The following is a 57,671-nucleotide window of genomic DNA, read 5'->3' as shown; positions in this document are numbered from 1 at the left end:
TTGACCAGCTCATCATGGTCGCCCGCTCGCTTTCGAGCCGCTATACGCGCTCCAAGGTGCGTAAGGCCATCCCACGCGATTACGCCTACATCATCGACGAGCTGCTGCACACGCATCCGGACGAGAACAACTACCGCGTGCGCTATCACGAGCGCATTATCGAATCCATCTTGGAGACCGCCAGCGCCGACGACTTTATCGAGTCGCTTGCCTCGCTCATCAAGCGCCTCGCCGTCGACCACCTGCACTTGGTGGGCGACATTTTCGACCGCGGCGGCGGCGCGGCCAAGATTATGGACCGCCTGCTCACCTATCATTCGCTCGACATTCAGTGGGGCAACCACGATCTGCTGTGGATGGGCGCCGCTGCCGGCGAGCCCGCCTGCATCGCCACGGTGCTGCGCAACAACCTGCGCTACGACAACTACGAGATTCTCGAGAACGACTACGGCATCTCGCTGCGCGAGCTTGTCGCCTTCGCCGACGCCACCTATACCGCCGGCGAGCCGATAAGCCCGCTGATCAAAGCCATTAATGTCCTGCTCTTTAAGCTCGAGGGCCAGATTATCCAGCGCCACCCCGAGTTCGACATGGCCGACCGCCTGCTGCTCGACAAGATCGATCACGACGCCGGCACAGTCACACTTGCCGACGGCAGCGTGTGGCCGCTCACGACCAACGACTTCCCCACCGTCGATCCGGCGGACCCCTACACGCTCACGCCCGAGGAGCAGCACATCATCGACAAACTCGTGTCCGAGTTTGTCACCGCTGATCACCTGCATCGCCACATCGATTTCCTCTATACCCACGGCTCCATGTATAAGGTCGCCAACGGCAACCTGCTGTTCCACGGCTGCGTGCCGCTCAACGAAGACGGCACCTTTAGCAGCATGAATTGCCTGGGCACCTGGCACGCCGGGCGCGATTATTTTGATTTTTGCGACTATATCGCCCGCCGCGCCTGGCGCGTCGGCGACCGCGATGCCCTCGACTGGATGTGGTACCTGTGGATCGGCTTTAACTCACCCGCCAGCGGACGCGTGGTGCGCACGTTCGAGCGCGCCTACATCGCCGACAAGAGCACGTGGGTCGAGCCGATGGACCCGTACTATACGCTCACCACGTCCTCGTCCGTTTGCGACGATATCATGCGCGAGTTTGGCGTCGCACCCATGGCCTGCTCGCCGACGGGCCACATCATCAACGGCCACACCCCGGTCAAAACCACCAAGGGCGAGCAGCCCATCCGCGCCAACGGTAAGCTGCTGGTCATCGATGGCGGTTTCTGTCGCGCCTACCATCCCAAAACAGGCATCGCCGGCTACACGCTCATCTCGAGCTCGCGCGGATGCCGCCTCAAGTCGCACCAGGCCTTTACAACGGTTGCCGAAGCGCTCACCCGCAACATCGACATCGAAAGCGAGACCAACCGCTTTGACGAGGCCGACCGGCGCCGCATGGTGAGCGACACCGATACCGGCGTCAAGATTCGCAGCCAGATCCAGGACCTGCGCCAACTCCTCGATGCATATAGAAACGGTGCTATCGAGGAGCGCGTCTAGCCCCGCCTGCGGGGATTGGCTAAACTTGCTGAGTTTGTCATCCCCGCGGCGCCCCTGCGCCACCCTAAGGCAGGTACCATGCAAAAGCTCCTTGCGCAGATCATGAAGTTTGGCGTCGTCGGCGTCATTGCCACCGTCATCGACTTTGGCATCATGAATCTGCTCCACTACGGCCTGGGTCTCAATATCCTGATCGCCAACACCAGCGGCTTTATCGTCTCGCTCATCTTTAACTACGTCGCGAGCATGAAGTACGTGTTTGCACACAAGGAGGGCATGAGCCGCCGCCGCGAGTTCATCATCTTTGTCGTGTTGTCCGTTATTGGCTTGGCACTCAACGACGGTATCGTGCTGGCGCTCAACGCCGGCCTGGGGCTCGAGGCCAATATCGCCAAGATTTGCGCCACCGCGCTTGTTATGGTCTACAACTTTGTGACCCGAAAGATCTTCCTGGAGGGCGACGAGACCAAGTAGCTCGACTTTCCCGCACAGCTACGGGGACCTGCGGATGACGCACGTCGAGCACTGCGTTGTTCGTGGGCCCTGCTCGTTTGCGGGAAGATTTGCAACGTTTGCGGATTACCTCTTGAATATTTGGCGAGTTCGTATAGTTCTTGCCAAAGACCTTACGTTTCCCATGCAAAAGCTCTAAAGTATCTCGTTGCTCGATTCATCAACGCATTGGATGTGATTACGTGCGCAAGGCACTGGCACAACCTCATACCAAGCAGTTCCTCAAGTTCGCTGTCGTGGGTCTTATCTCCTTTGGCATCGACTGGGGCATGCTCATTGCGCTCGTCGAGCTGTTCCACCTCGACTTTTTGATGAGCACCACGATCTCGTTTACCACGTCCGTCGTGGTCAACTACTGGCTCAGCATGAAGTACGTGTTCGACCATCGCGAGGGCATGAGCCGCAAGCGCGAGTTCACGATCTTCACCATCCTGTCGGTGATCGGTTTGGGCCTCAACGACCTGTACATGTTTGTGGGCGTCACGTTTTTGAGCATCGGCTACCAGGCCATGAAGGCAATCGCAACGTTCCTGGTCACCTGGTACAACTACTTTAGCCGTCGCTTCTTCCTCGAGGGCGCGCAGTCATAGTCGATTCGACATTTGCTTGAATATATAACCGGTTGGAATTCACGTTCCAGCCGGTTTTTTTGTTTGACGAGGCTGTCGAGGAAGACGTACGGGACGGGCCACGGTGCCGAAATGGGACGCGCCTTCCCCATGGGCGCCGTTCCGGAAAGCGCGTCCCAGATTGAGGCCTCAAAGCGGGACACAGTTTCCGCAACGCCACTCAAGCGGAAAGTGCATCCCGGAATCCGACCTCGGAACGGGACGCGGTTTCCCAATGGCCATCGAAGCGGAAACTGCATCCCGGAATCCGCCTCCAGAGTGGGACGCGCTTTCCGGTTGAGCCTCGATTGGGAAACTCCGTCCCATTCGCATCAAAAAACGGGCGGCCTGGATGTTTGTCCGAGCTGCCCGTTCCGTGCGTTATGTTGAGATCCCTAGCCTGTTACGTAATACCAGACGACGTTGTCGCCGTTGGAGAGAACGTAGTTGCTGCAGGCCGTCATGGGCGTCGAGCCGTTGACAGAGTACATCCAACCGCTCGTGCCGCCATACTGCTTCTCGGCCAAACCGCCGATCGCGGCGACATACGTGCCGTACGATGAGCCGTGTGCGTTGACGGAAAGCCCGAGCGCGCATAGGGCGTCGTAGACGGTGGCACCTTCGTTAAAGGTATAGGTGCCGCCGGCGGACACAGGATTGCCCACGGCGCTCGATGTGACCGCAACCGTCACCGTGACGTAACTGGGCTCCTGCGTGCCGCCCTGGCCGCCCGAGGAGGCGGTTCCGCCGTTAGAAGCAGAGGCGCCGCCAGACGATTGGCCGCCGCCCGAAGAGGTACCACCAGACGTGTTAGAAGTATCGGCAGTTTCGGTATTCTGAGCAGCCGATACATCGCCAGACTTCTTGCCACGCTGGTCTTCAGACTTTTTGCCATCCGAGTTTTTATCCGAGCTCTTGTTCGAAGACTCGGAATCGCCCTTGGCGTCACCCGAGTCCTTGGACTTATCTTTCGCATCGCCCGAAGCCTTGGAGTTCTTAGAGTCAGCTTTGCCAGAAGCAGCAGCCGAGCCAGCTCCCCTGGCGTCGTTGGCAACGACGCTCTCCCCCGTCACGGCCTGAACGATCCAGTCGATGGACCAGGCACCGCTTGTGGAGGGATGGACAAACCCCAGCGAGACGACAATCAGGGCAACGCAAGCAGCCGTAAAAACGCCGACAAGTGCCTTGCGCCGCGGGGCGGACGCCGCCGAAGCGGCGCCCTTTTGCTTTGCATCGTCGAGCTGGATAAACGAGGAGTCGGGCTGCTGCCCGTTGGTCTCCTTGGGCTTATCGGGCATTACCGTCACCCTTGCCGCGCTTGGTCAGCATGAAGACGGCGATGAGCGCGAGGCCGATCACGCCGGCCGCGATGCCGACAATAGCGAGCGGGTTGAGGCCAGACTCCTGCGCGGAAGCCTCAGTGGACTTCTTGGCAGTGGTCGTGGAAGCGGATGCCTTGTCGGACTTGGAGTCGGACTTCTTGTCGGACTTGCCGTCCTTCTTGTCAGACTTCTTCTCGTCCTTCTTGTCGGACTTGTCGGAGTCCTTCTTGTCGGACTTGTTGTCCTTGGTCCCGCTCTTGGTCGACACCGTCGTCTTGGTCACCGGCTTCTGACCCGGGGCGACAGCGCCACCCTTCGAGCCGGAGCCAGTGCCCGCGCCGGTACCAGCACCAGTGCCGGAGCCGCTGCCACCGTTAGAGCCAGAACCGCCATTGCCGTCAGGGTTAACGGCGTTCTTGGTCCACTTGGCATACAGCGTCATATCGGCCGTCACCGGCGTGCTGAAGTCATACGCCTCCGTGCAAGCCTCATCGGTGTACCAGCCACCGAAGGTGTAGCCCTCACGCGTCGGATCGGCAGGCTTAACCAGCTTGCCGTCGGCCGTAGTCTGGAAATCGACCTTGGAACCCTCGCCAGTCTCGAACGAGACCTTAACGCCACCATTCAGCTTGAACAACGTGCCGGAATCGTTGATGTAGTAGAGGTTGCCCTTGGCGTCGCAGGCAATCGGCGAGTCGCAGTAGTTGTTGTGTCCCGTTGCGCTAAACGCACCGGTCGCCTGCGCGTCACCCAGCTTGTAGCGATAGACACCGCCGCCCGAGGTGTAGTTCACATAGTCGGAAGTCGCACCGTAGTTAACCGTGAAGTAGACATACGTGCCATCTGCCTGGGCGCTCACGAGCGGTGCACCCTTGATGCCGCCGATGGGAAGCGCGGAGCCATCAGCAGACGAAACCAACGTCGTAGCAAAGTCATTATCAAGGTCGACAATCGCCAGCGCAGAGCCACCGGAAACCTCGCCGCCGACAATCAGCTTGTTGCCATACAGCGTAGGCATGCAGGCGCATCCCGTAAGACCCAGGTCGACGACGCGCTCTTCGGAAATGCGCGAAGCGGCATCCGCATCACGCGAACTACCGTCAGAAATCGCCAAAACGTGCAGCTTGCCATCGCGCGAAATCAGATAAGCATGGCTACCGTCGGCGGAGAGCACACAGGAGGAGTTAACGATAGCCCCAACGGAAACGCTTCCAAGCACAGCGCCCGAAGACTTGCTGAGCATCTCAACGGTACCGGCGCTGGTGGGAACCAGAATAAAGCCGTCACCCACGGTAGCGCCCGTCCAGTAATAACCCTCATCGGCGTTGACGTGCTGCCAGGAAACGGCACCGGTCAGGATATTGATGCGCGTCAGATGGCCGTTGTTATACACGCCCTTACCATAGTCGACATCAACGGTGCCGACATAGAGATAGTTGCCATCGACCGTCAGCTGAGAATTCGACTGAGCAGTTTTGCTCACAGGGTCGGTAACCCAAACCGTCGTGAGCGTATCGGCCGTCAGAGCCTGGACCGCACCGCCATCGAGCGGGACGATGACCAAGCCGTTCGTATAAATCGGACGCGTCGTGTAGCCAATCGCAGTCTTAAGATTCGACTCGGCCAGCACCTTGCCCGACTCGGCATCGATCTTAAGCAGGCGCTTGTTGACGGCGAGATACACATTGCCGTTTACGACAATCGGCTCGCTCGCGTTGGGGTACGTGGCGCCCGAATAGGCCTTCCAATCAAACGTCCAAGAGCTTGCCAGCGCGCCCGTAGGCGTGGACACGTTCTCGACCACCGCATTGGAATTGCCGCTCCAGTCGGCTTTCCAATCGGTCGGGCGCGAAGCGCTCGGATCAACTACGACTTCATCGGGATTAGGAACGGTATCGCCAGCAGCATAAGCCCAGACGATCTTGTCACCCGACTTGAGCACATAGTCGCTATCGAACTGAGACCCAGGAACGCCGTTGACAAAGAACGACCAAGCACCCGACAGCTCGGTGCCATCAAGCGGAGAGACAAGAGTGTGAACGCCCCAATAACCAAATTGGTCGTACATCTTGGACTTGACGCCAACGGCATCGAAGTAGGCAGCAGAGGCATCCTTGATCGTCGTGCCCTCGACAAACACCTGCATCGAAGGATCAGTCCAGCGCTGAGCCTTATCGTCCTTCTTGCCGATGATCTCCATCGAAACGGAGACCTGACCAGGCATGGTGCCGTCGGAGCCATAGACCCAAGCAATCTCGTCGCTTGCCTTAAGCGTATAGGCGCCCGCACCAACATCAACAGGCTTGCCATTGACAAAGAACTGCCAATATTTCCAGGTGTTTTCGTCAACCTTCTCGCTCGAGAGGGTCACGTTCTTTTCGAACGGCGAGGTCAGCGACTCGAGATACCAGCCAAACGAGCTCTCCCCCGTTTTGGCGCCAATGCCAGACTTTTTAAAGATCTGCTCGGAAAGGTCAGCAGCGGTTGTTCCCTCGTCCACGAGAGCTGTCGTAGGCTGTGCCCACGTCTGCCGGGCGCCCGAAGCATCCTGGCCGATAACGGTGCAGCTTACCGAAAGCTGATCGGCAGGAGCGGGGTCGTTGTACTTCGAGTAGTACCAGACGACGGAGTCGCCGGCCTTGAGCGTGTAGCCGCCGGCGCCGACCATGGAGGACTTGCCGTTGATGAACAGCTGCCAGTACGCTTCGGTCGTCGGGTCGTAGGCGAGCGTGCGGCCGGAGTCGAAGGGCGACGTGATCGAATTGAGCGCCCAGCCCCAGGAGCCGTTGGGGTCGTAGTCCGCCTTGAGGCCGGTCTGCTTGAAGAGCCGCTCGGAGAGGTCGGCCGCGGTCGAGCCCTTCTTCAGCGTAATGCTCTGAGCGGCGGCCCAGGTCTGCTGAGCACCCTTGGCGTCGGTGCCGACGACCGAACACGTCGCGGAAACCTGCGTGGAAACCGTGCCCGTGGGATCCTCGTACACGAGCTCGAGCGTGTCGCCATCGCTCGGGTAGTAGCCCGTGGCATAAGAGTTGGCAGCCTTGCCATTAATATCAAAACGCCAGTACTTATAGCCGGACGCCGTGTTTTCCATCGCGAGCGTCTGGGACTTATCGGGGTTCGTAACCGAATAGGGAACGCCGCCGTCCGTGCTATAGCTATAGCCGGCGTCGTCAAGCACCTTGGCAAAGATGTCCCAGGCAGACATTTTTTGGGTACTCGACCACTCAAACGAGGCCGTCGGCACCCAGTCCACAAGGTCATAGGACTGACCGACATCGTGCTTGCTTACGCCTACAACCCTGACGTTAACGGAAAGAGACTTTTCGTCGGAAGAATTAACGAGCCAAGCGGTGCTCTTGACATCGTTGTTGCCGGCGTTTGCCACGACATAGGCGTATTTGCCCTCAGCCGAGGCGGGAAGCGTGATCGCGCCGGTCGTTTCGTCGGCGCCAAACAGCTCGTGGGCATTTGTGCCCTCAGCGTCATCGGCGAGATACCAGCGGTAATCGACGAGGGAGCCCTCGGGGAGTGCCGTCTCGTAATCGCCCCAATCGCCCGTTGCCATGTAATTGGCAGTAGGGGTAAGCGTTCCGCCGACCTGTGCAAGGTTGCCGCTCGAAGCGACATTAACCGATGTCAGGGTATACGCCTTGGCATCTTCGCCCTTGACGATGGCATAACGCGTGGAGGCATAGTCGGTGTTGTAGCCACCGTCGACGATGCACTTGAGGTACTTGCCGACGTACTTTTGCGAAATTACGAACGACGGCCTGTGCGCGTTCTCATCCGTCAGCGTCGTGAACGGACCCTGGGCGCTATCGGCAATCTGCCACGTATACGTCAGTTGATCAGATGTAAGCTCGGCACCCTTTGTTCCTGCAGACGTCTTCTCGAATGCAGTAACACCGATCTTTTCGCCACTCTTGTAGACAAACTTGGCGTCATCGCTCTGATCGCCGACGATCTTTTTGAGATACGCCAGGAACAGCTCGTGCGAGCCTGCGGCCTTAACGGCCACAGCAGTAGTCGCCTCTACGGTGTTATCGCCCGCAGTGGCCGACACGCTCACCCAGCGCTTGGCGTAGTCATCGGGAATCGTAAAGCTGCTGTCGGTTTTGCCCTCGACCACATGCCAGTCGGTCTTCGCATCAAACGCAGAGGAAGACGGGTCGACAGAGGACCAACGCCACGTGTAGGTAACGCCCTCGGTAACCGGCTCAGACGAGTAATCGACCGCCTTGTAGGCGCACGCCTCAATCGTAGAGCCAGTGTCCTTGGCGCCCTTGCTCGCATTGGTAAATGCAACTGAATCGAGCGTCGTCGCGCCCTTGGGCAGAATGCGGCCCGCCTTGGTCTCACAGCTATCGGAGCCGGGGATACCCTTCTTGGCCTTAGCGACCACCTTGAGGTAGCGGTTCGCGCACTCCTTGGTAACCGTGAAGGTATCACCAGTTGCAACCTGCTCGAACGTGCCGTCAGCAGAATCGGCCACCCACCAAGAAAAATCGACCTTGTCGGAGCCATAGAGGTCAGTCGGCGTGTCGTAGTTAAGGTAGTAGGCGGCAGCCTTAATCGTGTCACCGACGTTAGCGTTGGGGACGTTCTCATAATCGTCGCCAAATTCGGCGCCGTTATAGGCGAGAACGATGTGGCCCAACGCGATCTGGTCACTCGCGGCAACAGGACCCGGCGTATTGTAGCCAACAGACGCGGGCGTCCCGAAAGAGCTGCTCGGACCGTACAGCTCCTGGCCATCGCCGACAACCTTAACGCGAACGTACTTGCCCGCAAGCTGCGAGGCGAGTTCGTCCGTAATCGTTAGCGACTGGCCGGTCTGACCGGGAATCACCTGATAGGCGGAATCCTCGGCATCGCGCGTATCGGACGCAAGCCACTGATAGGTCCAGCCACCCTGCGCCGCAATACGCTTATTGGGGACCGCTTCGCCGTCGTAGGCATTCGCCCAAAGTGTAGTGCCAGGGTTCAGTATCTCGGCCTTGACGGACGAATACGAGCTCGAATCGTCTGCCGAAGACTGGATGAGGACATAAGACTTTGCATCCAGGGCCGTCTTGGTAGGAACGGGTGCCTTGATGGTGTTCGTCGCCGTCAGCTTTTGGTTGTTGGCGCCCTTGGTCGGGCCGTAGATGACGTTACCGCTTGCATCGGTAATGCGTACGCGCAGGCACTTGCCGTTAAGCTGAGTACGCAGGGCATCGTCCAAAACGATCGATGCGCCCGTCTGGCCCTCGACAGGAACAAATGCGGAATTGTCCGCATCGCTCTTGTTGCTGATGTCGGCAGCAAGCCACTGATAGGTGCAGCCCGAAGCGCTGGCGCGCTTGCTGGACGAAGTCCAAACATTCGCATAGAGCGTAGTATTGCTCTGGATAAAAGCGGTGAAGTTAGAGCCAGCCCAACGAGAAGGCGACTGGCTTTTTCCGACGCTGACACCATTATTCGAGGAAAACGTATCAGCGGCACGAGACGCGGCCTTGGCAACACTGGGCTCGCTGGCCACCGCAGTCGCGTCGCCGGTCTCGGCGGTGGTGTCAGACGCCTCGCTCGCCGGGGTGGCCGAAGCAGGGTCTGACGCAGCGGGGTCGTCCGATGCATCATCGCTCACGTTGTCAGGCGCGGCCGAACCCGTATCCCCAGTTTCGGAGGAGCCACCTGCAGCCGAATCGTTTGCGTCGGCAGCAGCCGCGGTAGTATCTGCAGCACCGTCCGTGGCCTGCGCGCCCTCGCTCGGCGTTGTGGCCTGAGCCACGGCCTCGGCAATGCCCTCGGCGCCATCGGCCCACAGCTGGGCCGGTGTGGTGCCAAAGGCCATCGCGAAGGCCAGGAATGCCACCAGGCCGCGCTTGGCTACGCCGCGCGCGATCGCCCCATGGCGACGCAACGAGGCGCGCTTGCGCTCGTCCTCAAACATATCCATTTGTCCCCCATTGTCTGTACTTGGAGCGTTGCCCTGAGGCTGCCCCACGTCATCGCGCATGCTGCGCTCGAGTTCCCCCATCGGGGTCCCCCTTCCCTCCAGAGCCCTATGCACACCGGCGGCATACGCCGCAGCCGCATGCAAGATGGGAGGCGATCCGACTTAACCTTAACGGCTCGGGTACGTCGTCCGATCTGCGACGCGAGCATCCCGAGCCAAGAGGAATTACGGTTACTGGTACAGCCGGGGACTTGCACCCCGATTCTCCCAAATGCGCAGGAAACCACGCATTCGTGCGTCTCCGCACCACCATCTAGGCCATTGATTATTACTGTCAGTATGGTATCACGCAAAAGGGCCCCGTACGCAGGCGAAGCCCAAGGTAAAAGCTATTGTTTGCGATAGGAAAGAGTTGGGTATGGAAGGGCGCCGTGGGACAAGACACCGTGCAGCTACGCTAGTGCTTGCCGCCGTGACTGTTGCGCCAGATATTGCGGCCCAGCATGAGCGCCAAAACCAGCGCGCTCACATAGCCAACAAAGCCGATGATCGGAATACCGAGCACAACAGGCTCGATGCGCGCATAGTAGACCACCGAGGAACCGATAAACAGACCGGCGATGACAATGGCCATTGACATGCGGTCGACGATGCCGCCTATCTGACGCAGCGCCTTGTCGCTACTCATGAGCTGCAAGTTCAGCTTGAGCTGACCGCGCGTGAGCATTCGCGACGCCAGGCCCAGATACTCAGCCGCTTCGAGCGAACCCTTTGCCGCTCGGTAGCTACTCGCCGCGAAATCGCGACTCATGTCGCGCATGCGTGCGTAGGTACTCTTCTCGTTTTTGATATGCGTCTGGATGATCTGGATCATGTTGACGTTGGGCATATACTCGGTCAGCAAACCCTCGAGCGTCACCATGCCACGCGCGAACATCGTCACCACGCTCGGCAGCTCAACGTCATTCTTACGCGCGAGGTTTAACAGCGAGGTCAAAAACTCGCCGATATCCAGATCCTTCAGGTCAAGGCCCGCAAAGTCAGCCACGATAAAGTCCAAGTCGGACAAAAAGGCCGAATGGTCGAGCTCGGCCGAGTCGCCGCGCGTCACGGCAAAGCGCATAAGCGAATCCTTGAGCTTGGGCACGTCGCCTTGGGCCACGGCGAAAATCATGTCCTTGACGATACCGCGGTCGTGACTCGACATGCGCCCAACCATGCCCAGGTCAATGAAGTAGACGATGCCGTCCTTGAGGATGATGTTTCCCGCATGCGGGTCGGCATGGAAAAAGCCGTCATCGAGCACCTGCGTCGAATAGTCCTCGACAATCGCCGAGCCGATCTTTTCCAGGTCATAGCCCTCGGCCTCAAGGCGTTTGGGATCGGCGATGGAGATGCCGTCGATGTAGTCCATGACCACCACGTGTTCGGTGCAAAGGTCCAGGTAGGATTTGGGACACGACACGCCATGGACGCTCTTATGGAACTCATAGAAATCGTTGAGGTTTTTGGCCTCGGCCAAAAAGTTGGTCTCCTCGCGAAACGAGGTCCACAGCTCCTCGACCACGCCGTGCAGGTCAACAAACTGATCGGTGTTGACAAACTTGGAAACGATGCGCACCACCGAACGGATGATGTCGATGTCCTGCGCCATGACCTGCTGCGCACCGGGGCGCTGCACCTTAACGGCCACGTCCTCGCCGGTCACCAGACGGGCGCGGTGCACCTGCGCGAGTGACGCGCTACCGAGTGGGTTGGGGTCGATGGCGTCGAACATCTGTCCCAAGCGCTGACCGTATTCCTCTTCCAGACAGCGGAGCACTACCTCATACGGCACCGGCTCTACGTCGGAGCGCAGGCGACGCAGCTCGTCGCAAAACCGTTGCGGCAAAATCTCGGAGCGGTTAGCCAGGATCTGCCCCATCTTGACGAACATGGGGCCAAGCTCTTCGAGCAGGCGGCGCAGGCGAACCGGCGTGAGGTTATCCCACACGCGGTACTTCTTGATCAGGCGAACGATCTGCCCAATGCGCTCACGACGACCCGCCGGCGTGAGCTGGTATTCCTCGTCCGGCGCCATCGCGTCGGGCTCCTCGGGGACCATATCGACAGCGCGCGGCTTCTTGCGAGCGCCCGAGACGGCGGCCTCAACCTCATCGGCAACCGCCGTCTCGTCACCCAAGGGATCTTGATTGTTGTAATCGGTGGTGGAATCTGCCATCTGCGCTGCTACTCGGCCTCTTCGGTGTCCTCTGCATCGTCGGGCTCAACGGACTCGACGGGCACCGAGGTCACGTTATCCTCGACCGAATCGACGATGTCGCGCACATGGGCCAAAAAGGCCGTGCGCTCGGGGGCGGTCATAACGCGGACGCGGGCCAGGATGAGCTCGTCGAGCACGCGCTGTGCCGCGGTCTCGCCCTGCATGCCCAGACGCTCGGTCAGGTCGGAGATGGTGCCACCGGCCTGCTCGAACATGTCGGACACGCTGCGGGCAATATCGGGGGTGCCGGCGTCCTTGCGCACCTGCTCACCCTTGGTATTGAGGTCGTCGAGGACCTTCTTGCCGCCCTCGACGGCAACGGCGGCGGCACCGAAGCCCACGTTGATGGCACCGTTAACAAGCTGATCGAATTTCATAACCATGGTTGGCTCCAATCATGAACAACTGCATTGGCCTTCTTGTACCCAAGATTGGGTGAACGACACAAAATCGTTTTATCGCCGGGATAGAAATCGAGCGGGGCAAAGCCTTCGACGGCGTTTGTCCCGCTCGTTCGCCGCAAGGCCGTCTTTACCTTACGTTGTCGTTCATCGCGAAGGAGTTCTTCATGGCACAGCTCGTGGTGTAGAGCACCTTGCCCAACAGAGCATCGGTTTCCACGCGCACAAGCTCGGCAAAGGCCTCGTTAGCACGGGCGAGCTCGGCAGGCACCTCGGCCTCGGGCAGCGCGGCTACGACAGCGTCAACGTCGTGAATCTGCTTGTGGCCCATGCCGCCGACCTTCTCCTGATAGTCCTCGACCGCGCGACCGCACTCGTGGAAGCGAACATCGGCCAAGGCACCGATCAGGCGATTTGCCCAATAGAAATTCTCGGACGTCACGCGAGCCTGCGTGTCGGCGTAGTACTCGGGCATGGTCTCGACATTGGCGTAGAGCGGCACGAGCGCGTTAAACGAGTTAGAGCCAAACGCCATCCACTGCACGGCGCGATACGCCGGCTGCGCATAGGGGCGCAGCTGCAGCACGGCAAGCTGGCTGTTGCGGTTGATGCCGATGGGACGATAGGCGCCGCGCGTGGTGGGCGTGCCCTTGCTGCCGTAGCAGTCGTACTCCGTACCCTGGTAGTGGCTCGAAAGCACGTACTTGATATCCTCGATGGTCACCTTGCGCTCGGGCACGCGGCTCCAGGGGATATCGTCGCTCTCGGGCGTGTAGTCGGCGTCGGGGCCGTCCCACACATCGCTGGGGTTGAGGCAGCGCTGCATGTACCAGGCGCGCGGCGTGTTGTAAACGTGGTCGCTGTCACTGTGCGAGCCAAAGGCCTCGCGCGGGTTAAAGACCGCGGCGGGACCGTCGCCCTTAACACCCAGCGTAAGGTCCAGATGCCACTCGGCCATCCAGGAGCGCAGGTCGGCGGAGCACATGTGGTCGGCCTGGGCGCCCTCGGCATCGTCCAGGTCAAAGCTATCGATACCCAGCTGGTTGGGCATGGTCACATAGGCGTCGTCGGGCACGCGCTTGGCGATCCAGTGGTGGCCGCCGATGGTCTCGAGCCACCAGATCTCGTCAACGTCACTAAAGGCGATGCCGTTGTTCTCGTAAGTGCCGTAGCGCTCGAGCAGGTCACCCAGGACACGCACGCCGTCGCGGGCAGACTTGGCGTACGGCAGCACCAGGGTCACCATGTCCTCCTCGCCCAGGCCACCGGGCTGCGCCGGCACATAGCCGTCCTCGCCCTCGTTGCCCTTGGCGGGCACATAGTCCACGAGCGGATCGGCGCCGCGGACGCGCTCGTTGGTGGTGAGCGTCTCGGTTGCGGACATGCCAACATTGAGCTCATTGAAGCCGGCCTCGGCCCAAATGCCATGACCCGGGACAACGTCGGGGACGCTTGTGTAACGCATGGGATTGTCGGGCAGTTCAACGGTCAGGTGGCTCAAAACGCTCGTGTAGACACGCGGCTGCTCGTCGGGGTGCACAACACGCATGCGCTTGGGCTCAAACACCCCGTTGGACGAGTCCTCGTTGCGGGCGACAAGCGTCGACCCGTCGTAGCTCGCGTTCTTACCAACCAAAATCGTTGTGCACGGCATGCGCATCCTCCTTGAGCGAAGAAATCAAACGGCAACAGTGTATCGCTTCGGCGCAAAAAGGGCGAAACAGCCGCCCCGGCAACCCCTGTGGGAAAAAATGCCTATTTCGATGCGCGCTCCGCCGCCTCGATCACGTGCTTGGCGAGAATCGCGGTGGTCACAGCCCCCACGCCGCCCGGCACCGGAGTAATTGCGCCAACGATCGGTTCCGCAGCATCAAAATCGACATCGCCGACCAGCTTGCCGGCGGCCTCGTCCCAATTAATGCCGACATCGATGATCGTCTGGCCCCCACGAACCGCATCCGCGCCAATCGTGCGCGCACGTCCAACGGCCGCAACCACGATATCAGCCGCACGACACTCGGCAGCCAAGTCGCGCGTATGCGTATGGCACGTCGTCACCGTGGCATTGCGAGCCGTAAGCATGGCGGCAACGGGACGGCCAATCACCAGCGACCGACCGACGACCGCGACCTTGGCCCCATCCAGCTCAACACCATAATGGTCCAGCAACGCCAACACGGCTTCTGCCGTGCAAGGAGCAAAGCCCTCGCCTCGCCCCGAAAGCGTGGTGAGCAGCGAGGCCGGCGTCATGGAGTCAACATCTTTGGCGGGATCGAGCGCCTCGGCAACCGCATCCTCGTCAAGCCCAGCGAGCAACGGGCGAAACATCAGGCAGCCATGAACAGCGGGGTCGGCATTGATGCCCTCGATAGCCGCCAGCAGCTCATCCTGCGAAACATCGGCGGGTAGCAAAACGCGGCGAGCCTCGATGCCAACCTTATCGCAGCGCTTGAGGGCGCCGCGCTCGTAGGACAGGTCGTCTTCGCGCTCGCCCACACGCACGATGGCCAGCGTCGGAACAACGCCGCGCTCACGCAAAGCCATGCAACGAGCGGCAAGCTCCTCGGTCAAAGCGCGGGCAACGGGAGCACCCTTCTGCAGCTCGGCCATGGCTATCTCCTCTTCCTTGCGGCGTCGGCAGCGCGGCGCGCCAGTGCATCGGCGCGCGGCAGCCACGTATCCAGCAGCTCATCGCACGCCGCCTCGAGTTCCTCGGCGCGCGCCCGGTCTTTCATAGATGTGGTGTTGGCAAAGAGCGTCAGGCTTGCGCCCTGCATGGCAGCGCGGCAGAATACGGCGCCGCATGCCACGTCGGACAGCAGCTGGCGCGAGCCCTTGTCTGCCATGTCCTCGAGCAGCGCCAGCGCGCGCCCGCAGGCATCCATGATCCGATACGGAGGCATGGCCGCCACGCGCAACGCGTCCTGAATCGCCGCGGGTCGAGCCGGGTCATCACGAGGAATACCGTATGCCGCAGACACCTGGCCGTACGCACGAACATCCTCGGCAACCAGGTCCACAAGTTCCTGCGCCAACTCATCCGCCTGGGCAAATGCACGCGTCAGATCGTCTGCGCGACCGGCAAGCGCGGGATTGGTCGCCCCGTAGCGAGCGACCATCCCGCAAAGCGAGGCGCCCAGCGCGCCCACAAAGGCGCTCGCGCTACCGCCGCCAGGAACCGGCTCGCGCGCGGCAAGCGCCTGGGCAAACTCGCGACAGGTTTTATCCATCATCTCTTGGCTCATACGCATGCACCTTCAAGTCATATAGATCGGTTGGTCGGCAACCGTCGTCCAACCGCGTCGAACACGTAATGGTGCTAAGTCTAGCCCATAAGCACATGAACGTCAGCGCACCTGGCCATCGCGGATTTCTATGACGAACGATAGGCGTCGGCGCCACAAACATGGGACACATGGCCCACCTTTCGAGACTTCCGGACGTCACAAACTGGGGCATATCTATAAACAAGGAACCTGTTGGGGCACGGCCGCGCAACGGCCACAAGCGATGAACGGAGGCATAAGCCGCACAGTACACAGAGACATCCGCCGCCAGCGCAATCAGTACCCCAACAGCATGCGGCGCCGCGATGTCACCGACAGACAAGGAGGACGCCACCATGAAGAAAAAGACCCTATCGATCCTTTCCCTTTGCATCGCCCTCTTTGCCGCACTCGCCCTTGTCGGCTGCGGCGGGATCGCATCAGGCGGAGGCGGCAGCACCTCAAAGAGCGAAGGCAAGGAAAAGGCCCCCGTCGCCGAAAAGACTGACTTTATCTGGTTTAAGGTGGAAATGCCCGAGGGCGTTGGCGTAAGCGATTCCGCTGGCAAGAATGCCGACAGGGTCCAGCTCACCTTCCCCGAAGACGAGAACGGTTCGGCCGATCGCTTTATCCCCGTTTGGAAAAAAGCGCTGACGGCAGAGGAATCCCACGCCGACCAGGCAGAAAAGAAAGGTGATACGTTCCAGTGGAAGGATGGCGGGTCCGTCGAGTATAACGGCAGGACGTGGCTCGTCGGAACGTACGAGGACAACAGCGGCGTCTCAACCCTCCTCTTTACCGATGTTGAGCCGGGAAGCGTCTACGTCCTCATCTCGAACTTCGATCTGCATAAGAAAGAAGCCGAGGCGCTCCTCAACTCCATCGAGTTCCCCGATGACATGGCGAAGGCAGTTGCCGAGGCACGCGAAGTCGAGATTTCGAGCATCGAGATCAAGCATTAGGGGCTCGCACGCAGCATCGCATGCGCAGTCATTAAATGATCGGACGCCCAGCCAGGGGAGGATCGGATCGGCCGGCCCTCCCCTCTTTTGCGCCCGGACATATTGCCACTTGCCGGCGCAAATCCGGCCCTCAGAATGGGACACATGGCCCACCCTTACGAGCCGCTCGCGCGTACAGTAAAGGCAGGTAATCCATGGACGGTTACAGATCGAGGAGGACACGACCATGAAAAAGAAGGCCTTTGCGATTCTCACCCTCTGCATCAGTCTCTTTGCCGCAGTTGCCTTGGTGGGTTGCGGTGGCAGCGGCGGCGCTACCGGCAGCGGCGGTGGCGGTGGAGCGGAAAAGCCAGCCGTGGATATGAGGACCGACTTCATTTGGTTTAAGGTCGAAGTCCCCGAGGGCGTCGAAATCACGGACGTCGCAGGCGATACCGCCGACAGGGCCCAGTTTAAGTTCACCGAGAGCGAGCATGCCAGCGACCGCTTCATCCCCGTCTTCGATCCTGACAAGAAGGCCGATGAACTGTTTGACTACGAGGCAGAGTGGAAGGCCAACTCCGGATGGACCGAGAGCGATCCCGTTAAGTACAACGGCAAGACCTGGCGCAGCGCCTACTTTACGCACTCGGGCGGCGTGACGACCGAGTACTTCACCGACGTTGACGGCGGCAGCGTGTACGTGCGCATCGACAACGTCGAGGAACACAAGGACGCCGTCGAGACCATGATGGAGTCTCTGGAATTTGCCGACGACATCGCCAAGGCCAAGACCGAGGCCATGGACGTTAAGCTCGAGGATATCGAGATTAAACGCTAAGCGACTGGCGAGCGCAGCGGGAAACACGGGCGCAGCGTAAACAAGCGACGGTATCCCAGCGCTTCGTACCAAGGGAGGGCCGGTAAACCGACCCTCCTTTTCTTATGCCGGTAGCCGACGAACGCGAGGACGCCGGACGCCGGAACCGCCCCAAATGTGGCAACAGTACGAACACGACAAACACCCCAACACGTCCACCCGCCGATTTATTGCGCCGCGCAGACAATTAAACCGGCGTCTTTAAACATCTGGGCAGTATAGTGACCAAAACTATCGCATAACCGCACTCTGCGAATGGAGAAGTTATGACCGAACACCACGCCATTAGCCGTCGAGCATTCACGTTGGGCCTAGGACTCGCAGCATTGTCGCCATTTGTAAGCCTGCCCGAAACCGCGGGATTGGGCCTTCCCGTGCGCGCGGCATTTGCAGAAGACGCACCCACGCCGGCGGACACCCTCGACAAGTTCGTCATTCGCCTTCGCCCCGCGGGCTATTTTCGCACCGCGAGCGTCAACGAAGACGGCAACGTCATCGGCAACGTCTGCCACCTGTTTAATGACGGCACGTCCAGCAAGCTCATCCTTGAGCACGTAGAGACCGATACAGATAATAGAAATTGGTATGCCATCCGCACCCTGCTCAATTTCGAAGAACACAAGAAGACGGGCTACAGCATTTGGTCGGTCGATGGCGACTCGGACAAAGATGGAAAGGTCATCCACGTATGGAGTGGCGAGCATGACGGCAAGCCCAGTCGCTCTTTTGCGTTCGACCGCCAGTCAAACGGAACCTACATCATCCGAGACCGCACAAACGAGAAAAAAGACATTAATTACCTGGCCATAGAAAAGGACGGCAAAGACCAAGACAACAACAAGATCTGCCACAAGAGGAAGAGTATTCCGTGGGAGCTCGAACTTGTCGGTTACGACAAGGGCGAGATCAATACCACGGTTAGAAGTATCGACTGGATCAAGTATAGCAGCTACGTCGACGGACCATGCTGGATGAAATACGTCGACGGCAACAAATACCTCGACGAGCTGAGCATCCCGGGCACGCATGATTCAAGCACCTGCAGCATCGACAACGACACCGAGCCCCAAACCTCGCTTGCAAAGTGCCAGCAGGATTACATCCCCACGCAGCTGCTCGAAGGCATTCGCTATTTTGATATCCGACTTGGAAAGAACAACGAGAACGGCGACCCCGGCATCGACCATGGAATATGCTACCTGCTCAAAAAAGACGGGGGCTTTATACATCTCTCCGATGTCATCGGTTACTTCAAAACATTTTTGAACGAAAACCCGTCAGAAGCGCTCATCATGCTGGTGTCACGAGGCAACGACGAAGCCACCGACGACAGTGTTACGACGGCTTTCGCCAATGTTATGGACAATAACTCCGATCTGTTCTATACGTCGAGCCATGTCCCCACACTGAACGAGGTGCGCGGAAAGATCGTCCTGCTGCGTCGATTTAAACTCGCCGGCGACAGCGTAGACGGCCACACGTGGGGCCTCGACCTCACCGAATGGGACGACAAAATCAAGGCGCATTCCGGAAAGTCCATGTGCCTCGTGAAATACGAGCAAGGCTTTGAGGCTGCGGGCAATACGGGCGACAAAGAGCCCTATAGCACAGCGGTATATGCCCAAGACCATTACAACTGCACGGGATCCAGTAAGATCGACTGGGTCGATATGGCCCTGAAGGCAGCGTCCGAGTTCGAGCGCAGCACCGTAGATATCACTGCCGCGGACGGGACAACGGTGCAGGCAACGGAGCGCTGCTGGTTTATCAACTACACGAGCTGCACGCAAAACAACCCTTTTACCGCAGCGCGAGTGGTCGACGAGCATCTGTACAAGAGCTCATATATAAACAATACCGGAGTTGAGAGCACAAAGGCGGACTGCCGCAAGCACATTGGCATCATCGCATCCGACTTTGTTGATGCGGCACTGGCCCGGAGCATCTACCAGCGCAATTACGATACGGAGCACAAGCAGACGGCTTCGTGCTACCTCCCAGCCCGCATGCACATGACATATGGCGACTCGCTGAGCGACGCCTCGCTCCAGGACGGCAAGACCGTTGGCGAGGGTCATTTCCGCCTCGTCGATAGCAGCAACGTACTCAACGTAGCAGCCTCGGGACATGCGTTTGCCATCGAATATGTGGATGTCGACGCCCTGGGTAACGAGACTGTTACGGGGCTGCAGGGCTCTGTGCCCATCGATATCGATCGACGCGCGCTGACGCCCCATTTTGAGGGACTCGAAGGCCTTAAGGCCGGCGAAGACGTGCGCGCCAAGATTGCGGCATCACTCGAGGGCAAGCTCGAAACCGATGCCTGCACGGCCCAGCTCGAGTTTGCGCACGACGCGAACGGCGCTCCGGGCACGGCAATGGCCGAGGGCGAAACATTTGCCGCAGGGACGTACTGGGTGCGCGCGAAAGGCCTTTTGGGCGACGCGGAACAAAACTACATACTCGCCAGCGATGGAGCCGTAAGCTTTACCGTAGCGGCCTCGGGCAGTGCAGGCGGCACGGACGGTGGCACGGGTTCCAACGCAGGCAGCGCCGACAAGAACGGCAAGGGCAACAAGAGCAAGGGCTCGGGCGGAAAACTCGCCGGCACGGGCGACGGCTCTGGCATCGCCGCCGGGCTCGCCGCTGCCGCCGTGGCGACGACAGTCGCCGGCGCAGCAATGCTTGCCAGTGACCGCGAAAACGCTGGGGACGACAACGAATAGGCAAGCCCGCCTTTTAGACACATCGACTCAATCGGGGGCGCAGGACACCGTTCTGTGCCCCCGATTTTTACCTCGGCCCGAACGCCGACGTCGGCTACATCACCATGTTCAGCGCGTTCACAAATTCCTGGGCCTGGGAGCGGCTGCTCAGGCTAAAGACACAGGCAGTCAACAGCCTGTTGCGCAGAAAAACGTCGCGACCCTTGATCCTGCTGACCCCCGTGATGTCCTTAAGGTAGACAATCTCGGTGTGCTTGCCGCCGAAAGTGCCCTTCTTGAGCACCTCGATGCGGTTAGGGTAGATCTTGACGTCTTTAAACCCGCCCGAACCTTTGTCCTGGAACAGCAAAGTGTTGTTGTCCATGCGTGTCACTCCCATGGGGTTCGCTAAAACTGCCTCTATGGTCACATTTTAGTCACTTCGGGAATCCTGCACGAAGGCGCTAGGCGACATTGAAATTCGAGTCCGCGCGAGGCTTTAAACTAAATGCAATAAAGATGCATTCCACAAGAGGAAAGTGGGGCGACAGTGATGGGCGAACTGGTAAACCGTGGAGAATCGGCAATCGTGCCAGAAGTTTTTTACAAGCAGGTTTCCTCGATTCTCAACGCCGCTCGCGACAAGGCCTATACCGCCGTTAACTTTGCGATGGTTGAGGCGTATTGGGAGATCGGCAAGAGCATTGTTGATGAGCAGGGCGGAGAGGAGCGCGCAGCATATGGAGAGGCATTGATTGCGGGCCTCTCCAGAAGGCTTACCGCGGATTTCGGAAGAGGCTTTGGCATCGCAAACCTTCGCAATATGCGTCAGTTCTTTCTTGCGTTTCCAATTCGCGACGCACTGCGTAGCGAATTGAGCTGGACTCATTACCGCAGGCTGATGCGTATTCCCGACCCCGAAGCTCGCGCCTGGTACATGAACGAATGTGCCGATTCTCGCTGGAGCACGCGTCAGCTCGAGCGCCAGATCAACACCATGTTCCGCGAGCGCCTACTTGCCAGCAAGGACAAGGAGGCCGTCACCCAGGAAATCCAAAAGAGCGCCCCGGCTCGTCGCCCCGAGGATATCATCCGCGACCCATATGTACTGGAGTTTTTAGGTTTCTCGGACGATGCTGCGTTTCGCGAGAGCGATCTAGAGCAGGCACTCATCACGTATCTTCAGAAGTTCCTGCTGGAGCTTGGCCGTGGTTTCGCTTTCGAGGCGCGCCAAAAGCGCATCACCTTTGATGGACGCCATTTCTATATTGACCTTGTGTTTTACAACTATCTGATGCGCTGCTTCGTGCTCATCGACCTTAAGACCGATGACCTTACGCATCAGGACCTGGGCCAAATGCAAATGTATGTGAACTACTACACGCGCGAGCTCATGAACGAAGGCGACAATCCGCCCATAGGCATCGTGCTCTGCGCGGACAAAAGCGATTCGATTGTCGAGTACACGCTGCCCGAAGACAACGACCAAGTGTTTGCCGCCAAATACCTGCCGTATCTTCCAAGTAAGGAAGAGCTGGCGCGCGAGCTGAGTGCCGAGTACCGCGCCATCAACGAAGCGACTAATGGCGAAGCACAAGGATAGCAATACGTTGCGACCGACACCACCGATGGCGCTCCACATCACCCGGGATAAGAGGAGCTTTCCATGACAGACAGACCGAAAACAACGCTGCGCGACTGCATCTATGGGCTCGCCGTCGGCGACGCACTGGGCGTTCCCTACGAGTTCAGGCCCCGCGGCACGTTCGAATGCACCGACATGATCGGCTACGGCACGCATGGACAGCCCGCCGGCACCTGGAGCGATGACACGTCCATGACGCTTGCTACCTGCGACTCGATTAGGGAGCTAGGGCATATCGACACCGCGGACATGCGCGACAAGTTCGTAAGCTGGATTGCCCGTGGCGAGTATACAATCGACGGCGTTTTCGATTACGGCGGCACGACCGCCCGCGCCTTGCACACCGGCAAAGGAGGCTCCGGCGAGCGCGACAACGGCAACGGTTCGCTCATGCGCATCGCTCCCCTGGCGTTCACCGATGCGACAGGTGAAGAGATCCGCGAGGTCTCCGCGATTACGCACGCCCACAGAACGTCGACTGACGCGTGCATCGTATTTGTCGAGCTGATGAGGGATGTGATGAACGACGCGCTCCCCTCGTGGGCACTCCATCTGAAAGGCGTGCCAGAGCAGGAAATCAGGTCAGGTGGCTTCGTGCGCGACACGCTTAAGGCAGCCACCTGGTGCTTCGTCAACACTAACAGCTACGAAGATTGCGTGCTTGCCGCCGTCAACCTAGGCGACGACACCGACACCACCGCAGCCGTCGCAGGCGCCCTCGCCGGCACGGCCTACGGTATCGACGCAATTCCGCAGGAGTGGATCGATACCCTGCGCGGTAAAGAGTTGATAGAGCAGTGTTTGTTTTAGGACACGCCTTTAACGAAGACAATGTCAGTCAACGCAAATGATTAAGGGACCGCATAAATGATGATTACAGAATGCGCCGTCATGGGTCCGTTCGTCACAGAGCAAAGTACCGTGGGGCCGTACACCGTGTTGGTATTCGAATCCCCGCTGCCGCAGAAAAGGGCCGGTTGCCCCGGCCCTTTAGACATTAGTACCTGCGTTGCCCGCGCTTCCAAAGTTGACCGACTGAGGAGCGGGTTCCGCGGCACACCTTGATTTTGCCCGGTGGGGCGGCTCTTTTGCAGCCGTCCCACCGTTTATTTAGATCTACCACGACGGACAGCTCGCACTACTGCGCACTGTCCCGTACCGTTCCCCTACTTCCCAAAGATCGCTGCAAGCAGCCCCTTGCGTTTGGGCTTTTCTTCTCGGTAGGAACCCTCGGCAACCGCTGCCACCTGACGCGGCTGCTCACCGTCTCCACGACGCACGATCTGGTACAGGAACGGCGACTTGACGTATTTGACCTCGATGGGCGTAGCGTGCACGGTGCTTTCTCCGGACAGATGCAGGCTTGGGTTGAGCGGCGCCACAATATGTGTTTCGTGCTTGTCGCTAAACACCACCGCGACCGCGCGGCCCGTCTGGCCGTTTACGGCAATGCGCACCTGCTCGCCATCGCGGCTGTCCGTCGCCGGGCGATCGACAAAATAGACCGGCACCATCACCAGGCCGTCCTTATGCTTGCGGGCCTTGCGCGCCCAGGTGCGGATGCTCTTTTTATTGAGCCCCAGCACCGCCTCGGCATCGTTGCCGGCAACGTCGAGCGCCAGCTTATCAATGACCACCTGGTCCTTGGTAGACGCATCGACGGAGACAACGCGGAAGTCGCCTTCCTGCATGGCCGGGTCAAACGGCCCAACCTTGGCAAAGTCCCACGGCTCCAAAATGCCCATAAGGCGAACGTCCAGGTAGTTTGCCCGCGGATACGCCCAGTCGAGCACCTCGTAGTACACCAGGGTCTCCTTGCTCAGCCCCTTGCCTGGGAAGGACGCCATCATGCGCAAATCCGCGAGCGCCATGGGGAAGTAGAAGAGCATCATGTCATTTTGAATCGCGTCTTCCACGTCGTGCCCGGCAAAGGCATCGGGATACTGGCGCACCAGCTGCAGCGCGTTGGCATGTGCCTGCTGCGGCGTTATCTCGCAAGGAATACCCTGCTCAGGCACGTACTCGGCACCAACGCCCATGGTCAGACGCTTGCTAAAGGTACCGGGCTTGAGTAGGTCGGCAACGCCGATCTTATTACCGCAGGACGGGCACTCAAACACGCGCTGGGTCGATGACCCCTCAAAGGACGCACCGCAGAAGGGGCAGGGAATGCTCACGTGCGCTGCCTCTTGAAACTCCTGCGCCGTGCCGCGGTCCTCCCACAGCAGATGCTCCAGAACCGACTGATTGCGCCAGTGTGAATTAAAGAAATACCAGTCGGGGTCCACCGGACGCTCGAGCTGCGACACATGGGTGAGCTTAAGCAGTCCATCGACAACCGTCAGCGGCGCATGACGAATGCCCAGGGCGCTCTTGGGCTCCCCCGCATCGGCCTGCCACGGGATGACCGTGCCGCAATAGGCGCACTCAAAGCTGCGTTTAGCCTGGTGTGAGTACATAGGACCGCCGCAGTTTTGGCATTTAATGGCAAACATCTCGTCCATAGAAACGTCCTCCTTTGCACAGGGGCTGTCAACATTAAGTATGTCGGGCAGGCAGGCACATGCCCATACCCATGTGGCCCAAAATGGAGCACCCGGTCGGACAAGAAGGGCCGCTCGTTAGCTCGAGCAGACCATTGCTGCATTTTCAAAGCATCGGCGCACGGTGCGCTCATGCGAGCTACACTATCCCCTTAAACAAGGATGCGAGGAGATACGCCATGCTATTTGTAAATCGGCTGGTACATACGCTTGTTCCCGGCAGCGAGGACGAGCCGGTCGATACGGCTTGCCGCACCAACGCGGGCTTTGCCGCAAGCCTCATCTGCATTGGCCTCAACATTACCCTGTGCCTAGCCAAGGGCATCGCGGGCCTGCTCGCCGGCTCTGTCTCGCTTATCGCCGATGCCTTCAACAACCTCTCCGATGCGTCGAGCAACATTGTGAGCCTGCTCGGATTCCGCCTTGCCAGTCGCCCGGCTGACGAAGGCCACCCCTATGGCCACGGCCGCTACGAATACCTCGCCGGCCTGTTTGTCGCCGTCCTCGTTTGTGCCGTCGGCATCAACCTGGTGCTCGAGTCCGTTACCAAGATCATCAAGCCCTCCCCCACCGCCTACACGCTCGTTTCCCTTGCGGCACTGGCTACGTCCATGCTCGTTAAGCTCTGGATGGCCGCGTTCAACCGCACGCTGGGCGATCGCATCGACTCGGAGGCGCTCATCGCCACGGCGCAGGACTCCAAAAACGACGTCATCACCTCGGGCTCGGTCTTGGTAGCGGCGCTTATTTCGCAGACGACCGGCTTTGACCTCGATGGCTGGGCGGGCCTGGGCGTGGGCATCTTCATCTGCATCAGCGGCCTGGGCCTGGTGCGCGACGCCATCAGCCCGCTGCTGGGACAAGCGCCCGACCCCAAGCTCGTCCAGGAAATCCGCGACAGGATCATGTCGTACCCCCAGGTCCTGGGCACGCACGACCTCATGGTGCACGACTACGGCCCCGGCCGTCAGTTTGCCAGCGCACACGTGGAAATGCCCGGCGAGGGCGATGCCTTTGAGCACCACGAGATTCTGGACACCATCGAACACGACATCAAACGCCAGATGGGCATCGCCATCACGTTGCACTGCGACCCCATTGCAACAACCGGCGATGACTTGCGCGGCTGGGTCAAGCGCGGCGTAGCGCAGATCGACCCCGCGCTTTCCATCCACGACTTGCACGAGCACGACGGCTTTGTTTCGTTTGACCTGGTGCGTCCCGACGGCTTTGACATATCCGACGAGGAGCTGCTGGGGCTCGTCACGCGCATCGTGCACGAGCGCAGGCCCGATGCATCATGCGTCGTCACGTTTGACTCCGGCTTTAGCTCGCCCGAGCGTCCGGCAGAGCAGCTGTAATCGACAGCAAAACGGGACGCAGGACCGCCGACCAGCGCGCCTATGCGCCCGGTCACGCGATCCTGCGTCCCGTTTTTGTTTGCACCGCTAAGGCTCTAGCCGCTCGGCCGCTAGTTTCCCTGTGCGCCCGAAATGCCGTTTTGTAGGGCGTTCCAGGCATCCGTCGCCATGTCTCCCAAGTTCTGCGCGGTATCGCCCAGGTTTTGTGCCGTATCGCCCAGCTCTTGCGCCTTGTCTCCCAATTCCTGCGCCTTATTGCTCAGGTCCTCCAGCGTGTTGGAGCTCGAGCTGTCCGTGGTGCCTTGATCGCCGGACGCATTGCCCGACGAGCCGTCCTTGCGCGTAAGCTGGACCTCCAGGTTGCCGTCAGCGTTGTAGTAGGCAGATGTGACGACCCAGTTGGCATCGACAACAGGCGTCGAGCCGTCGTCAGTCAGAATCACAGCATTCGAAAGATCGGCGCCGCGCGACTTGAGGAGCTTCTTGGCGTTGGACCAGTACTGCCCCGGGATATCGCTCAGATCGACGGTGTTAGATGAGGCGGACTCGGTTTGCTCGGCAGTGGTATCGGCCGTTGAACTCCCCCGTTTGTTGAGCATGCCCGACACAATGGCGAATACAACCGACAGCGCAAAAAAGATCGCCAGCACAATGAGGATCTTCTTGATCACACTCGACGAACGCGACGGCGCCTCTTCCTCGTCCTCACCATACTGCGGAATCGACTTGGGGTACTCACGATAAGGCTGGCGCGCATACGGATCGCGCGACTCATAACGAGGCTGGGACTGTGCCGTGCGCGGCATATACGTCGTCTGCTGAGGCTGCGGAATGGGATTTTGCGGCAGGTTATTATAAGCGCCTGCCGCCGCATTGCCATACGGGTCCGGCGTCGCATTGCCATACGGGTCCTGCGGTGCATAATCAAACGGATCCCGCGGTGTATCGCCATAGCCCATAACTCGTGTGGGTTCGGCGGACGCCTGCGTCGCATCGGGGGCAGCATTGCCGGGGTTCGACACAATGCGGGTCGCATCGGCACTGCCGCCAGCCTGCGCGGAACCATATCCGCCCATCACGGTCGTCTTGTCCTGGTCCATGCAACGTTTCCTCTCCGTCGCCTGTAAGCATCAAGTTATCCATGCATTCTACCCGCGCAAAAGCCTATGATGGGCAAAGCCCGCCGGTATCTACAAGACATGCGCGTGCCTAAGGATCAAAAAGCCCCGCCGGGCCTTGGTAGGCGCGGCGGGGCGGGCAAGCGGCTATGAGCAGCAGACTTAGAACAGGCCGGTGATGTTGCCGTCGTTGTCGACGTCTATGTTCTCGGCCGCGGGAACCTTGGGCAGGCCCGGCATGGTCAGAACGCTGCCGGTCAGCGCGACCACAAAGTGGGCACCGGCGGAAACCTTGAGCTCGCGCACGGTGATGCGGAAATTCTCGGGAGCGCCCAGGGCCTTGGCGTTGTCGCTAAAGCTGTACTGCGTCTTGGCGACGCACACCGGCAGGTTGCCAAAGCCGTTCTCGCGCAGCTCGGCGAGCTGACGCTTGGCAGCCGGCGTAAAGTCGACGCCGTCGGCGCGGTAAACCTTAGTGGCAACGGCCTCGAGGGCATCGGCCACATCGGCGCCGTCCCCGTAGGCAAACTTGAGCTCGCTCGGCTGCTCAATCAGGCGCATGACCTCATCGGCCAGGTCGAGCGCGCCCTCGCCGCCCTTGGCCCAGACCTCGGAAAGCTTAACGTTGACGCCGAGCTTCTGGCACTCGGACTCGATGAGCGCAAGCTCGGCCTCGGTGTCCGTCGGGAAGCGGTTGATGGCGACCACGCAGGGCAGACCGTAGACGCTCTGGATGTTGTCGACGTGGCGCAGCAGGTTGGGCATACCGGCCTTGAGGGCATCGAGGTTCTCGTCGTTAAGGTCGGCCTTGGCAACGCCGCCGTTGTACTTAAGCGCACGGGCGGTGGCGACAATCACGACGGCGCTGGGGCGGACGCCCGTCATGCGGCACTTGATGTCGAGGAACTTCTCGGCACCCAGATCGGCGCCAAAGCCCGCCTCGGTAATGGCGACATCGCCAAAGCGCATAGCCATGCGCGTAGCCATGATGGAGTTGCAGCCGTGAGCGATGTTGGCGAAGGGGCCGCCGTGGACAAACGCGGGCGTACCCTCGAGCGTCTGCACCAGGTTGGGCTTGAGCGCATCCTTAAGCAGCGCGGCCATAGCTCCCTGGGCCTTGAGGTCGCGGGCGCGAACGGGCTCGCCGGCATAGCTGTAGCCGACGACGATCTCGCCCAAGCGCTCTTTGAGGTCGTTGATGCTCGTGGACAGGCACAGGATTGCCATGACCTCGGAGGCAACGGTGATGTCGAAGCCGTCCTCGCGCGGCACGCCCTGGGCCTTGCCGCCAATGCCGTCGATAACATGGCGCAGTTGGCGGTCATTCATGTCGACGACGCGCTTCCAGGTGATGCGCTTAACGTCGATGCCGAGCTGGTTGCCCTGCTGAATATGGTTGTCGAGCATGGCGGCCAGCAGGTTATTGGCGGCGCCGATAGCGTGGAAGTCACCGGTAAAGTGCAGGTTGATGTCCTCCATGGGGATGACCTGCGCCCAGCCGCCGCCGGCGGCACCGCCCTTGACGCCAAAGACGGGGCCGAGCGAAGGCTCACGCAGGGCCACAGCGCTCTTGACGCCGCGACGGCGCAGGCCATCGGCCAGGCCGATGGTCGTGGTGGTCTTGCCCTCGCCTGCGGGCGTGGGATTGATAGCGGTCACGAGGACAAGCTTGGCCTGGTGATCGGTCGGCTCGTTGAGCAGTGAATAGTCGACCTTAGCCTTGTCGAAGCCGTACGGAATCAGGTGCTTTACGTCGACGCCGGCGTTCTTAGCCACCTCGGTAATGGGCAGCGGCGTGACGGAACGTGCGATTTCGATATCAGTAGGCATGGGCGGTCCTTTCGTTACCGGATGAGAAAAAGACCAATTCAGCATAGCACGGGCGCGCAATAGTAAAACACCCGTAACCGATGAATGGCGATATGTTTACCCGATGCCCAGCGATAGCCTACAGACCAGCCAAAACAAACCCGCCTCTAAACGGCTGGCTCGATGCCCAAGTGCTCAAAGGTGCGAAGCGTTGCCTGGCGGCCCTGGGGCGTGCGAATCATCAAGCCGCACTGCAACAGATAGGGTTCGTAGACATCTTCGAGCGTACCCGGGTCCTCACCCACTGCGCTGGCAAGGGTCGTCAGGCCCACGGCACGGCCGGAGAACGTCTTGGCAAGCGTCTCCAAGATACGAATGTCCATCCAGTCCAGACCAAGCTCATCAATCTCGAAGAACTCGAGCGCCTGACGGCAAATATCAAGCTCAATAGGACCGTTGCCGCGCACCTGCGCATAGTCGCGCACGCGCTTGAGCAGACGGTTGGCGAGGCGCGGCGTACCACGCGAGCGTGAGCCGATCTCGAGCGCGCTCGGATGGTCGATCGTCACGCCCAGAATGGTCGCCGAGCGCGTCACGATCTGGGCGAGCTCCTCGACCGTGTAGTAGTCCAGGCGATACGAAATGCCAAAGCGATCGCGCAGCGGGCCGGTCAGCATACCCGAGCGAGTCGTTGCCGCCACCAGCGTAAACTTAGGGATATCCAGGCGAATCGAGCGCGCCGCCGGACCCTTACCGATAACGATATCGAGCGCAAAGTCCTCCATCGCGGGATACAGGACCTCCTCGACCGAGCGGTTAAGGCGGTGGATCTCGTCGATAAACAGCACGTCACCCGGCTGCAAGTTGGTAAGAATAGCCGCCAGATCACCGGTACGCGCGATGGCCGGGCCGCTCGTCGTCTTGATCTGAGCGCCCAGCTCGTTGGCGATAACGGTGGCCAGCGTGGTCTTGCCCAGACCCGGAGGGCCCGAGAAGATCACGTGGTCGAGCGTCTCACCACGGCTCTGCGCCGCCTCGATCAGCACGCGAAGGCTCTGCTTGATATGCTCCTGACCGCAGTAGTCGTCCAGACGCTGGGGACGCAGGGTACGGTCGACATCGAGGTCTTCGGGCGTTAGCTCCGAGCCCACCATGCGCTCACCGTGCGCCATGGATGCCGCCGGCGAGCTGCCGGGCGTCGACCACAGGTCCTGAGAGTCATCGGCTTCCCACATCACGCATCCATTCCGAGTCGCTTAAGCGCCGCGCCGAGCAGGTCCTCGACACGCATATCCTGCCCATCATACCCGCTCAGGGCAACCTCGGTCTCCTGCGGGCTAAAGCCCATGGAAAGGAGCGCCGCACGAGCGTCGTCGATGGCCGAGGGAACGGCGGCGGGAACCGGCATCGCAACCTGACCGGGGATTACGTCGACCGGAACAAAGCCCTTGTCCTTGGCAAAGGTACTCTTGAGCTCCAAGATGAGGCGCTGGGCGGTCTTTTTGCCCACACCGGGTACCTTGGCCATGCCTTTGTCGTCCTCAGCCATCACCAGGGAATACAGCTGTCCCACGGTATAGGTGGAAAGCACGGCAAGTGCAAGACGCGGGCCGACGCCCGAGACAGAAACGAGCCGGTCGAACATCGTGCGCTCGTCCTTGGAGGCAAAGCCAAAGAGCGTCATGGCGTCCTCGCGCACCTGCATACGGGTATAGAGGCGAACCTCGCCGCCGGGCGTAGGCAGCGTGGCGGCAGTGCTGCCCGAAATACCGAGCTCAAAGCCCACGCCCGATACATCGACGACGGCCGAGCTCATCGTGGCCTCGATAAGCGTTCCATGGAGCTGGGAGATCATCAGTATCCGGTTCCTCTCTGTTGATAGAACTCGCCGCCGGTAAGCGCCCGGGTGCGGCTTAGGTTAACGTGGCAGATGGCGCAGGCCAGGGCATCGGCGGCATGGTCTGGGTGAGGGTCGTGATCGAGCTGCGTGAGCGTACGCACCATGTAGGCAACCTGCCGTTTATCCGCAGCACCCGTGCCCACCACGGCCTGCTTGATCTGCATGGGCGTGTATTCGCCAATCTCGAGCGCGCACTCAGAAAGCGCCACGAGCGCAGCACCGCGGGCATGCGCCGTAGGGATGGCCGAGCGAACGTTGGCGCCAAAATAGATGCTCTCGATAGCAGCGGTATCGGGGCGATAGCGTTCGACAACGCCCTTGAGGTCGTGGGCGATATGCGACAGGCGCACCGCGAGCGGGCTGCCCGCGCTGGTCTCGATGCAACCGTAGGCACGGCAACGAACCTCGCCACGTCGCTCCTCGATAATCCCCCAGCCCGTATGGGCCAAACCGGGGTCGATACCCAAAATGACCAAGCCAGCCTCCCCTCGTCTTTTGCCAAGCGCAAGGCAAGGCCTCGCACATCATTCACGAACGTCTGTTCTAGAATAACACAACGCCAGCCCCATACGTCAGCCGAGATTGAATTGTAGGTTGAGCATACGCAAGCGAGCGCCCGCCAGAGCGAGCAAGGTGCCTTGAAAGAGGAGGGCATTGACCTGGCGGTCATGCCCGACGATTGAAAGGCAGATTGCCGCTCTGGCGGGCGCGCAGCGACCTAGTTTTGAGAGAAGAATGGGAATTGCCTCGGGTCCACCGGCGGATGCGGCATCGGACCTCCCTGGGGCCCACCCTGCGGTCCGCCCTGGCCGCCCATCATCTTGTCGATGGCGTCCTGGACCTCGCCCTCAAACCGCTTCATGCCCTCGTGCAAACGACGCTGACCGTCCTCGGAGCGCAGCTCTTCCATCTGCTCGGGTGAAATACCCAACAGCTCGCCCAGCAGGCCCATCATCTCGCCGCGCATACGGTCACTCGTATTGTCGTCGGCAAAGCGTCGCACCTCGGCGCGTGCCAGCGAATCAACCGTCATGCGCTCCTTGCCGTTGAGCCCCAGATCGGACCACGCAAGCATGTACGGCCAGGCGCGCTCGGCAAACGAACGGGCCGAGACGATCGGGGCCGTCGGTAGTATGCGACGAGCAGCCTCACCCTGGCGCACGAGCATCAGCAGCAGCGAGCAGGCCTCGGGCTTGGCAGCGGCCATCGGGATGTCGTCAAAGGGACGGTTGCGGTCCACGTGCGACTCAAGCGCACCATCGACCTCGCCCGGCTCAAGCCCGCCCAGCAGCTGCGCCGCGCGATCGAGCATATCAACCGGACCGGCGAGCGTCGAGAGCGCCTGCGCCAGCACGCGATCCATGCAATCCTCTACCGCGTTGAGCGTCACGAGCTCTTGGGGCACCACGGCCGAGGCGCGGTTGCGCACGCGTGCCACAAACTCGAGCGTCGACAGATACACATCGCCAAAGGGCGCAAAGTCGCCCTGGTAGCCGCCGGACAGCGCGGGCGCCGCCAGCGCGTACTCGGTCTTGGAAAGCGGGCTCAGCGCCATAGCGCCCAACTCGAGCGCCGTATCCTCGAGCATCAGGCCCAACGCACGCGAACGCAGGCGTTCGGCATCGCCCGCCGACACGTCGCGGTCAAGCACGCGCGCCGCATCCGGCGCATCGCGCTCGACGGTGCGAACGTGCAAGCGCTCGGCGATTGAGCGCACAGCGGAACAGCGGGCGGCCTCCGCCTCCTCCTGCGCCGGCGTAAAGACGCGATTGCGCCCCAGCACCAGACCAATTACGTTACGCGAACCCAAGGCATCGACGGCAAGCGCCGCCAACAGGGACGACGGCAAATCGCCCTCGAGCGCCACCACAGCACGCGATGCACCGCGGGCGCGGGCATTGTCGCGCACGGCAAGCACCAGCGCCTGCCATAGCCACTCCTCGGAACGAAACTCGGGCAGCTCATGGTCCTCCAGGGTATCGAGCATCACGCCGCGTTGAATCTCCTGAACCAGCAGGCTCTCCTCAAAACACGGCGCCTGGGCCACCACGCGGCCGCAATCGTCGAGCACAAACGACCCGCCGGTATACACCGACTCGTCGTACGCACCGATCGGCGCCATGCAGGCAAACCATACGCTGCGCTTGGACGCGATCTTGCGGTAGGCACCGCTGCGAACGGCAGCAATGGCGGCCGTCTCGCGATCGGTCATATCAAACGCGTTAAACTGGAAATAGGCAATGAGGTCGACGCCGGTCGGCAGCATCTCGAGCTCGCGGTCCAAGTCGAAGATCACGGCGATGCGTACGCCGTCCACGTCAAACACCGGCGGTGCCCAACGGGCATCGCCGTTCCCACCGCGCTGCAGGGCAATACTTGCGCGCGCAGGCACCACGCGACCGTCTTTAAGCATCATATAGTCAAGCAGGGGCTGGCCCTCAAACGAAACCGCAGAGGGCACGATGCAGATCATGTCGAGCTCTTGGATGCGCTCGGCAACGCCCGTCAGGCCCGTCAGCATATCGTGCTCAAAATCGGCAGCGCCCACCAGGCTGCCCGGCATGGCGCCCATAAAGAGCGGGGCCGGAACGCACAGCACGCGCGCGCCGCGCTCATGAGCCAGGCGAGCCTGGTCCTCGATGCGGCCGCAAATGCCCTCAATATCACCCAAGCGCATATCGATCTGTGCAAGTGCGAGCTTCATGGCCAAGCCCTTCCCATCGTAACTGTCGTTGTCGTAGTAAAAGCGCCGGCCGCATAATGCAGCCGGCGCTCGCATGTGCATATGCTAGCTATGATACCCCGAGCGGGGGCGCGCTCCTAGAACGTCGCGGACCACAGCCCATGCAGGTTGCAGTAGGCATAGACGGTACCGGTCTTGGAGCCGCCAGCGAAAAACGTCGTGGGCTTCATGCCGGGCTCAAGGTAATGGACCTCCAGGCGGCCCTCGGCCTCAAGCGCGATCCACTCGATGTAGTGCTCGGGCAGCATGGGGTGCTCCGTCGAGCCCACGCGTGCGCGAATGACGTGGCCGTCGCGCTCGATTTCGACAACAGGCACGTGCTTCTCGTGCGCTGCATCCTCGGTGTTCGCCGTCAGCTCCGTGCAGCCGGCAGGGGTCGCAACGCCGTCGCCAAGGGCGGCAACGAGCTTGCCATCGGAGTCCTTAAAGAATTTCGCCATGATGTTCTCCTTTGCTGATGTGCCAATATTCCTGATGCTTCTTATGCCCAAAGGCAGGCGAACCATCCACGGCATGGCAAATGAACACATAACGGGCGGGAACGGTGGGGCGGCGCGTACTATCCGCCCCGGCAGCCCCATCCCGCGCGCAGCTAGCGCCCCTCGCCACCGAGCAGCGCCAGAACATCCTCTCGCGTGAACAGTGCCGACGAGATGCCATCGCCGCCGAGCACGCTGTTGACAAGATCGCGCTTGGACTCCTGCATCTGCATAATGCGTTCCTCGATCGTGTCCTTGGCGATGAGCTTGTACACCGTCACGGTGTGCTGCTGGCCAATGCGATGGGCGCGGTCAGTCGCCTGGTCCTGCGCCGCCACGTTCCACCACGGGTCGTAGTGGATGACCACGTCGGCAGCCGTCAAATTAAGGCCCACGCCGCCCGCCTTGAGCGAAATCAAGAACACCGGCACCTCGCCCGCCTGGAACTGTGCAACCATCTTGGCGCGGCTCTCCTTGGACGATGCACCCGTGAGCTTAAGGAAGGCGATATCCTCCTTGGCCAGGCGCTTGCCGATGATATCGAGCATGCCCGTAAATTGGCTGAACAGCAAGATGCGATGGCTACCGTCGAGCGCACCGTGGACGAGCTCCATGCACGTATCGAGCTTGGCGCTCCCCGCCTTGTAGTCTGCGTAATGCAGATGAGGATCACAGCAGATCTGACGCAGCTTGGTGAGCTCCGCAAGCACCTTGAGTTTATCTTTCTTAAACTCCCCGGCCTCGCGGTGCTGCACCTGCTGGGCGATGCGGTCCTGGTTGGCCAGGTAGAGCTTGCGCTGCTCGCCGGTGAGCTGCGCCATCACCGTGTCCTCGATCTTCTCGGGCAGGTCGGCCACCACGTCTTCCTTAACGCGACGCAGCACAAACGGCGATACGAGCGCCTGCAGGCGAGCGGCACTATCGCCCTCGGCTTGCTCGACGGGACTTTCAAAGCGCTTGGCAAATGAGTCACGCGTGCCCAGAAGGCCCGGCATCAAAAAGTCGAAGATGCTCCAGAGCTCGGACAGGCAGTTTTCGATGGGCGTGCCCGTCAGGGCAAAGCGCACGCCGGCCGGCAGGCGCTTGGCGGCGCGGGCCACCTGGGTGAGCGGGTTTTTAATGTACTGGGCCTCGTCGAGTACCACGCGGGCAAAGTCCTGCTCGACGTATTCGTTGATGTCGCGGCGCATGAGGTCATACGACGTCACGACCACGTTATGCTCGGCCACGCCGGCAATCTGCACGCGGCGCTGCGCCTTGGCGCCCACGATGGCGCACATATCAAGCGAGGGGGCAAAGCGCTCCAGCTCGGCAGTCCAGTTGTACACGAGCGACGCGGGACATACCACGAGCGTGGGCCTGGTGTCCCCCGCCTCCACGCGCGCCAGAATGTGCGCGATCATCTGCAGCGTTTTGCCCAGGCCCATATCGTCGGCCAAGATGCCGCCAAGGCCCAGATGCTCGAGCGAGCCGAGCCACTGATAGCCGTCGACCTGGTAGCCACGCAGTGTGGCCTTGAGCGAGGCGGGCACCGTAAAGTCCATCTTGCCGAGCGTGTCCAGACGCTCGACGGTGCGGCGAAACGCCGCGTCGCGATCGGCCTCGAGCGCCGGCGTGCGCGCGAGCATGCTATCGACAAAAAGAGTACTCGACGCGGGAAGCGACACGCCGTCGAGCAGGTCGACGGCATCGACGCCCAGGTCCTCGGCAAGGCCAAACGCGGCACGAGCGCCCTCGTCCAGGCGCACGATGTCGCCGGACGTAAGGCGCGCGAACGTCTGGTGGCGCTTATACGAATCGAGATAGATGGCAAGGTCGGCCGCCGAAAGCCCGCTCGCGCCCAGTTCGACGTCGAGCAGGTTACTCTTGACGGTCGCACGCACCGAAAGCTTGGGCGCAGGACGGACCGAGATCTGGCGCAGGCGGTCGCTGAGCATGACCTCGCCCAGCTCGGACAGGGCAGACAGGCCCTCGGTCAGCAAGTGGAACAGGCGGGCGTCGTCGCGCTCCTCAAACGCCAGGCCGCCCTCGTAGAAATCGAAGTACAGGGCCGCCGTGTCCATAACGCGAAACTCCGCCACCGTATCGCGGGGCGGAACGCCGGGACGTTGCTCTTCGAAAGGACTGCCCGGAGCACCAAGACTAAAGAGATCTGCCGACCAATCACCGTAGGTCACCGTAATCTTGCAGGTCACAAGACCATCGTCGACGCCAATCGCCATGGCAAAGCTCGGCTCGGGCGCCACGGCGTCGAGCGCGGCGGGAGCGGTCAGGTCGGTATAGTCGCGCAAGATAGGCAGCGCCATGCGGCAGAACTCGCCCACCTGGTCGGCGGCGATATGGACCGGCGTGCGGCAGGGCAACAAGTGCGAAAGGAACGGCGCCGCATGTTGGGCAAACGCCGTGTCGGTACGGCGCGCGCGGCGCGTATCGACCAGATAGGCTACGTCGCTCGCGACAAAGCAATGCGTATCGGCCGGAAGGCGCAAGTCGTAGCTGCCTCCCGCCGCCGGTGCAACCTTGGCGGCAAGAAGCGGCGGGCGCTTAGCCGGGACTTCGCCCTCCCCCTGCGGCGACGACTCGACGGCCACCTCGTAGGAGCGATGCGTCGTCGTCCCCCGCGACCAAGCGGGCTCAAAGGACATGGTCCTGCCGCGCAGCAGGTCCAGCACGGACACGACGGAATACTCGGATACCGGCAACTGACGCTCGGCGACAAAGCCGCTGCGGGCAAAGTCATACGATGCCGAGCGCGAGCTCGTAATATCACCTAGGTAGGCGACCGTCATTGCAACAAAGTCAAGCAGCTTTGTCGACACGTCATCGAATGCCTCGGGCACATGGACAAACGTAAGCTTCTTGCCATAGGAGAACGTACCGCCGCGCACATAGGCATCGGCCATGCCGTCGATATCCTTAACCACGTAGGACACCGAACCGCAGCGAATGCGAAACTCGAGCGCCCAGTTAAAACGATCGGCAAACAGCGGATTGTAGTACGGCACCAGCGAGGGCTCCAGCACTGCCTTGGGCGCATCGGGGTCAATGGTGCCGGCGAGCTTGCGACGCATGGCCACGAGCTCGTCCATGCGCGCGTCCGAAAGATCGGAAAGCGCCGCCACAAGGCTCGGGCTCGTGGGGACGGGCGCCGGGAAGGGAAAGTTGGGGTTGACCGCAGATGCGGTGGGCACGGGGCGCGTGGGCTGCTTGGACTGTGCGGGCGGTACCGTAAACGTGCGGACCGGCGTACGCAAGCCCTCGACGGGCTCGGCGCCACTGGCATCCAGATACGCCAGCGCCGTGGCGATAACGTGCTTGCACATGCCGGAATAGCGGAAGGCGGCGGGACAATCGCAGTCGTAGTCGATAACCTCGTGCTCGTCCATATCGAGCGCCACGTGCGTCTTGTACAGGTCGCCGCGCGAGCCACGCACCGTACCCTCGATGTTCACGTTTTTGGAGAAGCGCGAGCCGGAGTCCTCAAACGACAGCACGGCACCGTTAAGCATGAGCGAGCGCCCCTTCATAAAGGTGCTGCTAAGCGCCGCCTCCTTACGAAGCGCCTGCACAAACGTCCCCTGCGCCATCACTTCCTCCAATCTCGCATGCCAAATGATTTTTCTGGGACGGGGATGAAAAAATCATTCCCGTCCCAGAAAGACTGGTCTTCCGCCACACGTCACCCAAAATGATTTTTTAATCCCCGTCCCAGAAAAATCATTTTAGATCACCGTCACGCGGCCTTGGTTACCCACGATGGCCTTGGCCTCTGCCAGCAGCGGAATCGAGCGTGCGTTGACCTTGGCCGGCACCTCGGCACGCAGTACGCGCCCGTCCACCTGCTCGATAAAGATCTCCACGCGGTCGCCGCCCGGGTTGGCGGTAAGCACCGTGGCAAGACGCGCCATATTGCCCTGGCTAAAGCGGCTGTTGGGCACCATGACCTCAAACACCTTGGGCTTGTTGTTCTCCTCGTTAAGCTCAAGCGGCACGATCTCCTGCGCGATGATCTGGTCGCCGCGGTCCGAACGCTCGAGCTTGCCCTTAATGCGCACAAACGCATCGGACAGCTGCGCGCCGGTCTCGGGATCGACCTCGCCGTACAGGTACCCCTCAGCCTCTTTATAAGTCTTGGGGAACACCACGACCGTGGCCTCGCCTTCCATGTCCTCGAGCTGCACGATGCCCATGGGGTCGCCGTTTTTGGTCACGCGCTTGGACACGCTCGAGACCATGCCGGCCCACCACAGCGCCTTGCCCTCGGGAATCTCCTGGTTGATGGTACCGCCCGTGGGGTTTTGCACCTCGTAGCCGGTATCGATCTGCGAGAACGAGAAGTCGCGTGCCTTGGCTAGTGCATACTCAAACGGGCGCAGCGGGTGGTCCGAGACATAGATGCCCAGAACCTCCTTCTCCTGGCTCAGCTTAAGGTGGCGGTCCCATTCCTGGCCATCCGGATCGGGCACACTCACCTCAAAGCCCGAGCCCTCAACGTCGCCAAACATATCGAAGAACGACGTCTGGCCGCTCGCACGATCCTTCTGGCGCTTCACGGCGGCATCGATGATGTTCTCGGGGTTGTTCTTGTCCACGAAGTGCATCATCTGGCGACGCGGATACCCCGTGGAGTCGAAAGCACCTGCCTTGATGAGCGATTCGATCACGCGACGGTTGGCCTGGCTCGAGTCCACGCGCTCGACAAAGTCGTGCAGTGTCTTAAACGGGCCGCCCGCCTCGCGCTCGGCGATAATCGCCTGCGCCACGCCGGTGCCCACGCCGCGAATGCCGGCCAAACCAAAGCGCACGCCTTCCTTGGTAGCCGTGAACTCGGTACCGGACTCGTTAACATCTGGCGACAGCACGGGGATGCCGTCGTGACGGCACGCCGAGACGTAGTGAACGATCTTGTCGGTCTTGCCCGTGTAGGACGTCAGAACGGCCGCCATGTACTCGTGCGGATAGTGCGCCTTAAGCCATGCCGTCTGCATAACCAGGATGGCGTAGCCGGCGGAGTGCGACTTGTTAAAGGCGTAAGATGCGAACTCGAGAACATCGTCCCAAATCTTCTGGGCGACCTCGCGCGTGTAGTTATTCTTGATGGCGCCGTTCATCCAGTGGTCGTAGGTGGTCTCGTCCGAGCCATCCTCCCAGTGGAGCACCGTCGACGTGAGCAGCTTGATCTTTTTCTTAGCCACGGGCTTACGGATACGCGAGTCCGATTCGCCCTTGGAGAAGCCGCACATCTCAACGGAGATGAGCATAACCTGCTCCTGGTAGACCATGGTGCCGTAGGTTTCGCCCAGGATGTCGTCCAGGCGGTCGTCGTAGGAGACGGCCGGCTCCTTGCCGTTCATACGGTTGATGTAGGACGAAACCATGCCGGCGCCCAGCGGGCCCGGGCGGTATAGAGCGATCAATGCCACGACGTGCTTGTACTCGGTGGGCTTCATGTTCTTGATCGTGGCCGTCATGCCGGCGGACTCGACCTGGAAGACGCCGGCGGTGTGACCGGAGCCCATGAGCTTAAAGATCTCGGGGTCGTCAAAGGGAATCTCTTCCTCTTTGATGTCGATGCCGAAATTCTTTTTGATGTTTGCCTTAGCCTTGGAGATAACCGTCAGCGTGCGCAGGCCCAAGAAGTCCATCTTGAGCAGGCCCATGTCGGCAACGGTATGGCCCTCGTACTGGGTAATCTCAACGCCGCCCTTGGTATCGAGCTTGGTGGGCACATGCTCGTTGACGGGGTCGCGGCAGATCAGAACGGCGCACGCGTGCACGCCCTCGCCACGGGTGAGGCCCTCAATCGAGAGCGCCGTGTCGATGATGCGGCGGGCGTCGTCGTCCTTTTTATAGGCCTCGGCAAAGTCGGGGTTAAACAGATCCTCTTTGCCGGGTTGTTTTTCGAGTACCTGCTTGAGCTTGACCTTGGGGTCGCTCGAGACCATCTTGGACAGGCGCTGGCCCATGTAGACCGGGTAGTCCAGAACGCGCGCGGCATCGTTGATGGCCTGCTTGGCCTTGATGGTCGAGTAGGTGATAACGTGGGTGACCTTCTCGGGGCCGTAGAGCTGGCGAACGTGCTCCACGACCTCGAGGCGCCGCTCATCGTCGAAGTCCATATCGATATCGGGCATCTCGGTACGCTGCGGGGACAGGAACCTCTCGAACATCAGGCCGTTCTCGAGCGGGTCGAACGCGGTGATGTTCATGGCGTAGGCGACGATAGCGCCGGCGGCCGAGCCACGGCCGGGGCCGACGCCGATGCCGTTGTCCTTGGCCCATTGCACGTACTCGGCAACTATCAAGAAGTAGGCAGCAAAGCCCTTGTCGCAGATGACCTTGTATTCGTACTCAAAGCGCTCTTTGATGTTGACGCCACCGATTTCGCGTGTGGCCCAGTCATCGCCATAGTGTTGGCGCAGGCCCTTCTCGCACTCGCGGCGGAACTGGCTCTCGTGCGTCTCGCCGGGGTCGAGCAACGGGAAGCGCGGCAGGATGATGGAGTCCCAGTCCAGCTCCACGTAGCACTTGTCGGCGATCTCGAGCGTGTTGTCGCAGGCCTCGGGGCAATACGGGAACATCGCCCGCATCTCCTCCTCGGTCTTCATGTAAAACTCCGAGCCGGTCATGCGCATGCGGTTGGGGTCGTCGACCTTGGCGTTCATGCCGATGCACATGATGACGTCCTGTACGGGCGCGTCCTCGCGGCGCAGGTAGTGGAAGTCGTTGGTGGCGATGACCTTGACACCCACCTGTTTGGCAATGTCGATGAGCGTGCGGTCCATCTGCTCGTCGGTCAGGCCGTTGTCGGTGGTAATGCCGTGTTCCTGGATCTCGATGTAAAAGTCGCCAGGGTCGAAGGTGTCGCGGAAGGTCTCGGCCCACTTGATGGCGCCCTCCATGTCACCGCGGTCGATGTATTTGGGAATGATGCCCGCGATGCAGGCGCTCGTGCAGATCATGCCCTTGGCATGGCGACGCAGGTTGTCGAGCGTCACGCGCGGCTTGTAGTAAAAGCCCTGCACAGCGGCCTCGGAGACCGTCTGCATCAGGTTGACGTAGCCCTCCTGGTCCTTGGCCAGAAGAATCATGTGGTAGAGCTCGGGCTTATGGTCGCGGGCGAGCGTCTCGTCCGGCGTAAAGTAGACCTCGCAGCCAAAGATGGGTTTGATGACCAGGGGCGGCTTGAGCTCGTCGATGTTGCCCTTCTCGTCCCACATGGCCATGTCCTTCACATACTGGGCATGCTCGCGCGGGCTTTCCTCGGGATCGGGCTCCACCAGCTCGTCGCGGCGGTCCTTTTCCAAGAAGGCCTTGTCGTGACTCCAGGTTTTGTACTCGGGCGTGTTGTGGTTAACGGCGTCGCAGGCCAGCGCCAGGTCGGGCACGCCATACATGTAGCCGTGGTCGGTAATGGCGACGGCGGGCATGCCCAGCTCAACGGCACGGTTGACCATATCCTGGATACGGGTTGCGCCGTCGAGCATGGAGAAAACAGTGTGATTGTGCAGATGGACGAATGCCATGTAATGAGCTCCGATGCGGGTTCGTGATCTTAGGGTTACGATTCTACCGCACAGCGCGGACGGCACCCGAACCTAGCCCAAACCCACACGGCTCCTCTTGCAGTTGCGGTGAAATGCGGACTGTTTGGCGGCTTTTTTGACCAAAACAGTCCGTATTCCACCGCAAGTTATCTGAGGACTAGAGGTTGTAGGTGACCACTTGAGGTTCGGCGGGATTGACGAAGATGGTTGGATTCGCCCGCTCCACGCGAACGAACTTGACGGTCACGACCTCAAAGCCCGCCTTGTGCAGAACGTCGGCGTAAACGCGCGCCTGCAAGGCGTGTTTCTCGAGCAGCTGCTCCGGCGTCTCATCCGGCGTGCCGCCCGTCTTGTAGTCGATGACCAGTGCGCGCGACGGATCCGCCGGGTCGGTTGCCAAGGCATCGATGGCGCCCTCGGCATAGGCGCCGTAGCGGGCGATATCCTCGTCCTCGCAGCCCAGCGAGAAGAACGGCACCTCGGCACGGATGCACGGCCACGCGAGCAGCTCGGCACGAACCGACGACTTGAGCCAGCGATCCAGAGCGACATCGAAGCGCTCGCGCTGTTCCGGCGTCAGGCGCCACAAGCGAGCCAGGGCGTCGGCACGCTCAACGGGCAGCGCATCGGCACCCATCTCGATGAGCCACTGGCAAGCGGCGTGGAAGGCCGAGCCCAGCGCCATGGGGTTGCCGGCGGGCTCGACAGCAGCCACGTCCGCATCGGCCATCTCCGAGCCATCCGACTCCGCATCATCGCCGGACTCGTCCATGGGAACAAGCGCCTCGGCGGCACGGTCCTCGGACTCGGCATGCAGCGCCACGGCAATTGACGAGTAGCTATACGAGTCACGCACCGGGAACGGACAGATGCCCATGCGCACGCCCACTGCCTGGGGATACACGAGCTCAAACGCATCGGGCTTGGGGTCGGCAGGACCGGGCACAGTTGAGCGCGCAGCATTATCAGCGACATCGACATCGCCGCGAACGAGCCTGCCCTCGGCATCCAGCGAAGCGTTAGCCTCAAACGCCTGCTCACCAAACGTAAAGTCCGCCAGCGAGATGAGCTCGTAGTCGCCCGGCTGGGAGTTGTCGAACACCAGACGGTCGCTATCGAGCTGCGGCATGTCCAGACTATCGGTCGGCAGGATGCGGCGCAGCACGTCGTAGGTCAGATCCGTCTCGACATCGAAGGTCGGCGCCATCACCTTGCCGCGGCTCACGCCGGCATCCATCGCCAGAATGAGCAACTCGCGCGCTCGCGTCATGGCGACATAGAGCAGACGAGCCCGCTCCTCGAGCGAAAGCTGCAGGTCGTCGTTACGCAGGCGGGCAAATGCCTCGGCGGGAGAGCCCGTCGCGCAGACGTCCTCCATGAGCTCCGGCGGCAGCCACAGCGACGTGCCCTTGCCCTTAAACGCGTGTTCAAACTGCTTTTTGACGTCATCGCCCTTCACGAAGGTCCCGTCGGCAAGCTTAACGCCATCGAAACGAGCCGGCAGCGCCACGACTTGCGCCCCACCGTCGACGCGACCCATTTGTGCCGCACCGGACGATTTGCGCACGCCAAAACACTCGGCAACCGCTACAACCGGATACTCCAGGCCCTTGGACGCATGCACGGTCATGATGCGCACCGCGCCGTCGCCCTCCTCGTTGAGGGCGCCCGGGGCCTCCTTGCCCGCCAAGAAGCGGTCGAAGGCGAGCGCGATGGAGCGCGGAGAATTGCCGAGCTCGGCCTCTGCCTCGGCCACGGCGTCGAGCGCCTTGAGCACGTTGGCGGCAATGGCCTTGCCCTCGGGGCCGCGCTGCGCCAGACGCACGAACCAGCCGGAGGCATTGACCACATCGCGCGCGATGGCGGCGAACGAATCGCGTCCCACGCGACGAAGCGCGTAGCGCAGCACCTCGCGGGCACGCGTCACGAGCGGCAGGTTCTGCAAACCCGGCACATCGGAATCGCTCATGATGCCCACATCGATATTGCGGCGCGACGTCTCGCCCGTCTGCTCGTCGAGCTTGGTCGCCAGCGCCAGGAACTCCTGGGCGCCGAGTGCAAACATCGGCGAGGCCAGCAACGGCATAAGGCCTTGGGCCGTATCGGCCGGATTGGCGAGCGCGCAGACCAGGGCACGCACCGTCTGCACCTCGGCCGCCTGGGCAAAGACCGAGCCGCCTGCGATGACGCAGTCGAGTCCTTGGTCGCGGAAGGCCTGCGCGTAGACGTCGGCATTGGTCATGCGACCCAGCAGCAGCACCATGCCGCCCTGGGGCTGGCCGGCATCGGCAAGCGCATGGAATCGCTCGGCGATCGCACGGGCCTTGGCCTGCGTGCGCTCCTGCATACTGCCGCCGGCAACGAACAGCGCCTGGCGGCGCGAAGCCTTTGCCTTGAGCATGTCCTTGCGTTTGTCGCTCGGTTCAAGATCCAAGAACCCCTGCATCAAACCACCGGTGTCGCCGTCAAAGACGCGCGCCACATAGCGCAGCACCTCGTCGTGGCTGCGGAAGTTGCGCACGAGTTTGACGAGCTCGCCGGCGGGAGCATCGGACGTGGTGACCGTCTCGGACGCCGTCGTCGAACCCACCTTGCGCTCCTGGCGGCGAAACACCTCGACCTCGGCACCACGGAAGCGATAGATCGACTGCTGCGCATCGCCCACCGTGCACAGCGCGCGCTCGCCCGCACCCGTCAAATAGCGAATCAGATCGACCTGCATCTGGTCGGTATCTTGGAACTCGTCGATCATGACCATCTTAAAGCGGCCCTCATAGGCAGCTCGAATAGCCGGGTAGTCGCGCAGCGCCTCGTACGCCATGCGCAGCAGGTCATTGTTATCGAGCGCGGACTGGTCGGCCTTGAGCGCACGGTACTCCGCCTCTACGGCACGGGCAAGCCCCACCAGCGCATCGAGCGCCGGGCCGCCGCAGGCAAGCACGATATTGATAAACGCATCGGCGGCCTCGGCCTTGAGTAGCTCCACCTGCTCCTTAGGAAACGCCTTGCTCGCCCGAGGCATACTGCACGACATCATGAGTCGCGCCGCATCCTCCATGGTTTTGCCGCTCGCCTCAAACGCGTCGATGGCGTCGAGTGCCACCTGCGCTTTCTCGGTCGTGGCCTTGCTTGCGCCCAGCGCCGCACGATAGGCATCGGCAAGCGCCGAGGTGTCGGCCTGGCCGCGCGCCACGCACACATCGTCCATGCCGCCCGGAAGCTGGCTCGATAGCTCCAGCAAGTCGCGCACCAGGCCTTTGATGGTGGTACCGGCGCCAAACGTCCCGCCCTCGCCCGCCATGGGATACCAGGCGTAGAGGGCCTTAAGCGAAGTGGCGAGCTCGGGCGCGGCATCGGGCGCCGTCGCGCGCCCCAGCACATGCTCGACAGCCTGATCCATAAGCTCGTCGGTATCGGTGAGCACCGTGAACTCGGGATCGATGCCCAGCTCCAACGCATGCGCGCGCAGAATGCGCGAACACATGCCGTGAATGGTCGAGATCCAAGCGTCATCGACCGTCAGGGCCTCTTCGTCCATCCCCTCGTCGATAAGCGCACGGCGCACGCGGTCGCGGATCTCGGCCGCGGCGTCTTTGGTAAAGGTAATGGCGAGCACCTGGTCCAGATGCTCGACAAACGGACCGGATTCGGGCGAGAGCGCATAGACGATGCGGCGCGTGAGGGTAAAGGTCTTGCCCGAGCCGGCACCTGCCGAGACAAACAGCGGACGGTCGAGCGTTTTGACGACTTGCAGCTGTTGCGGCATCAAAGTCGAAAGATCCATGGTCTACACGTCCCTCCTTACAAACGTTCCTTCGTGGTTATACGAGCAGCGCGCATGCGCGGCCTGCGCCGACGTCGGATCGACAGCGGCGACGTCGCCCGCCTCGAGCTCGCGCAGGCGCTCGGCAATGCCGGCCTCCACGCGGTCGAGCAGCGCATCGAAGTCCATGTTGCCGCCCTCGCCCGGAAAGCCCTTCTTGAGGCCCGGGATGCGACCGTCGCCGCGCTCCTCCTCGAGCAGCTCGGCGCTCGCGGCACCGCGCAACGCCGGCTTGCCGCCCTTGGTCGAAAAATAGAGCGCCGCGCGGGTGTCCAAATCCAGCGCCCGGCGCATGGCCTGCGCGTAGATGAGCGTCTGGGTATGGGGCGGCAGCCAGCGCGGATCGTCGATGGGGGCCTCGCCCGACTCCTCGTCGCGCACCGTGGGGTCGGCGAGCTTAAACTCCTCGACACCCGAACGATGCTTGTAGTCAATCACCACAGCGCGGTTCTCGGCATCCACATCCACGCGGTCGATGCGCCCGCCGAGCGGCCAGCCGGCATACTCGACCTGGAGCTCGTTGAACGCAAACTCCAGGTAGCGCGGCGCGAAGGGCGCGAGCGCCTCGGACTCGTAGGCGAGCACGCCCTCCAGTTGCGGCAAGATCTCGGCCGCCTGGCGCTCCTCCACTGGAGAGAGCGGCACCAGCGGGCCCTCGGTACCGCGCTTGCCGGCGTGCTCGGCCAGGGTCTCGGCAAAGACCTCGTGCAGCAGCTCCTTCGCGCGCGGCAGATTCATGGGCGTCACACGCTCCATGCCCTCCTGCGGAAGACGTGCATGCAAGTGCTCCAGCACGTCATGGACAAAGTTGCCCTTCTCCATGTTGCCAAAGCCTGCATCGATGGACTGAGGTTTGACGCGATACGAGACGAACCAGCACAGCGGGCAGGTGGAATAGGCCTCGATCTGCGAGGCGGACGTCAGGCGCGGCACGAGCGGCGCGTCCTCGCCCTCGCCATCGCGACGACGCAGGACCAAATACGGCACGGCCTCGGCACTCAGATGCTGAGGGGCTTCACAGGTCACGCGCTCGCGCTTGAGACCTTCGCCTGCCGCGGGATCGAAGTCCTTTACGATATCACCCTCACCCACGCACTTCGCCTTGTCGGCGCCAGCGGCTTTAGCGTCACCAGCGGTCTTAGCGTCGTCAGCGATCTTAGCGCCGTCAGCCTCGGCATGCGCCCGCAACTCGGTCCACACGGCAGCCGGATAGCACTCGCGCGCCTGGCGATCGTGGGTCACACGGGCGAGCGTAACCGGGCCGCGTGACGCCTGCATCGCGTGGCCAAAGCGCGCGCGCAGCAAGGCCGCGGGCTCAAGCGTCACGCCCTCGCGACCAAGGCTCGCCGTCAGCGTGGCCAGCGGCCCCTCCTCGTGCGAGAGCGGATAGCTGTCCAGATCGACATCGGCAAACAGCACGGCATCGTAGCTGCCGGGGCGCAGAGCTGCCGCATCGGCAAGCGAAGCAAAACGAACCTGAGCACGTGGCGCACGGTCAACCTCGTAGGTCTCGTAATCGTAGGCGGTGCTACGCTTGTCCACCTTGGTGCGAATGCCATCGAGCACGGGCACGGTCGCGGCCTGCGACACGTCGAGCACGCGGGCGCCATTCATAAGGATGTCGATGACGTGGCGCAGCAAGGCCACCTCCGCCTGGCGACGAGCCTGACCGTCAAGGCCTCCAAGGGCGCGATCGGGCAACGCCTCGGCAACGGCAAGCATGGCCTTGAGCGCCGTCACGGGCTTGTCACGCCACAGCGCCTGGAACACGTCCGAAACCACACACGGTACGTTCTTAAACCAGTTGTCGTCGCTCGCCGCCTTGCGCGCGCCCCTCACCTGGCCTTGGACACTCTGCAGCAGGCTCTTAACGCTCGCGGTAGTCTTGCTGCGCGAGAGACGCATATTCTTATCGAAGGCACGGGCATTGACGGCATCAGCGCCCGAAAGCGGACTGTAGATCCAGTCGGTAAGCTCCGGCGCGGGCCACCACTCGGTCTTTGACGCCGTGCCCTCATCGGCGGCCTTCATGCGCTCGATCAGGCCGGCAAGCGCCGCAAACTGCCTGCCCGCAATGGATTGGGAAAACGCCGTGAACTCAGTTGTCTCGGCAGCGATATGGCGAGCCGCCAGACGAGAGGCGAGCTCACCGAACAGCTGGGGTGCCCGGGCAGAAACGACGAGCACGCGCACGGGGTCGGTGGGCATTGCAGTAGCTTTATCGGCCTTGGACTCCTTGTGCGCTTTCACCAACTTATCGACGGCGTCCGCATAGACATGAGCACGGGCATGGGGCCCGGCGACCTCAATAAAGGCAGGCTGAGCGGCGGTCCCGCAAGCGGCATCAGACGCGCCGACACCCTCCCCCAGCGGCCCGACCTCAAACAGCACGCCGCGGGCATCAAATGCCGCGGCAAGCTCCTCGCGCATCGCCGCCTGCTCGCGGGCAAGCAGCACGACGACCTCTCCCCCATTGTTCGCCACGGCAGACAGCAGCTCGAGCAGGCCGTGCGTAAACGACGTGACACCGCGCACGCATACGGCGCGGGCGCACGCCGGCAGGTTATCGGCCAGGGCACCGGCTATAATGTCAGCTGCCTCGCAGGGCTCGACCATATCTCGACGGTCCAAACCGCCCGCGTAGGCACGCAAAAGCTCGAACACGCGAGCCTCGGCATCGCTTTTTGGCTCAGGCTGGCAATTGTTGCCACGGCATCGCTCGGCCGTCGTCCCCGCCACACCCGGCAGTACATCGCGGGCCATACGCGCGAGCATGCGCACCGTGCCCTGGCTGCGCGAAAGCGGCTGCAGGTCGGCATCATCGAGGCGCGTGACCATGTCCGAAAACAGCATCTGGCGCTGCAGGTTGTCGACGAAACCGCGCCCGTCGCCCAAAAGCTCCCAAAGCGAGCGAAGCCACGATGTAGGCGTCTTGTAGTCGATACCCAGCGAAATCCCGGCTTCCGCCGCATCATGACGGCACAGGTCGAGCTCGGCAAACGTTGGCGCCAGCAGCACGGCACGCCCGTGGCGGGCAATAAGGTCGGCAAGCAACGCCGACTCGGCATCGCTCAAATCCGTGCCGGCATTGGTGGTATAGATTCGAACAGGCATGGTCCTCCGCTCAAACTGTTCGCAATAATCAATGTATCCATCCTACCCGCCCAAGCGGACAGATTTGCCCCACGCCAACAGATTTGATCCCCTGGGGACGGAGGAAAACGGATCACCGGGTTAGACTGACCCCCTCGATGATCCGTTTTCCTCCGTCCCCAGGGGATCAAAAAACCGCCCCCGGAGGGACGGCTCTTCGTAATTCAATGTTGTCGCTGGCCTACTCGCCATCCTCCAGTTTAATGAGGATCTTGCGGTAGCCACCGTACTCGCCGTTGAGCGCCTTGGATACACGGCTCACCGTGGTGGACGAAGCGCCGGTACGCGCCTGAACCTCGACATAGGGCTCGCCCTCGTCCAGGTAACGCGCGACTTGCAGACGCTGCGATAGATCGCAAATCTCACGCGGCGTGCAGATATCGGTCAAAAACGCTTGGATATCTTTCTCGTCGTCCAAAAGGCTAAATGCGTGGACCAGCTGCTTGACATCAGGCTTGTCAAACATGTTCTCGATATTCATCGATCACCGCCAAACCCGCCAAAAGGCATCGAAGTTGATACTGACATCGGGCATCGTTCACCCGTAATATGCAATAGGGCAACGCCTGTGGCTTTTGCCCGTAGCAGTTTAGCACACCACCAAACTAAAGCGACAAGACTCTCTGCCAGCGGCACGTTTTTTAGGACGAACGCCGTTTTGAAACCGAATGCGCACGCAAGCTCCACGAATATCTGGAACAATGGGTGCCCAAACAGGGCCGTGCCCGCGCATCTACCCGAGTTGCAAAGGCATGTGCCTCTCACGCCTCTTTGCCACGTCTTGCGCAAGAAAGGATTCACACCATGCGCTTTATGCTTAACTGGCTCTTTACCTCAATCGCCATCGCGATCGCAACGTTTCTCGTCCCCGGCATTCAGCCCTTCGGCATGGCCGACGCCTGGGTGTGTTTTGCCTTCGTGGGACTGTTCCTCAACATAGTCGACTCGCTCGTAAAGCCGTTCCTGACGGTCATCTCGCTGCCGCTCACTATTATCACGCTTGGTATTTTTCAGCTTGTGGTCAACAGCTTTATGCTCGAGCTGGCCAGCTACCTGTCGGTCAATCTGCTGGGCGCGGGTATCTCCATTGCCAGCTTTGGATCGGCCTTTATGGGCAGCATCCTGGTATCCATCATGCGCAGCATTCTCGACAGCGTCGCCAGGAACTAAAGCGACCGGATTCGGACCGCCACAACACACCTAAAGAAGGCCGTCCATCGCAACGATGGGCGGCCTTATCATTTGTCGAGCCTCAGAGGGCAAGAAAATCCAGCATTTCTGCCCCGTCCCCAAATGACAGGTGGGGCTAGATGACGTAGTCGTAGCCCTCGTTGGGGGCAACGAGCGCATCGAGCGTCACACCGTCGAGGTAGTCGTTGATGAGCTTGTCCAGGTTCTTCCACACGTCGAGCGTGGGGCACTCGTCCGAACGCGAGCAGCCCTTGCAGTCGCCGTCCAGGCATGCGACCGGTGCCAGGCTGCCCTCGGTCAGGCGCAAGATCTCGCCCACCGTGTACTGCTCGGGCGGGCGCGTGAGCACGTAGCCGCCACCCTTGCCGCGCATGCCCGAGAGCATATTGGCGCGGACGAGCGTAGCCAAAATGTTCTCCAGATATTTCTCAGAAATCCCCTGACGCGCCGCGATCTCTTTGAGGGGAATGCGGCCTGCCGCCTGGTGCTCGGCCAGGTCGACCATAACGCGCAGGGCATATCTGCCCTTTGTGGAAACCAACATATATATTGCTGCCTTTCGGTCTGTTAATTCGTAGAAATTCTAGCCGAAAAATTGGTTTTGAAAATACCTATTCCCGTCAAGCTGGTTAATCGACTCGTAATAATCTTCTATTTCCTATTGCGTTACTAGGCTTTACTGTCTACTATGCTTGCCAACAGCAAAAAGAACAACCCATAAGGTTTATGGGTTTCGCTGCTACACACACCGTAAAACCACACGGTATCCAGTCATTTGAACACCTTGGAGGTTCACCATGAGCAATGTTTACACGTCCATCGATCAGCTTATCGGCCACACCCCGCTTCTGGAGCTCACTCACTTTGAGGCCGATGAGGACCTCAAGGCCCGCGTGCTCGTCAAGTTGGAATACTTCAACCCCGCCGGCTCCGTCAAAGACCGCGTCGCCAAGAACATGATCGACGAGGCCGAGAAGGCCGGCAAGCTCGTGCGCGGCGGCGACTACACCATCATCGAGCCCACGAGCGGCAACACCGGCGTCGGCATCGCCTCGGTGGCGGCGGCTCGCGGCTACAAGGTGATCATCACCATGCCCGAGACCATGTCCGTCGAGCGCCGCAAACTTATGCAGGCATACGGCGCACAGCTCGTGCTCACCGACGGCTCCAAGGGCATGAAGGGCGCCATCGCCAAGGCCGAGGAGCTGCAGAAGGAGACTCCCAACAGCATTATCGCCGGCCAGTTCGTGAACCCCGCCAACCCCGCCATCCACAAGGCCACGACCGGCCCCGAGATCTGGGATGACACCGACGGCGAGGTCGACATCTTCGTCGCCGGCGTCGGCACCGGCGGCACCGTGACCGGCGTGGGCGAGTTCCTCAAGGAGCAGAACCCCGAGATTCAGGTTGTCGCCGTTGAGCCCGCTACCTCCCCGGTGCTCTCTAAGGGCCAGGCCGGCCCGCACAAGATCCAGGGCATCGGCGCCGGCTTTGTGCCCGACGTCCTCGACACCCGAGTCTACGACGAGATCATCCCCGTCGAGAACGACGACGCCTTTGCCACCGGCCGCGCTGTGGGCCACAAGGAGGGCGTGCTCGTGGGCATTTCGTCCGGTGCCGCCGTGTGGGCCGCACTGCAGCTGGCCAAGCGCCCCGAGAACGAGGGTAAGACCATCGTGGCCCTGCTTGCCGACACCGGCGAGCGCTACCTGTCCACGGCGCTCTTCCAGGACTAGGGCCTGTCGCCCATAGGTTGAGCTCAGGGACGAGCCGGTCTCCTCTCCCCCGGTAGCCCGAGCCCATCCCATCAGGGTATCCCACGAGACGTCCGAACTTGCTACAATGTCTGCGGCGCGGAACCAGCCTCCCGCGCCGCTTTTCTTTTTTGGCCGCATGCCACCAAGGAGAACCTCCCCATGCACAACAAGCGCGTGCTCGTCGCCATGAGCGGCGGCGTCGATTCCAGCGTGACCGCGTACCTGCTCAAAAGCCAGGGCTACGAATGCGTCGGTGCCACCATGCGCCTCACCTGTCCCGTGCCCGATCTCGTCACGGGCATGAGCAAAGTCGACCGCGACATCGCCGATGCAAAGGCCGTCGCCGAGCGCCTGGGGATACCCCACCGTGTGCTCGACCTGCAGCAGACTTTCGACCGCAACGTTATCGAGCGATTTGTGACTGCCTATCAGGAGGGGCTGACGCCCAACCCATGCATCATCTGCAACCGCCATATTAAGTTTGGCGCGCTGCTCGATGCGGCACTCGATATGGGCTGCGATCACATCGCCACAGGCCACTACGCCAAAACGAGCCAGGCGTCCGACGGAACCTGGCAGCTGCACCGCGGCGAGGACCCCAAGAAGGACCAGAGCTACTTTTTGTATTCGCTCACGCAAGAGCGCCTGGCACGCACGATCTTTCCGCTGGCCGGGCTGGACAAAGAGCGCGACGTGCGCCGCATTGCCGCCGAGCAGGGCTTCATCAACGCCAAGAAGGCCGAGAGCGAAGATATCTGCTTTATCGCGGACGGCGACTACGCGGGCTATATCGAGCGCCGCTGCGGACATGCCGCCGAGCCAGGCGACATTGTGTGGCGCGACGGCAGCGTGGTCGGGCGTCACAACGGCGCGCTGCGCTATACCATCGGCCAGCGCAAGGGCTTGGGCGTCGCGATGGCGCATCCCGTGTACGTAACGGGCGTCGATGCCGCCAACAACATTGTGCACCTGGGCGAGGCCGTGGACCTGACGGCCACAGCGCTCACGGCCAACGACTGGATCTGGAGCGCCCCTGCCGACCGCATGGAGGCTGAGCTCGACGCCGGCGGCATTCGTGTAGGTGCCAAGTACCGCTACCGTCAGAAAGACCAGGCAGCGACCCTTACACGTGGCGAAGACGGACAAATGCTGCTAACTTTTGACGAGCCGCAACGAGCCATCGCCCCCGGCCAGGCCGTTGTAGCCTATCGCGGCGACATCGTCCTGGGCGGCGGTACCGTTACGGCAGCCATCAGGTAGTCGCGGGATTATCGCCGCACGTGTCGAAGCACTTCAACAGCGGCACTAACCTCGATTACGCGACGCTCCAGGCCGCGACGAATGGACTCGAGTCGACCCTCCGCCGTCGCCCATTCGCTCTGCGAAAGAATCTCAATCGCCTCATCAACAAATCCGTTGAGCCGCGATGAATCGAACCAATCGAGCGAATCTGCAAGCGCCAGCTGGACGGAAGGGTCGGGCCCAAACGGCTTAGCGGAAAACCCAAACTCCCCAGTTGCGAGCACGGCAGTTGGTACGTTGTACCACAGGCAGTTGCCGCTATCGAACAGCGGAGCAGGCCTTATCTCCAGGGTGTCGACATTGCGGATGATGCCGAAGTTTCGCCAATGGCGGTCGCTGTTGGCCAAAAGGGCATCGCAGACAATCATCTGCGACATAGACCTTCTCACAGCGGCCTCATCGACACCATGCTTACCGAGGTAGCAACAGTATCGATCGTATGTCGAGTTTCCCCGCTGGCTACCAAGTGCGCCCTTAACGTAAACAGCCGGAACGTATTCCTCGCGGCCGTCAAGAAAGTCGTCGCACAAACAGACAGGGCCATCGAACATCCACTCAACCGTATAAGGAACAAACTCGCCCTCCGACAGCAAGCGACGATGTAGAGCCGTTGCAACCGCTTCGTTAAAGGGACGCTGATCGTCCATCCCGCAACCTTTAGCCAAAACGCGAATGCCGTTTCGGATCATCCACGATTTAGGAAGCTCGCCCTCGGATGTGTTGTCGGGATTTTTAAGACCGATGCCTTCCAGCCAACCCGAACGCCCCTCGGGCGCCGATCGCTCAAATTCGTTCTCAAAGTAATTGAGGTTTCGCCATTCGAGCCCGTCGCAATCGGCCGGCCTCAGCCAATAGCAATCCGAAAGCGAGAGGCCCAGGCACTGAACCGGAACCTCGATGCCACTGGCAATTCCCAGCTCACGATAGCGCGAGACAAGCCCGGGGCGGACGTCAGGCACCGACCGATGGCTCCACCACACGTTGAGCTCCCGTTTATTCGCCGTAGGAGAAGAACTCGAGCACGTGCCAAACGGCATCCTCTGTGCATCGAGTACCTCCGCGATTTCGAAGGGAAACTCACGCGACGGATCAAATGAGACATGCGCGACCTCATGGTCGGCCGACATCAGCGTAAACTTGCGCCCCACATCTGCCGCAGGACGGCGTCCACGTTTGCGGACCTTTTGATAGGCGACCGCAGAATCATACTCAACCATCTTCCGTCCGCCCACAATACCGCACGCGAGCGTTCCCGATGCGGCAAGTTGAGATATACGGGCTTTCGTAACGCCCAACAGACGGGCGGCATCACCCATAGACAAGTACTCAGACGTATCCATACACCGCATCACCTCGTTAAGTAATTTACACGTTTAGTTAATAGATTATATACATCATAATACTAAACGACCAAAAGCGAAAAAAGGCCCGAGAAATCGGGCCTTAGTGATTGGTCAGCCGAGTCGCAAGCTGCTCCCCTAGCGCTGCACGTAGGCGCGAACCAGCTCGTAGGTATTGCGCACGCCGTCGATGTGGCTGCGCTCGTAGTTGTGGCTCGCGTACACGCCGGGGCCGATCAAGCCGTGACGGATGTCGTAGCCGGCAGAGAGCGTGGCCTCGACGTCGGAACCGTAGTGCGGGTACACGTCGATGGCGTAGTCGAGCTCGAGCTCGCGCGCGATATTGGACAGCGTGGTCACCAGATCGTAGTTGTAGGGGCCACCCGAATCCTTGGCGCAAATCGACACCATGCGCTCGGTGCAGCCCAGGTCGTCGCCCACGCAGCCCATGTCAACGCTGATCATCTCGCGCGTGTCGGCCGGCACGAAGGCGCCGCCGTGGCCGACCTCCTCGTACACGGTAAAGAGCAGCGACACCTTGCGCGAAAGCGACACCTCGCCGTCAGCAACGGCGCGGGCCAGACCCAGCAGAATCGACGCCGACAGTTTGTCATCCAGGAAGCGGCTCTTGATGTAGCCGCTCTCCGTCACCGTGGTACGCGGATCCATAGCGATGATGTCGCCGGTCTGAATGCCCAGCTCAAGCACATCGTCCTTGCTATCGACGTTCTCGTCGAGCAAGATCTCCATGTTCTTCTCGATGGCCTTGACCGGCTCATCGGCCACATGCGCCGAAGGCTCGGTATTGAGGACCACACCCGTGTACACATTGCCGTCACGCGTGTAGACGGTGCAGTTCTCGCCATCGGCCGTAGACCACTGATGCCCGCCGAGCGTCGTGGGACGCAGGCGGCCATTGTCCTTAATGGAGCGTACCATGGCGCCCAGGGTGTCGACATGGCTCGCCAACACAAGCGGCTCGCCCTCGCCGCCAAGCTCAACCAGCACGTTGCCCTTATTGGAACGCTCGGGGCCAAAGCCCATATCGCGCAACGTTTCCATTAGATAATCAGTCGCCGCACGGGTATAGCCGGTAGGCGAAGCAATAGAAGTCAGCGTCTTAAGCTGTCCCGCGATATAGGAGAGCGTAGAATCCATCTTGGACACCAAAGTCACCCTTTCACATCGAATTAAACCCACAGCAACAATACCACTGCGAACCATCTTTTTACCTAGCGAGATGACCCTCGAGCTCCCCAGAACTGCGCCCGCCACGATAACGAGTCGGCGGGCCCCTGCCCGTTAGCCCCACAATCTTTCCGCAGGACGGAGGAAGCCCCCGCCGCACGAAGTGCGCAGCGGGGGCTTCCGACATGTCCGAGGACGATTGTGGGGCTAACGGGCAGGGGCCCGCCGAACCAAGTTAGGCAGCCGGGCAGATCTTCTTGAAGAGCTCGATGACGTCGTCGAGCGTCGCCTCGCGCGGGTTGCCCGGGAAGCAGGCGTCGGCCATGGCGTCCTTGGCCAGGACCTCGATCTCGTCGGCCTTCATGGCCTCGCAGACGTGCGGGATGTTCACGTCGGCGGAGAGCTGCTTGACGGCGGCGATGGCGGCGTCGGCAGCCTCGTCGGTGCTCATGCCCGTGGTGTCAACGCCCATGGCGACGGCGACCTTGGCCAGGCGCTCGGTGCAAACCGGCTTGTTGAACTCCATGGCGATCGGCAGCAGCATGGCGCAAGCAACGCCGTGCGGGGTGTCGTAGTGAGCGGACAGGGTGTGAGCCATGGCGTGGTCGATGCCCAGGCCGACATTGGAGAAGCCCATGCCAGCAACATACTGGCCAAGAGCCATGCCCTCGCGGCCGGAGCCGGGCTGACCGGACTTGGCCTCGGCAACGGAGTCGCGCAGGTTCTCGCTGATCAGCTTAATGGCCTCAAAGTGGAACATGTCGGAAAGCTCCCAGGCGCCCTTGGTGGTGTAGCCCTCGATGGCGTGGGTCAGAGCGTCCATGCCGGTGGAGGCGGTCAGGCCAGCGGGCATGGAAGCCATCATGTCGGGGTCGACGACGGCGACCTCGGGGGCGTCGTTGGTGTCGACGCACACGAACTTGCGGACCTTCTCGGGGTCGGTGATGACGTAGTTGATGGTCACCTCGGCAGCAGTACCGGCGGTCGTCGGCACAGCGATGGTGAACACGGCGTGGTTCTTAGTGGGAGCAACGCCCTCGAGGCTACGGACATCGGCGAACTCGGGGTTGTTGATGATGATGCCGATAGCCTTGGCGGTGTCCATGGAGGAGCCGCCACCGATGGTCACGATAGCGTCAGCCTCGGCGGCCTTGAAGGCCTCGACGCCGTCCTTGACGTTCTGGATAGTGGGGTTGGGCTTGATCTCGGAGTAGAGGCTCCAAGCGATGCCGGCGGCGTCGAGCTCGTCGGTCACCTTAGCGGTAACGCCAAACTTGACCAGATCGGGGTCGGAGCAGACGAAGATCTTCTTGTAGCCGCGACGCTGGAGCTCGCCGGGGATCTCCTTGATGGCGCCGGAACCATGGTAAGAAATGGTGTTGAGAACGAAACGATTAGCCATTGATAGCCTCCTATCGTGCGCGGGGCACCCGTTACGCCCCGCACTATAAGTCCCATCCTAACGCTTTTGAAACAAAAAACGCGTGAGAACGTCAAAGTTGTTAAAGCGTTTCAACATAATAACGGAGCCCTAGTCCTTCCCTCCCGACAGCAGCGAAGGCTAGATTATAGGAGCAATCGCCCAAAGAATACGACCCGCTCAGTCTATAAATTGTTTCGGTTGATTTCCGATCTCAGCCGAACACATTGAGCAAATAGGCCATTCCCGCAGTTAGCCGAACGCCCCCGCGGCCCCTCCTGGGGCCCGGGGGCGCCGTTTTCCCAGTTGAAGGAACGGTGGAGATGTGTTTCGATGGGTCCGGTGGCCATGCTCCGCCCGCCGCCCGGCGCCTCTTCCCAGACTCAGCCGAACGGTCGGTCAGTCTATTCCGTTTTCCCTTAGGCTAGGACAGCGGGGCATCGCCCCTTTCCGCGCGCGCCCGCGCGATGAGCCCCGGCGTCAGGTCGAGCTCGCCGATGGGCACGTCCTCGATGCCGTACGCCTCCAGCAGCGCCGCCGCGTCGCCGCCGAGCATCGCCCGGAAGGCGCGGGCGGGCGTCGCGAAGCCGAGCGCGCCGCGGGGCTCGGAGTTCACGTGCGACATCGCCAGCGCCAGGTCGGCCGGGGCGAGCCGGTCGAACCTGAGGCCGCGGCCCTTGGGGAGCAGCTTCCTGATCTCGACGTGGTTGCGCTCGCAGGCGCCCTTCTGGTCGCTGCGCCTAGGGTCGCAGTAGAACAGCCTCGTCTCGCCGGGCCCCTCGCCGATGAGCGCGGCGATCGCGCCCTCGTCGGAGAACTCGGCGCCGTTGTCGGTGAGCACGGCGCGGAACACGCGGCGCGTCCCGTCGGCGCCGAGGACCGCCCGGACGCCCTCCAGGGCGCCCGCGACGCACCCGGCGGTCTTCTCCTCCAGCGGCAGCGCGAGCTGG

Annotated in this window: 37 protein-coding genes and 1 pseudogene (1 of these 38 running past the window's edge); 12 read left to right on the top strand and 26 right to left on the bottom strand. The window is 61.2% G+C overall.

The window, feature by feature from the left end; all coding sequences use genetic code 11:
* The 3 genes from AAAX73_RS04005 to AAAX73_RS03995 all read left to right on the top strand — a co-directional run.
* Window positions 1-1,565, top strand: the 3' portion of a protein-coding gene (locus AAAX73_RS04005) for a fructose-1,6-bisphosphatase (protein WP_349125086.1). The gene continues 352 nt to the left of window position 1, outside the view; the window shows 1,565 of its 1,917 coding nt (coding positions 353-1,917); its start codon lies beyond the left edge, outside the window; the stop codon is at window positions 1,563-1,565.
* Window positions 1,566-1,643: 78 nt separating this feature from the next.
* The gene (locus tag AAAX73_RS04000; protein ID WP_195535654.1) at window positions 1,644-2,039 is read left to right on the top strand and encodes a GtrA family protein; all 396 of its coding nucleotides are present in this window, start codon (window positions 1,644-1,646) and stop codon (window positions 2,037-2,039) included.
* A gap of 221 nt (window positions 2,040-2,260) precedes the next feature.
* A complete protein-coding gene (locus AAAX73_RS03995) occupies window positions 2,261-2,668 on the top strand; it encodes a GtrA family protein (RefSeq protein ID WP_225093747.1) in 408 nt (135 codons plus the stop codon).
* Window positions 2,669-3,081: 413 nt separating this feature from the next.
* On the opposite strand, the gene AAAX73_RS03990 is transcribed toward AAAX73_RS03995, so the two are convergent.
* From AAAX73_RS03990 to AAAX73_RS03960, 7 genes are all read right to left on the bottom strand, one after another.
* Window positions 3,082-3,984 (bottom strand): DUF4430 domain-containing protein, encoded by a 903-nt coding sequence (locus AAAX73_RS03990; protein ID WP_349125085.1) that lies wholly within the window; start codon window positions 3,982-3,984, stop codon window positions 3,082-3,084.
* Window positions 3,974-10,027 (bottom strand): DUF4430 domain-containing protein, encoded by a 6,054-nt coding sequence (locus AAAX73_RS03985; protein WP_349125084.1) that lies wholly within the window; start codon window positions 10,025-10,027, stop codon window positions 3,974-3,976. Before AAAX73_RS03985 ends, AAAX73_RS03990 begins: the two co-directional genes overlap by 11 nt.
* Window positions 10,028-10,403: 376 nt before the next feature.
* Window positions 10,404-12,167: a lipopolysaccharide core heptose(II) kinase RfaY gene (locus tag AAAX73_RS03980; RefSeq protein WP_349125083.1), complete on the bottom strand. Its 1,764-nt coding sequence runs from the start codon at window positions 12,165-12,167 to the stop codon at window positions 10,404-10,406.
* An 8-nt stretch (window positions 12,168-12,175) separates the two neighbouring features.
* On the bottom strand, window positions 12,176-12,592 hold the full coding sequence (locus AAAX73_RS03975) for a hypothetical protein (protein ID WP_035137332.1): 417 nt from the start codon (window positions 12,590-12,592) through the stop codon (window positions 12,176-12,178).
* A 148-nt stretch (window positions 12,593-12,740) separates the two neighbouring features.
* Complete coding sequence (locus AAAX73_RS03970; RefSeq protein WP_349125082.1) at window positions 12,741-14,264, bottom strand: C69 family dipeptidase; 1,524 nt, start codon at window positions 14,262-14,264, stop codon at window positions 12,741-12,743.
* Window positions 14,265-14,365: 101 nt separating this feature from the next.
* The gene (locus tag AAAX73_RS03965; protein ID WP_349125081.1) at window positions 14,366-15,220 is read right to left on the bottom strand and encodes a bifunctional 5,10-methylenetetrahydrofolate dehydrogenase/5,10-methenyltetrahydrofolate cyclohydrolase; all 855 of its coding nucleotides are present in this window, start codon (window positions 15,218-15,220) and stop codon (window positions 14,366-14,368) included.
* 2 nt (window positions 15,221-15,222) lie between these two features.
* Window positions 15,223-15,855, bottom strand: a complete 633-nt coding sequence (locus AAAX73_RS03960) for a cyclodeaminase/cyclohydrolase family protein (protein ID WP_349125080.1) — start codon at window positions 15,853-15,855, stop codon at window positions 15,223-15,225.
* Window positions 15,856-16,232: 377 nt separating this feature from the next.
* Here AAAX73_RS03960 and AAAX73_RS03955 point away from each other — a divergent pair, with 377 nt between their 5' ends.
* The 3 genes from AAAX73_RS03955 (at window position 16,233) to AAAX73_RS03945 (ending at window position 20,423) form a co-directional block, all read left to right on the top strand.
* Entirely contained in the window at window positions 16,233-16,838 is a 606-nt protein-coding gene (locus tag AAAX73_RS03955) for a hypothetical protein (protein WP_349125079.1), read from the top strand.
* Window positions 16,839-17,064: 226 nt separating this feature from the next.
* Window positions 17,065-17,658 carry a hypothetical protein gene (locus AAAX73_RS03950; RefSeq protein WP_349125078.1) on the top strand — a complete coding sequence of 198 codons (594 nt, stop codon included), beginning with the start codon at window positions 17,065-17,067 and terminating at the stop codon, window positions 17,656-17,658.
* Window positions 17,659-17,963: 305 nt separating this feature from the next.
* Window positions 17,964-20,423 carry a phosphatidylinositol-specific phospholipase C gene (locus tag AAAX73_RS03945; protein WP_349125077.1) on the top strand — a complete coding sequence of 820 codons (2,460 nt, stop codon included), beginning with the start codon at window positions 17,964-17,966 and terminating at the stop codon, window positions 20,421-20,423.
* A 94-nt stretch (window positions 20,424-20,517) separates the two neighbouring features.
* Here AAAX73_RS03945 and AAAX73_RS03940 read toward each other — a convergent pair whose 3' ends face one another.
* The gene (locus tag AAAX73_RS03940) at window positions 20,518-20,787 is read right to left on the bottom strand and encodes a hypothetical protein (RefSeq protein ID WP_349125076.1); all 270 of its coding nucleotides are present in this window, start codon (window positions 20,785-20,787) and stop codon (window positions 20,518-20,520) included.
* 204 nt (window positions 20,788-20,991) lie between these two features.
* Between AAAX73_RS03940 and AAAX73_RS03935 the strand changes: the two genes are divergently transcribed.
* The gene (locus tag AAAX73_RS03935; protein ID WP_349125075.1) at window positions 20,992-22,005 is read left to right on the top strand and encodes a PDDEXK nuclease domain-containing protein; all 1,014 of its coding nucleotides are present in this window, start codon (window positions 20,992-20,994) and stop codon (window positions 22,003-22,005) included.
* 63 nt (window positions 22,006-22,068) lie between these two features.
* Entirely contained in the window at window positions 22,069-22,857 is a 789-nt protein-coding gene (locus AAAX73_RS03930) for an ADP-ribosylglycohydrolase family protein (protein WP_349125074.1), read from the top strand.
* Between the two features lie 356 nt (window positions 22,858-23,213).
* On the opposite strand, the gene AAAX73_RS03925 is transcribed toward AAAX73_RS03930, so the two are convergent.
* Entirely contained in the window at window positions 23,214-24,551 is a 1,338-nt protein-coding gene (locus AAAX73_RS03925; protein ID WP_349125073.1) for a hypothetical protein, read from the bottom strand.
* 218 nt (window positions 24,552-24,769) lie between these two features.
* Between AAAX73_RS03925 and AAAX73_RS03920 the strand changes: the two genes are divergently transcribed.
* Window positions 24,770-25,951, top strand: coding sequence for a cation diffusion facilitator family transporter (locus AAAX73_RS03920; RefSeq protein WP_349125072.1), 1,182 nt, complete (start codon window positions 24,770-24,772; stop codon window positions 25,949-25,951).
* Window positions 25,952-26,061: 110 nt separating this feature from the next.
* Here the strand turns inward: AAAX73_RS03920 and AAAX73_RS03915 are convergent, their stop codons facing one another.
* From AAAX73_RS03915 to AAAX73_RS03860, 12 genes are all read right to left on the bottom strand, one after another.
* The gene (locus AAAX73_RS03915; RefSeq protein WP_271728961.1) at window positions 26,062-27,051 is read right to left on the bottom strand and encodes a hypothetical protein; all 990 of its coding nucleotides are present in this window, start codon (window positions 27,049-27,051) and stop codon (window positions 26,062-26,064) included.
* Window positions 27,052-27,231: 180 nt separating this feature from the next.
* On the bottom strand, window positions 27,232-28,899 hold the full coding sequence (locus AAAX73_RS03910) for a formate--tetrahydrofolate ligase (protein ID WP_349125071.1): 1,668 nt from the start codon (window positions 28,897-28,899) through the stop codon (window positions 27,232-27,234).
* A gap of 146 nt (window positions 28,900-29,045) precedes the next feature.
* Entirely contained in the window at window positions 29,046-30,113 is a 1,068-nt protein-coding gene (gene ruvB, locus AAAX73_RS03905) for a Holliday junction branch migration DNA helicase RuvB (RefSeq protein WP_349125070.1), read from the bottom strand.
* On the bottom strand, window positions 30,113-30,733 hold the full coding sequence (gene ruvA, locus AAAX73_RS03900; protein WP_349125069.1) for a Holliday junction branch migration protein RuvA: 621 nt from the start codon (window positions 30,731-30,733) through the stop codon (window positions 30,113-30,115). The genes ruvB and ruvA overlap by 1 nt, the downstream gene beginning before the upstream one ends.
* Window positions 30,733-31,254: a crossover junction endodeoxyribonuclease RuvC gene (gene ruvC, locus AAAX73_RS03895; RefSeq protein ID WP_117639774.1), complete on the bottom strand. Its 522-nt coding sequence runs from the start codon at window positions 31,252-31,254 to the stop codon at window positions 30,733-30,735. The genes ruvA and ruvC overlap by 1 nt, the downstream gene beginning before the upstream one ends.
* A 242-nt stretch (window positions 31,255-31,496) precedes the next feature.
* A complete protein-coding gene (locus AAAX73_RS03890; RefSeq protein WP_349125068.1) occupies window positions 31,497-33,482 on the bottom strand; it encodes a hypothetical protein in 1,986 nt (661 codons plus the stop codon).
* 116 nt (window positions 33,483-33,598) lie between these two features.
* Complete coding sequence (locus tag AAAX73_RS03885; protein WP_161156252.1) at window positions 33,599-33,961, bottom strand: desulfoferrodoxin family protein; 363 nt, start codon at window positions 33,959-33,961, stop codon at window positions 33,599-33,601.
* Between the two features lie 152 nt (window positions 33,962-34,113).
* Window positions 34,114-37,587, bottom strand: coding sequence for an SNF2-related protein (locus AAAX73_RS03880; RefSeq protein ID WP_349125067.1), 3,474 nt, complete (start codon window positions 37,585-37,587; stop codon window positions 34,114-34,116).
* 135 nt (window positions 37,588-37,722) lie between these two features.
* On the bottom strand, window positions 37,723-41,526 hold the full coding sequence (dnaE, locus tag AAAX73_RS03875; RefSeq protein WP_118079527.1) for a DNA polymerase III subunit alpha: 3,804 nt from the start codon (window positions 41,524-41,526) through the stop codon (window positions 37,723-37,725).
* Window positions 41,527-41,704: 178 nt separating this feature from the next.
* Window positions 41,705-45,331, bottom strand: coding sequence for a UvrD-helicase domain-containing protein (locus tag AAAX73_RS03870; RefSeq protein ID WP_349125066.1), 3,627 nt, complete (start codon window positions 45,329-45,331; stop codon window positions 41,705-41,707).
* Window positions 45,332-45,334: 3 nt separating this feature from the next.
* Entirely contained in the window at window positions 45,335-48,484 is a 3,150-nt protein-coding gene (locus tag AAAX73_RS03865; protein WP_349125065.1) for a PD-(D/E)XK nuclease family protein, read from the bottom strand.
* A gap of 220 nt (window positions 48,485-48,704) precedes the next feature.
* Entirely contained in the window at window positions 48,705-49,004 is a 300-nt protein-coding gene (locus AAAX73_RS03860; protein WP_022094855.1) for a YerC/YecD family TrpR-related protein, read from the bottom strand.
* Between the two features lie 323 nt (window positions 49,005-49,327).
* On the opposite strand from AAAX73_RS03860, the gene AAAX73_RS03855 reads away from it, so the two are divergent.
* Window positions 49,328-49,693 carry a phage holin family protein gene (locus tag AAAX73_RS03855; protein ID WP_118079521.1) on the top strand — a complete coding sequence of 122 codons (366 nt, stop codon included), beginning with the start codon at window positions 49,328-49,330 and terminating at the stop codon, window positions 49,691-49,693.
* 136 nt (window positions 49,694-49,829) lie between these two features.
* On the opposite strand, the gene AAAX73_RS03850 is transcribed toward AAAX73_RS03855, so the two are convergent.
* A complete protein-coding gene (locus AAAX73_RS03850; RefSeq protein WP_055250949.1) occupies window positions 49,830-50,258 on the bottom strand; it encodes an Rrf2 family transcriptional regulator in 429 nt (142 codons plus the stop codon).
* 253 nt (window positions 50,259-50,511) lie between these two features.
* Between AAAX73_RS03850 and cysK the strand changes: the two genes are divergently transcribed.
* Both cysK and mnmA read left to right on the top strand, forming a co-directional pair.
* Complete coding sequence (gene cysK, locus AAAX73_RS03845; RefSeq protein WP_349125064.1) at window positions 50,512-51,450, top strand: cysteine synthase A; 939 nt, start codon at window positions 50,512-50,514, stop codon at window positions 51,448-51,450.
* 78 nt (window positions 51,451-51,528) lie between these two features.
* Window positions 51,529-52,731, top strand: a complete 1,203-nt coding sequence (gene mnmA / locus AAAX73_RS03840) for a tRNA 2-thiouridine(34) synthase MnmA (protein ID WP_349125153.1) — start codon at window positions 51,529-51,531, stop codon at window positions 52,729-52,731.
* Between the two features lie 8 nt (window positions 52,732-52,739).
* Here mnmA and AAAX73_RS03835 read toward each other — a convergent pair whose 3' ends face one another.
* The 4 genes and pseudogenes from AAAX73_RS03835 to AAAX73_RS03820 all read right to left on the bottom strand — a co-directional run.
* Window positions 52,740-54,113 carry a hypothetical protein gene (locus AAAX73_RS03835; protein WP_349125063.1) on the bottom strand — a complete coding sequence of 458 codons (1,374 nt, stop codon included), beginning with the start codon at window positions 54,111-54,113 and terminating at the stop codon, window positions 52,740-52,742.
* A gap of 138 nt (window positions 54,114-54,251) precedes the next feature.
* Window positions 54,252-55,271: a M42 family metallopeptidase gene (locus AAAX73_RS03830; protein WP_349125152.1), complete on the bottom strand. Its 1,020-nt coding sequence runs from the start codon at window positions 55,269-55,271 to the stop codon at window positions 54,252-54,254.
* A 265-nt stretch (window positions 55,272-55,536) separates the two neighbouring features.
* Window positions 55,537-56,703: a lactaldehyde reductase gene (fucO, locus tag AAAX73_RS03825; protein WP_117759609.1), complete on the bottom strand. Its 1,167-nt coding sequence runs from the start codon at window positions 56,701-56,703 to the stop codon at window positions 55,537-55,539.
* Window positions 56,704-57,145: 442 nt separating this feature from the next.
* Window positions 57,146-57,671: pseudogene (locus AAAX73_RS03820) on the bottom strand (IS30 family transposase); the annotation flags it as partial.

Source organism: Collinsella sp. CLA-ER-H9, assembly GCF_040092295.1.
GTDB lineage: Bacteria > Actinomycetota > Coriobacteriia > Coriobacteriales > Coriobacteriaceae > Collinsella.
The sequence above is the reverse complement of the archived record's forward strand: the minus strand, read 5'-3'. Positions and strand labels throughout refer to the sequence as shown.

Coding starts and splice junctions, on each gene's coding strand:
- AAAX73_RS03985 (WP_349125084.1), bottom strand. CDS start 10,027: ATGGGGGAACTCGAGCGCAGCATGCGCGATGACGTGGGGCAGCCTCAG.
- AAAX73_RS03885 (WP_161156252.1), bottom strand. CDS start 33,961: ATGGCGAAATTCTTTAAGGACTCCGATGGCAAGCTCGTTGCCGCCCTT.
- AAAX73_RS03955 (WP_349125079.1), top strand. CDS start 16,233: ATGAAGAAAAAGACCCTATCGATCCTTTCCCTTTGCATCGCCCTCTTT.
- AAAX73_RS03850 (WP_055250949.1), bottom strand. CDS start 50,258: ATGTTGGTTTCCACAAAGGGCAGATATGCCCTGCGCGTTATGGTCGAC.
- AAAX73_RS03970 (WP_349125082.1), bottom strand. CDS start 14,264: ATGCCGTGCACAACGATTTTGGTTGGTAAGAACGCGAGCTACGACGGG.
- AAAX73_RS03965 (WP_349125081.1), bottom strand. CDS start 15,220: ATGGCCGAGCTGCAGAAGGGTGCTCCCGTTGCCCGCGCTTTGACCGAG.
- cysK (WP_349125064.1), top strand. CDS start 50,512: ATGAGCAATGTTTACACGTCCATCGATCAGCTTATCGGCCACACCCCG.
- AAAX73_RS03830 (WP_349125152.1), bottom strand. CDS start 55,271: ATGGATTCTACGCTCTCCTATATCGCGGGACAGCTTAAGACGCTGACT.
- AAAX73_RS03890 (WP_349125068.1), bottom strand. CDS start 33,482: ATGAAGCTCGCACTTGCACAGATCGATATGCGCTTGGGTGATATTGAG.
- AAAX73_RS03865 (WP_349125065.1), bottom strand. CDS start 48,484: ATGCCTGTTCGAATCTATACCACCAATGCCGGCACGGATTTGAGCGAT.
- fucO (WP_117759609.1), bottom strand. CDS start 56,703: ATGGCTAATCGTTTCGTTCTCAACACCATTTCTTACCATGGTTCCGGC.
- AAAX73_RS03915 (WP_271728961.1), bottom strand. CDS start 27,051: ATGGACCAGGACAAGACGACCGTGATGGGCGGATATGGTTCCGCGCAG.
- AAAX73_RS03960 (WP_349125080.1), bottom strand. CDS start 15,855: ATGAGCCAAGAGATGATGGATAAAACCTGTCGCGAGTTTGCCCAGGCG.
- dnaE (WP_118079527.1), bottom strand. CDS start 41,526: ATGGCATTCGTCCATCTGCACAATCACACTGTTTTCTCCATGCTCGAC.
- ruvB (WP_349125070.1), bottom strand. CDS start 30,113: ATGTGGGAAGCCGATGACTCTCAGGACCTGTGGTCGACGCCCGGCAGC.
- AAAX73_RS03870 (WP_349125066.1), bottom strand. CDS start 45,331: ATGGATCTTTCGACTTTGATGCCGCAACAGCTGCAAGTCGTCAAAACG.
- AAAX73_RS03950 (WP_349125078.1), top strand. CDS start 17,065: ATGAAAAAGAAGGCCTTTGCGATTCTCACCCTCTGCATCAGTCTCTTT.
- AAAX73_RS03975 (WP_035137332.1), bottom strand. CDS start 12,592: ATGGTTATGAAATTCGATCAGCTTGTTAACGGTGCCATCAACGTGGGC.
- AAAX73_RS03855 (WP_118079521.1), top strand. CDS start 49,328: ATGCGCTTTATGCTTAACTGGCTCTTTACCTCAATCGCCATCGCGATC.
- AAAX73_RS03945 (WP_349125077.1), top strand. CDS start 17,964: ATGACCGAACACCACGCCATTAGCCGTCGAGCATTCACGTTGGGCCTA.
- AAAX73_RS03860 (WP_022094855.1), bottom strand. CDS start 49,004: ATGAATATCGAGAACATGTTTGACAAGCCTGATGTCAAGCAGCTGGTC.
- AAAX73_RS04000 (WP_195535654.1), top strand. CDS start 1,644: ATGCAAAAGCTCCTTGCGCAGATCATGAAGTTTGGCGTCGTCGGCGTC.
- ruvA (WP_349125069.1), bottom strand. CDS start 30,733: ATGATCTCCCAGCTCCATGGAACGCTTATCGAGGCCACGATGAGCTCG.
- AAAX73_RS03980 (WP_349125083.1), bottom strand. CDS start 12,167: ATGGCAGATTCCACCACCGATTACAACAATCAAGATCCCTTGGGTGAC.
- AAAX73_RS03990 (WP_349125085.1), bottom strand. CDS start 3,984: ATGCCCGATAAGCCCAAGGAGACCAACGGGCAGCAGCCCGACTCCTCG.
- AAAX73_RS03930 (WP_349125074.1), top strand. CDS start 22,069: ATGACAGACAGACCGAAAACAACGCTGCGCGACTGCATCTATGGGCTC.
- AAAX73_RS03940 (WP_349125076.1), bottom strand. CDS start 20,787: ATGGACAACAACACTTTGCTGTTCCAGGACAAAGGTTCGGGCGGGTTT.
- AAAX73_RS03910 (WP_349125071.1), bottom strand. CDS start 28,899: ATGCCTACTGATATCGAAATCGCACGTTCCGTCACGCCGCTGCCCATT.
- AAAX73_RS03920 (WP_349125072.1), top strand. CDS start 24,770: ATGCTATTTGTAAATCGGCTGGTACATACGCTTGTTCCCGGCAGCGAG.
- AAAX73_RS03835 (WP_349125063.1), bottom strand. CDS start 54,113: ATGGATACGTCTGAGTACTTGTCTATGGGTGATGCCGCCCGTCTGTTG.
- AAAX73_RS03925 (WP_349125073.1), bottom strand. CDS start 24,551: ATGGACGAGATGTTTGCCATTAAATGCCAAAACTGCGGCGGTCCTATG.
- AAAX73_RS03880 (WP_349125067.1), bottom strand. CDS start 37,587: ATGGCGCAGGGGACGTTTGTGCAGGCGCTTCGTAAGGAGGCGGCGCTT.